The organism is Actinosynnema sp. NPDC023794 (assembly GCF_040639675.1).
GTDB classification, from domain to species: domain Bacteria; phylum Actinomycetota; class Actinomycetes; order Mycobacteriales; family Pseudonocardiaceae; genus Actinosynnema; species Actinosynnema luteola.
In genome coordinates this window covers 1-57671 of the sequence record NZ_JBFAFR010000008.1, presented here as the reverse complement: position 1 = coordinate 57671, position 57671 = coordinate 1, and the positions used below count along the sequence as shown (strand labels likewise).

Here is a 57671-nt window from a genome sequence, read left to right as displayed (position 1 = left end):
TGCTGTTCCGGCTGCACCTCGACCTCGCGTCGCTGTCGGTGGTCGAGTTCTACCCCGACGGCCACGCCTCCGTGCGGCTGGTCAACGACACGTCGCACCTCGCCTAGCGGTGCGTCGCCCGCCTCCTCCTGGACCAGTGGCACCAGCGCCCGTGTCACCGTAATCGTGCGGTGTGCTGCCTGGTGATGGGGCGGATGGTGTGGGTGAGGGCTGATGGCGTCGGTGAGGCGGGGGCGAGGTCGAGTGGTGGTCGGCGGTGGCACCGGGGACGGGGTTCTCCAGCGCGCCGTGGTCTCGGACACGGGCACGGCGGTGCAGGCCGGTCGCGACGCGACGGTCGTCATCCACCGGTCGGACCTGGTGCGGCGGGCGTCGTGGCCGGTCCGGGTCGGTGTCCCGCCGGTGGTCGTGGAGCACTACCAGGAACGGCGGGCCCACGTCCGGCTGGTGGAGGCGTTGACCGCCGGGCAGGCCGCCGCGGGGGTCGGCACCGGTCAGGGGGTGGTGGTGTCGGGGCTGGGCGGAGTGGGGAAGTCCCAACTCGCCGCCCGGCACGCGTGGTCGGTGTGGAGGGACGTCGACCTCGACGTGGCGGTGTGGATCTCGGCTTGGTCGCGTGACGCGGTGATCACCGCCTTCGCCGAGGCCGGACAACGGGTGTTGGTCGAGGACGACCCGCGCATCGCCGACCGGACACCCGAGCAGAGGGCCGAGTTGTTCCGCGAGTGGCTGGCCGCGACCGGACGGCGGTGGCTGGTGGTCCTCGACGACGTGCGGGACGCCGCGGACCTGCGTGGCGTGCACCCGGTGCCGGGGCCGGCGGGGCAGGTGATCCTCACCAGCCGGCTGCGCGACACCGCCCTGACCCGGGGCGGTCACCGGCTGATCGAGCTGGACGTGTTCACCGAAGCCGAGGCGGTGGCCTACCTGACCGGCGCGTTGGCCGCCGGCGCGGCCGACGGTGGCGACCTGCCCCAGTTGCGAGGGCTGGCCGGGGACCTGGCGTGGCTGCCGCTGGCCCTGGGCCAGGCCGCGGCGTTCATCGCCGACCAGCCCTTGCTCACCGTCGCCGCCTACCGCCGGATGCTGGCCGACCGGCGCCGCACCCTGACCGAACTCACCCCGCCGGAGGACGCCCTCCCCGAACACCAGGCCACGGTCGCCGCCACCTGGTCGCTGTCCATCGACCGCGCCGACCTGCCCGACCGCGCCGACCGGGGCGTCGGCCTGGCCCGCCCCCTGCTCGAGCTGGCCGGCCTGCTCGACCCCAACGGCACACCGCTCGCGGTGTTCACCAGCCCGGCCGTCCGCGCCGACCTCGCCGCGCACCTCGACCGCGACCTCGACCAGGACGACGTCCTGACCGCGCTGACCCGCCTGCACCGGTTCAACCTGATCACCCTGGACCCCGCCCGCCCCGCCCGCGCCGTGGCCGTGCACGCCTTGGTCCAGCGCGCCGTCCGCGACACCCTCACACCCGAACGCCTCGACCGGCTGGCCCACACCGCCGCCGACGCCCTCCACGCCAGTTGGCCGGGCGTGGACACGCTCCACCCCGATCTCGCCCAGGCGTTGCGCTCGGGAACCGAGACCCTCCACACCCGTACCGCACCCGCACTCCTGGCTCCCGGCCTCCACGCCGTGCTCGTCCGTGCCGGGCGCTCATTGCGCGACACCGGACAGGTCGACGCCGCGACCACGTACTGGCGCGCACTCCACGGCCAAGCCCGCACCCACCTCGGCCCCGACCACCCGGACACCCTGACGACCCGCGCGAACCTCGCCCACTGGCGTGGTGAGGCGGGTGATCCGGCGGGCGCGGTGGTGGAGTACGGGGCGTTGCTCGCCGACCGGCTGCGCGTGCTCGGTCCGGACCACCCGGACACGTTGACCACGCGCAGCAACCTCGCTTACTGGCGTGGTGAGGCGGGTGATCCGGCGGGCGCGGTGGTCGAGTACGGGGCGTTGCTCGCCGACCGGCTGCGCGTGCTCGGTCCGGACCACCCGGACACGTTGACGACGCGCAACAACCTCGCTTACTGCCGTGGTGACGCCGGTGACGCGGCGGGGGCCGTGGACGAGTGCCGGGCGCTGTTCGCCGATCGGCTGCGAGTTCTGGGTCCGGACCACCCCGACACGTTGACCACCCGCCACAACCTGGCCCGCTGGCAGAGCGCGGCGGGTGACCCGGCCGGAGCTGTGGCCGAGTACAAGGGTCTGCTCGCCGATCGGGTGCGGGTCCTGGGCTCCGACCACCCGGAGACCTTGACCACCCGCGGCAACCTCGCGCACTGCCGGGGCCAGGCCGGTGACGCGGCGGGGGCCGTGGCCGAGTGCGAGGTGCTGCTGGGCGACCAACTCCGGGTCCTCGGTCCGGACCACCCCGACACGTTGGCCACCCGCCACAACCTCGCCCGCTGGCGGAGCGAGGCCGGCGATCCCGCAGGTGCGGCGGCCGATTGCGGCACGTTGCTCGATGACCAGGTTCGGGTCTTGGGCCCGGACCACCCGGCTACGTTGGTCACGCGCAGCAACCTGGCTTACCGGCGTGGTGAGGCGGGTGATCCGGCGGGTGCGGTGGTCGAGTGCGGGGCGTTGCTCGCCGATCAGGTTCGGGTCTTGGGCCCCGACCACCCCGACACGTTGGCCACGCGCAGCAACCTGGCCTACTGGCGTGGTGAGGCGGGTGATCCGGCGGGTGCGGTGGTCGAGTGCGGGGCGTTGCTCGCCGATCAGGTTCGGGTCCTGGGCCCGGACCACCCGAACACCTTGATCACGCGCAGCAACCTGGCCTACTGGCGTGGTGAGGCGGGTGATCCGGCGGGGGCCGTTGCGGAGTACCGGGTACTGCTCGCCGATCGACTGCGAGTCTTGGGTCCGGACCACCCGAACACCTTGACCACGCGCAACAACCTGGCCTACTGGCGTGGCGAGGCGGGCGACCCGGCAGGTGCCGTTGCGGAGTACGGAACGCTGCTCGCCGATCGAGTCCGGGTCTTGGGTCCGGACCACCCGAACACCTTGACCACGCGCAACAACCTGGCCTACTGGCGCGGTGAAGCCGGTGACCGGGCGGAAGCCCTGGCCGAGTACCGAACGCTGCTCGTCGACCAACTGCGGGTCTTGGGGCCCGATCACCTCCACGTCCTGAACACCCGCGTCCACCTCGCCCGCCGGCTGCGCGAGGCCGGTGACACGGCCGGCGCTGCGGCGGAGTCGGAGGCCCTGCTCGTCGACCAGGTTCGGGTCCTGGGCGCCGACCACCCCGACACCCTGACCACTCAGGACAACCTCGCCGAGTGGCGGCTCCCGGTTGAAAGGCGCGAAGCGGGCTCGGAGCAGTGAGGGGGTCGTCGGCGGTGCCCGCGCCCTGACGGACCGGGATGCCGGTACGCCCTGCGCACCGTCCACGCCCTGCTGACCCACGGGCTACCGGCACGCCGCAACCGGCCGTGCCCCCGCGTCGCCGTGGCCGCGCGGCTAGCCGGCGGGGCGCAGCCGGGCGCGCTCGTCGCGCCGGAACCGGGCGTCCTCGACGGCCACCGCGAACCGGTCCACCGCGCCACGAATCGCTTCGGCGGCTTTCGGCGCGATGGTCCCGTCGCCGATGTCCGGGTCGAGCACGAATTCACCGCGCAGCACCGAATCCGCGCCCTTGCCGGCGAGCAGCGGGTTCAACGCGTAGTCCATCGCGACCAGGAATCCCTGGCTGCCGCCGGTTGCCAGGGGCAGGATCACCCGGCCGCGCAACGCCTTCTTCGGCAACAGGTCGACCAGCGCTTTCACGAGCCCGCTGTAGGCCGCGCGGTAGACCGGGCTCGCCACCACGATGCCGTCCGCGCGCAGCACCGCGGCGACGGCGTCACCGATCTCCGGATCTCTCAGGTCCTCGGTGAGCAGCGGCAACGTCGGCAGCTGACGCACGTGCAGGGTGTGCACCGCGTACCCGGCCGCGCGCAGCAGCCCTTCGACGTGTGCGACGACGACGCCGGTCCGGGACGTCGGCGAGGGGCTGCCGGAAATCATCAGAATGGAGGACATGGGTCACTGACACCTTTCAGGAAAAGGCTCGGGGTGCGAGGTAAAAAGTGTCAGCGACAACAGATCGCGGCGGCGGTGCGGCCGAAGTCGACGTGCCGGCGGCGGGTGAGTGCCCCGATTCCTGCCATGGTTTCGAGTAGAGCAGCAAGCCCACATCGCGACAAGGTTTCCGGGCCCGGGTTCCACAGCCTGGGAAGCCGCCGGTACCCTGGTGGCGCGGATGAGTCGGCAGGGCGGTCGCGTCGACGGGTTCTCGGATCCGTCGCCGAGGAAAGTCCGGACTCCACAGGGCAGGGTGGTTGTCAACGGCAACCAGGGGCGACCCTCGGGACAGTGCCACAGAGAACAGACCGCCCCGGCGCGAGTCGGGGTAAGGGTGAAACGGTGGTGTAAGAGACCACCAGCGCCCCCGGTGACGGGAGCGGCTAGGTAAACCCCACCCGGAGCAAGGCCAAGAGGGTGCCCCAGGGCACCTGCGCAGGCGTTCGAGGGCTGCCCGCCCGATGCCTGCGGGTAGGCCGCAAGAGCCTGTCGGCAACGGCAGGCCGAGATGGATGGCCGCCGAACGGGACCGCCGCGAGGCGCCCGGGAACAGAATCCGGCTTACATGCCGGCTCATCCGCCCCTTCCGTCCATCGGGTGCGCCCGTTCGGCCATTCCGCCCCCTCCGGCGCACACGCGCCCGCCTATACATCCCTTGCGTGCCAACGGCGTTACACAAATGAGGCCGTTCGAGTGGTTGTCGGTATCAGCCCGGTCCGACGCGAGTCCTCCTCGCAGACCGCGGGTCCTGCCCCGCGGTACCACGAGGAGGGAACACTCATGTCCACCAACAGGAGGCGTGCCACCACCTGGCTCGCCCTCACCGGCCTGATGGGCGCGGCGGCGATCACGGGCTCCACCACCGCATCCGCCGCGGCGTCCGCGGAGCTGCCGGTGTACGAGGTCCGGTCCGTCGGGCGCACCGCGGATGAGGCCGTCGCCCTGCAACGCGCCTTCGGCCTCAAGGACCTCCAGCTCGCCGACGACGGCACGGTGTCGTTCGCCGACGAGTCGACCTATCTGCGCGTGCCCGGTCTGGACCTGGGCGCGGGCAAGCCGGACGAGGAAGGCGGCGAGACCACGCAGACGGCGCTCGACGTCGACGCCCTCAGACGCCTGCGCGCCATCCCCGTCGAGGACGCCACCAAGCGGACCCTCGAAACCCTGCGCGGGATCGGCCTGCTGCCCGCGAACGCCACGCCGACCGCGGGCCAGACGACGTTCGAGGTCGTCGACGCGAACCAGAAGGCGGTCCTGACCGCGCCGCTGGACACTGCGGTGTCGTTCGCCTTCGCCCTCGATGGCGTGCCGCTGGAGGGTCCGGGCGCCAAGCTGCGGATCGCGTTCGACGGCCAGGGCGCCGTCGCCGGCCTCACCTACGCCACCCGCGACGTGGTGAAGACCGGCAGCGTGCCGGTGCTGAGCCTGGACGAGGGTCGCGAGCGGTGCGCGAAGGTGCTCGGGACCAGCGTGCGGCCGACCACCGTGTCGTACGTGTACGAGGCGCCGCCGCTGGCCGAGAAGGTCGAGAAGCTGGAGCCCGGGTTGCGCTGCGACGGCGTGAACTCCGACGGCGCGGCCGTCCAGTCCGTGATCGTCGGCGCGGCCGTGGACGCGCGGCTGCCAGAGCCCGGCCCGGTGGACCCGCCGCGCGAGCAGGGCGCCGTCAGCCCGCAGTGGACGTGGCGGGTCGACGTCGGTAGCGAGGGCACCGGCCCGTGCTCCGGCCTGCCGTGGACGGCGAACAACCTCAACTCGTTCAACAACCGGTTCACCGCCGCGGGCGTGCCGGTGCAGTTCAGCTGGGTCAACCACAACGCGTGGGAGCGGGACTTCAAGGACCCGGTGTTCCCCGGCGGCCAGGACCACCTCTACGCCGACGACGTCGACATGACGTACTGGCAGGGCCACGGCTCGCCGACCGGCTTCTCGTTCGCCGGGTGCAGCAGCAACACCGACACGTTCCTGTCCAACACCGAGGCGCGTTGGGGCAACCGGGACGTCGAGTGGATGAGCCTGTTCACCTGCTCGATCCTGCAGCGCACGGCGGGCGGGCAGAGCTGGGCGACGCGCTGGGGCCAGGCGTTCCGGGGCCTGCACCAGATCAACAGCTTCGACACCGTCTCGTACCACTCCGCCGTGCACGGCGGGAAGTTCGCGAACTACCTGGTGCGGACGCCGTTCCTGTGGTGGAACAGGCCGATGAAGGTCCGTGACGCGTGGGCGCAGGCGTCGATCGACACCCAGCCGGCGTCGGTGCGGTGGGCGACCATGGGCCCGATCGGCGGCAGTGGCCTGGCCAACTTCAACGACTACTTCTGGAACAAGGGTCCGGTCGGCCCGGACACGCTGCCCACATCCGGCTACTGGCGCATCTCCGGCACCAGCTGACCGGCGAGCAGGCGGGGTCCCTTCCGCGCCTGGGGGTGGGAAGGGGCCCCGCCACGCGTTCAGCCACTTGAAGCACGCAATTTTGCGGAACGTTCGTCGGGTGGCGTGACGCCGTCGTGGACGGCCACGTCCCGAGTGAGAACCGGGCATTGGCGCAGTTGCTGCGCGCGTACGCGCGGCGGGAGCGCGAAGAAAGGACGTAACCGCAGATGCTCACCGCATTCGACCTTTTTCAGGCGATCCTGTTCGTCAACGGCAGTCAGTGCGCGCGCAGGATTCACCTGGAACATGAGCTCAAAGCGGCGCTGAGCGCGTATCCCTGTTCGGTCGACGGTCTCCGCATGGCGAGCGATGAGCTGTCCGCACGCGATCGCGACCGGGCGGCCAAGCCCATGGAGGACGAAGACGTCCGCGGGCGCCTCGCGTTCGCCGAGGTGCGGGTTGCCGCGGAAGCCATGTCGACGCGGCGGGCCGAGTTCGGCGGACTCGATGGTTTCGTCCCGGACCAGGAACGCCTGTCGGCGATCCGCGAGGACATCGTGGCCTTCTACGCGGGAGTCGGGGTGCACGTCGGCGACGTACCGGTCCGGGTGGTGCGGACACTGCCCGAGCCCTACGCGAGCAAGGGATTCTCCGCGCTCACCGCCGACCTCGGGGACTGGAAGCGGCACGGCGTCGAACCCGGGATCTACTTCCTGGAGTCGGCGCTGCAACCGCTGTTCACCGAGTACTTCGTGGCGCACGAGATCGTGCACGTGTGGCTCGGTTTGATCAGCCCGGACGACTCCTGCACGATCCTCGAAGAAGGTCTCGCGGAGTACCTAAGCATCTTCGGGTACATCGGCCACCGCTACGGTGCGTCTGCCGCCCGGAAGCTCCACCGCCTCTACCGGCTCAACTCCAGCGCGAACTCCCGGTTCGAGTCGTATGTGGATGGGCTCAAGCAGCTCCTGTTCGTTATAGACGCCGTCGGCGGGGACGCCGAGGTCCTGGCTATCGCGCGCGGCGGTCGGGCGGCGCTCAACGAGGCGTTCCAGGAGGTGCTGGCTGGTGCGGCCGAGCAACCGTCCGGCGGGGGTGTTCAGCCGGACGTGCTCGGCGAAGGTCGCGCTTCAGCCAAGTCGCTGGTCTTGGCGGTCCCGCGATCACTGGTGGTGAGCGCTTCGGCGTACCAGGTCGCCGTGGTGGCGCGGGACGGCATGACAGTCCGGGAGCTCGCCCACGACACGGGCATGTCGCTCACCGCGGTCGACGCAGGTCTCCGCGAGCTGGACGGCAGGGCTCTCATCACGCTGCGCAAGGCCGGTCAGGTCGTGTCCCGGAACCTCGCTCTGGAACACGTCGAGCGTGGGCACCTCAGATACGACTTCAGAGATGCGGGCTCCGTGTGATGAGCGGGTCCTTGGCGCTCAAGCGCTGGAAGGTCTACCTGGTCCTGTCCTTGGTCCTGTTGATCGGGCTGATCGTGCTGATGGTCCACTCGGCGGTCGAGCGTAGCTGGGTGGTCTTCGACGAACCCTGGCGATCGGTGCCTTGGGACTCGATCGGCGAGCCGTTCCTGGGCGCGTTCCTCGTCGGGTCCATCTACGAAGGGCTGATCCGCAGGCAGAGTGAAGCACTGTTGAACGACACCATCCGCCGGTCACTCGAAGAAGAGCGCGAGGGAGTGCTCAGAGGTCTCACCGTTGACGCCGTGACGAACCCGGCCGCGCTGAGCCGACTGTCTGTGACGGAGCTGACCAACGCCACGAAGGCGGTGCTCGCGGCCAGGCTCGGCGAGGAAAGCCTGGCGCGCGACGTCTCGGACTCTCTGATTCCACAAGCCGCCCCCAACATCGAGTTGACCCGCGACTTCCAGACCCGAGTGCAGTTCCTGGAGGACGGTGATCTGCCAGAGGAACCCGGCCGCTACTTCACCGCCCGCATCGCGGTCTCCTACGTGCGCAGACTGCGCCGTGCCCACCTCAAGTTCGGCGCAACCGACTCGGCCGGCGCCATCATGGGTCGCATCGGGACGCCGGGTGACTACGACGTCTTCTGGCACACCAACCGGATGAGTCGATATACCTATCAGGATGCGAGGTCGTTCGCGCTCGAGTACGTCCGCGTCAATGACGAGGACTTGCGGATTGCGGTGACCCATGAGGTCACGCCATTGCCCTCGGGCGAGGAGGTCGGGGTGCTCGCCCACACCGCTTCGTCGGCGGTGATGGAGCACCTGGTCGGCAGCGAGGTCAGGGTGGCGTACTGCTACGTCGTCGAAGTGCCGAAGCTCGGTCACCTGCTGCACTTCCCCATCGCGCAGACCTCGGACGGAGTCCGCTACGAGTTCGACCTCGGAGACGTCGGCATCGCGAGGGCCACGGTGGTCCCGTTCTTCCTGAGCGCGTCGAAGCCGCTGGTCCGGGAGCAGGACTTCCGCGGCCGGACCGTGATCACAGCGGCGACCACCAGCTGGGTGCTGCCCGGTGGTGGAATCGCGCTCACGTGGAAGCTCGTCGAGGAGACAGGGGCGGCATTCGTCCAGGCTGTCCACCGACTGACCGACGGCGGCGGCTCCGGCTAGGACGCGGCGATCTCAGGCGCGGCGGGCCGGGCGGCCGGGCGGCATGCGGAACACCGGGCGGAACGCCGCGCCGCCGTTGTAGCGGCGCTCCAGCTCGGCCACGTAGGCCTCGACGGCCGGGTTCACGATGTCGGCCAGGCTGCGCACGCCGGCCTCCGCCTCGTACGCCGCCAGGTAGGTCGCCGCCGCCCGCGCCCGCTCCAGCACGTCCTGGTCGAAGTTGACCGTCCGCTGCACCCGCCGCCCGGTTTGCCGGTCGCCACCGGTAACCTGATCATCGTCCGAGACGGCCACGGAGACGGTGATTTCGTTCACTCCGCCGGCTGGTTCGGGCGCGGCCTCGGGCGGCTTGGTCATCGGCGAGCCTCCTCGGCGTCGTCACTCCGGCTTGCGGACCGTTCGGGTGCCCGCCGCTGAGCCGGACGGGGGATTCGTCGTGGCCGGCGGGAAGTGGGCTGATGGTCTTGCACACTGTGCGTGACCAGGGGCTTCGCAGGCGGGTGAACTATCTCAGCAATCGGGAGAATCCCGGGACGTCGGTTCTCCACCGGCTCCCCCCGATCCATGATGTCCGTGGTCAGATTAGACGTAATCGACTACCAGGGGAACGGTTATTGATCTACGCACCGCTGATCGCCAGATACACCTGGTGACGAAGACGTGTTCTACTCGATAGCGCACCAACCGGACGGGCACCCCTCGGCCCGCCCGGCGAAGTCCTGCGTACTCAGGAGTACGAGATGACCGCCATGACCCTGGTAACACTCGCCCAGCAGCCGCCCGCTTTGGGCACAGGCGGGGTGCGCCAGTGGATCCTCGACAACCTGGTCCCCCTCCTCTTGCTGACCGTCGCGGTCCTGCTGCTCTGGCTCGGCGGCGGCAAGGGTGACAACGCCGGGGTCATGCGCCGCCTCGGCGGCGTCATCATCGCGTTGGCGATCATCGGCCTGGCCGTCACCACGAACGCGGGCGCCAACATCGGCCAGTGGATCGCCGGCCTGTTCACCGGCGGGTGACCCTTGCGGGTACGCACTGACGACGAGGTCTACCGGGTCGACGCCGTCTGGCTCGGCCCGCCCAAAGCAACCTTCCCGTGGCGTGCGCGGTACGTCGCGTGGGGGGTCGGCATCGTGGTCTTCCTGCTGGTGACGGCTGTCCAGCGGCAGGTCGGCTTCGGTTTCGACGTCATCAACACCGGTTGGGGCTTCGTGATCACGGTCGCCCTGACCAGGTTCATCTGCGCACGGATCAGCCACGAGCGCCCGCTGTCGTCGGTGGTGGCGATGTGGGTGCGCGAGCTGACCGCGCCGCGGGAGACCACGGCGGGCCGGGGCGGCGCGGCCAGCGCCGCGCGGATCCGGGTCAACGCGCACCGCCCGCGCAAACGTCCTAAGAGGGGTGCGAAACGCGCGAGCGCCGCCACCCGATCCCAGCACCGCACGCAGCAAGACCGCCGTCAGAAGGAGGTGCGCGGTGTTCGGACGCCGGCGTGACCGTGACCGACGATCCGCTGCGCACGTGGCCCAGCACGCGGCTGCGGGGCGCGACGACCGCAAGGTCTACAGCAAGCGCGGTCGCCGCCTGCCGGGCGAGCAGGCCGTGCCGAGCTACACACCGTCCATCGCGGCCCGTAGCATCGACGGCCACCTGCTGCGCACCGGCCAGGAGGTCTACGCCTGGTACCGGCTCGCGCCGCAGCGCTGGTCGTTCCGGTCGGACTCGCAGCGCCAGGACCTGATCGCCGCCATCGCGGGCCAGTACGCCGAGCTGCAGGGCCGCTGGATGCACCTGCGCGTGACGAACCGGCCGTACCCGATCCGGATGTGGGCCGAGGCGCACGTGCACAACGCCGTGCGCCGGCTGCCGGACACGCCCGGCACGCTGAGCTTCGACGACTACATGGTCGGCGAGCAGCAGCAGCTGATGGGCCGGTCGATGGCCGAGAAGGAGGTCTACCTCGGCGTCCAGGTGCAGACCCGCAACATGATGGACCGCGCGGTCGAACGCGCCGCGCCCGTGCTGCGCAAGGTCTTCCCGGACGCGGTGGACGCCGAGCTGGTCGCGATCGAGTCCGAGATCGACCACCTCGACCAGGTGATCGGCTCCGCCGGCCTGGAGGGCCGCCCGGCCACGGCCGAGGAGATGGCCTGGCTGATGCACCGGTCGTGCTCGCTGGGCCTGCCCGCGCCCCGCAACCTGCCCGCCGTGCCCGGCGCGCCGTGGGAGCCGGAAGACCTGGCGTCGTTCACCGACGCGGCCGACTTCCACCAGGAGCCGTACTCGCCGACGGTCACCGTGCGCGGTCGCACGGGGTCGAACGCGGGCATCAAGCGGCACGTCGCCGTGCTCACCGTCGGTCTGATGCACGGCTTGCAGATCCCCGAGCAGGACGACCCGTGGGTGCAGCGGTCGGATCGGCTGCCCGCCGCCGTCGAGTGGTCGGCGCGGATCTACGTGCGGCGACCCGAAGAGGTCTCCGGCGAGCTGCAGCGGCAGATGAGCAAGGTGCGCTCGCAGGTGCGCCACTACACCGACGAGCACGAGCTGGACCCGCCGCAGTCGCTGGCCCGCCAGGCGTCCCGGGTGCTGGAGATCGACGACGAGATGACGTCGGGCTTCACCGCGCTGGGCACGCGGGTGCGCAGCTGGTGGCGCCTGGCGGTGTCCGGGCCGACCGAGCGCGAGGCGCTGCGGCTGGCCCAGGGCCTGCTCGACCTCTACAAGCCGAAGGTGGCCATCGAGCACCCCGAGGCGCAGTACGCGATCGCGCGGGAGTTCATCCCGGGCGAGCCGCTGTCGTCGTCGGCCTACCTGCGCCGCGGCTCGGTGCTGTGGGCGGCCTCGGCCGTGCCCACCGCCACCGCCGAGGTGGGCGACCGCCGCGGCATCCTCCTGGGCGAGACGGTGACCGCGACCCGCCGCCCGGTGGCGTGGGACCCGTGGATGGCGCAGGAGCTGCGGGACTCGTCCGGCCTGACCGCGATGGTCGCCGGGCTGGGCGCGGGCAAGTCGTTCCTCGGCGGCGGCATCGTCTACAAGACGTTGCGCGCCGGGGCGCACTGGACGCTGCTCGACCCGTCCGGCCCGCTGGCGGCGCTGTGCGAGCTGCCCGAGCTCAAGCCCTACGCCCGGCCGATCAACCTGCTCAACGCGCAGGCGGGCATCCTCAACCCGTACCGGGTGGTGGCCGAGCCGCAACTCGACCACTTCATGGACGAGGAGGACCCGGAACGGGCGTGGCGGCGGGAACGCGCGCTGGCCGCGGCCACCCGGCGTCGCCTGGTGCTGGACGTGCTGTCCGGCCTGCTGCCGTTCGAGGTGGCGCGGTTGCCGCAGACCCGGATCGTGCTGCTGCGCGCGGTCCGCACGGTCGGCGGCCGGCCCGACGCGCACCCCGGCATGGTGTTCGAGGCGCTGCGGCGGGACGCGAGCGAGCACCACGAGCACGCGGTCGTCGTCGCCGACTTCCTCGACGAGATGCGGGAGCGCATGTCGCTGCTCATCCCCGAGCAGGACCTGGACCCGTACAACGAAGCGCGTGACGACCGGTTGACCGTCCTGACCATGGCGGGGTTGAACCTGCCGAAGGACGGCGTCGGCCGCGAGCACTGGACGGACGCGGAAGCGCTCGGCGTGGAGATGCTGAACCTCGCCGCGTGGCTGACCCAGCGCTCGATCTACGAGCGGCCGAAGGACCTGCGCAAGGGCGTCTGGATCGACGAGGCGTTCTTCCTGTCCGAGGTGCCGACGGGTCGAGTGCTGATGAACCGGTTCGCCCGCGACTCGCGCAAGTGGAACGTCCGCGTGCTGCTGTCGTCGCAGATCCCGGCGGACTTCCTGAAGATCCAGGGCTTCGTCACGCTGCTCGACTCGGTGTTCGTCGGCCGGTTGGACGACGACCAGGCCCAGGCCGACGCGCTGCGCCTGCTCAAGGTGCCGATCGGGGCGGGCTACGAGCAGGTGGTGGCGTCACTGGGCCGTCGCCCGGGCGGTGTCCGCACCAACCTCGAACGCGACCGCGCGCCGCGGCAGTTCATCTTCGGCGACGGCGCGGGCGGTGTGGAGCGGATCCGCATCGACTTCTCCGGGCCGCACCTGGAGCACCTGCGCAACGCCCTCGACACCACCCCGGACGCCATGCGCGAGGGCTCGGAGTCGACCGAGGTGGAGGTCTCCTCCCCGCCGCAGGACCCGTTCGCGTACGCCGAGCAGTACACCGACGAGTACGACGACGAGCTGGCCGCCGACCTGGAGGTCGGCCTGACCGACGAGCTGGTCGACTCGGCGCACGGCGAGGGAGGAAACCGCCGACCGGGCCGGGAAGGCGTCGCATGAGCACTCTTCTGCTGGTGGCGCTGGTCGCCGTCGCGCTCTACGCGCGACGGCGATTCAGACACGCTCAAGAGCACGCCGAGGCGCACGGCCGACCGGCGCGCGCCCGGTGGCGTGCGATGGCCGTGGTGGTCGCGATCATCGGCCTCCAGGTGGTCATCGGCGCCACGCCCGCCAGCGCCGCCCCGTGCGGCGAGGCGCCCAACCCCGAGCGGCCCGGCTCGGGCATGGTCGGCGCGATCGACCCGCCGATCGGCAACGGCCTGCCGAACACGCCGTACCTGAACCACGGGTACGCGGGCATGGTCTGGCACACCTACCAGGAGAAGTGCCTGGTGCCCAACGCCAGCCCGGTGCTGGACACCTGGATGGGCAACGAGCTGTTCAACGTCGGCAAGAACATCGTCGGCGCGACGAACGCCCTGCACTACACCGTCGTCGGCCAGGGCCTGCTGCAACCGCTGGACGAGGCGGTGAAGACGGGCGTCCAGAAGGTCTACGACAACGTCTACCTGCGCTGGTTCGGCCTGGTCGCGCTGATCCTGGCGGTGTTGATGTTCCGCCAGATCTGGCAGGGCGACCTGGCCTCGATCAGCAAGCGCGGGCTGTGGGCGCTGGCCGCGATGTGGCTGGCGACCTCGACTCTGGCGCTGCCGCAGTTCTACAACCTGCTCGACAGCACCCTGGTCACCAAGACCTCGGAGATCCAGGCCGGTTTCATCGACGTGGACGCGAACCAGGACACCCTGGACAAGCTCCCGTCGGACCTGCACCAGACCGTGGTCTACCAGAGCTGGCTGCGCGGCGAGTTCGGCACGCCCGACGCGCCGCAGGCCAGGGACTTCGGCCCGAGGCTGCTGGCCGCGCAGTCGTGGACGGTGCAGGAGCTCGCCGAGCACAAGGACGGCGACCAGGCCGCGCTCGACGCCAAGAAGGCCGAGTACAAGAACATCTACGCGCAGCTCGGCCCGACGAAGGGCTACTTCAGCGGCGAGGACGGTGGCCGCACGGGCGCCGGGTTCCTGTCGTTGCTGCAGGCCGTCGCGTTCTCCTTGTTCCAGCTGTTCGCGAAGGCCGCGGTGCTGCTGGCGCAGCTGCTGCTGCGGGTGCTCACGCTGGCGGGCCCGCTCATCGGCCTCGTCGCGCTGATCCACCACGACCTGCTGCGCAAGGTCGCCCGCGCGGCGGCCGTGACCGTGTTCAACGTGCTGGTGCTGGCGGTGCTCGCGGGCACGCACGCGTTGCTGCTCCAGGCGATCTTCAACGCCAGTGGGCTGACGCTGCTGACCAAGGCGCTGCTGGGGCTGATGCTGACCTTGGTCTGCTTCATGGTCGGCAAACCGCTGCGCCGGATGTGGCAGATGGTGGAGATGTCGGTCGGCTCGGCCAGCAACGCGCTGCCGATGCGCGGCGGCGTGCTGTCCAGGCTGCGCAAGAAGAAGGAAGGCCCCTCGCCGCAGGAGGAGTTCTGGGACACCGTGCGCGACGCGGACCCGGACGGGCCCGAGGTGCCGCAGCGCGACCGGCGGCGGGTGCGGCCCGAGGCGGCCAACCCCGTTGCCGCCACGGCGCAGCGGTTGGACCGGGCCGGGAACAGCGTGGGCGAGCTCGGCAGCGGTGGCGGGAACGGCGCCGCGGCGCTGCCCGGTGGCGGGTACGCCGGTCCGGCGGCGCTGCCGTCCGGGCGGTCCAGGGTGGTCGACGCGGTGCCCATCGCCGACCGGAACTACGACCGGGTGGACGACGCGGTGCTCGTGCCGTCCCGCATGCGCTGGCCCCACCCCGACCGGTCCCAACAGGTGATGGAGTCCCAACCCGCCCGGGAACCGGTTGTCGCGCAGGCGGAGGTGGTGGCGGGGCGGCCGGTCCACGTGATCTACCGGCCGTCACGCGGGCTCGAGGTCAGGGACAGCACGCGCGGGCTTGAGGTCAGGGACAGCTGATGCCGATCCGAACCAATCGCGGCCGGGCGGCCGTGTACCGACGCCTGTGGGGCTGGCCGTTGCGCTCGCCGCGCCACCTCGTCGCCTCGATCGTCGGGGTGACCGTCCTGGTCACGACGATCAGCGTGGTCATCCCCAACGCGATCAAGCCGCGGCAGGGCGGCGGCACGGCGGGGACCACGTCCACCGTGGTGACCGGCGGCAGCGGCGGCAACCAGGTCGGCGTGCTGCCCAACGCCACCTCCAGCGCGCTGCCGACCAAGGCGCAGAGCCCCACCGCCGCGCCCACCTCGGCCCCGGTGAACCCCAACGCGCAACTGGTCGCCGACATGTGGGTCGACGCGTTCAGCGCGTTCGAGCCGGGCAAGACGACCAAGGAGCAGTGGCTGGCCGGGCTCAAGCCGCACACCTCGAACGAGAAGTTCCCCGCGCTGGAGTCGGTCGACCCGGTGAACGTGCCCGCGGTGATCGACCAACCGGTCAAGGCCATCAAGTCGTTCACCGAATCGGCGGAGTTCGAGGCCCGGTTGGAGGACGGCAAGCTGATCGTCACGGTGGCGAAGCTCCCCGAGGGCTGGGTCGTGACCGAGTGGACCAAGGTGGGGTGACATGCTCAAGATCGGGCTCGTGGTCGTCGCGGTGGTGGCCGTGGTCGCCGTGACCGTGACCAACGGCGTGTCCACCGTGCTCAGCGAGAACACCCCGTCGGAGGAAGCCGCCGGCATCCGCATGGCGAGCTGCAACGCCTCGATCGGCCCGTGGGGCGGCGGCGGCGAGGAGAAGGGACGCCGGGAGGCGGAACGGCTCACCGACGAGCAGCGCACCACCGTCGCCAACATCATCTCCATCGGCCGCGAGCGCAAGTTGCCGCCGCTGGCCTGGCAGATCGCGATCCAGGCCGGCATGACCGAGTCGGGGCTGCGCAGCCTGGACTACGGCGACCGCGACTCGCTCGGCATCTTCCAGATGCGCCCGTCGATGGGCTGGGGCACGCCCCAGCAGGTCACCGACCCCCACTACGCGATCAACAAGTTCTACGACGTGCTGCTCAAGCTGCCCGACTGGGAGGAGCAGCGGCCCGGCGACTCGGCCCAGGACGTGGAGCGGTCGGCGTTCCCCGACCGGTACCACAACTGGGAGGCCATGGCCGCGTTCCTGATCAGCAAGGAAGGCGACGTCAGCGACCCGGCCGGGTGCGGTGAGAGCGTCGGCGACTTCCTGCTCGCGTCGAACGCGGCCGGCACCGCGATCGAGTTCACGAAGCAGCAGCTCGGCGAGCCCTACCTGTGGGGCGGCAACGGCCCGGACGCCTGGGACTGCTCCGGCATCCTGGTCAAGGCGTTCGCGGCGGCGGGCGTGAAGATCCCGCGGGTGGCGAACGACCAGTACATGGCCGGCGGCGCGTACCTGCCCGTGCGGGAGGCCAAGGCGGGCGACCTGATCTTCTGGGCGACCAACCCCGCCGACCCGGTCACCGTCCACCACGTGGCGATGTACCTGGGCAACGACGAGTACATCCACGCGCCGCAGACCGGCGACGTGGTCAAGATCAGCAAGGTGAACTGGACCTACCACGAGTTGATGCCACTGGCCGTCCGGCCGGGCGTGTAGGGAGGCACGACGGTGTTCAACCACGAACCCATCCAGCGCCACGCCGGGCCGCCCGCGTCGAGCACGCCGACGCGGGACTACCTCAACACCCGGCCGCCGGGCACCGACCAGGCGTACGCGGTGCTGCCGCGGTCGCTGGTCGAGGCCATGCCGCTGCCGTGGCAGCAGCAGATGGCGCACCTGCTCGCCGACTTCCACCGCACGTACGCGCACCTGAACTGGCCGGTGTACCGGGTGGTGCCGTCCCGGATGGAACGGCTGGTCGACCTGGACGAGGAGCAGCTGGCCGAGGTCGGCGCGATCGTGGAGATCGACTCGGACGGCGAGCTGGTCTACCGGGACCGCGGCGGCGCGCTGATCACCGACCCGGAGCACAAGACGGTGCTGGTGTCGGTGCTCGACCCCATCCCGGGCGAGTTCGCCAACGCCAACCAGAACACGCCGCCGCGCGGCTTCCCCCAGCCGCCGCCGGTCGTGCCGCAGCCGACGTTCCCCCAGTCGGGCCCGGTGCCCGTGCAGGCGCCACGACCGCCCCAGTGGTGAACATGACATGCGCTCCGGCGCATGCAAACCTGGAGGCATGGCTTCTGACCCGAACGCTTGGTACTACTGCCTGACCCACCGGACGGTCGAGCACGGCGTCGGCTGCCGCGGCGGTGACCGCATGGGCCCCTACCCGGACGAGGCCACGGCGCAGCGCGCCCTGGAGCTGGCGCGGGAGCGGACCAAAGCCGAGGACAAGGCCGATAAGGACTGGGGCAAGCGCTGAGGCCGGCCTAGGGTGCACCCCATGGTGATCCGCACCGGCCGAGCGGACCTGGACTTCGGCGGCATCCGGACCGAGTTCGGCCTGCCCGAGGAGTTCCCGGCCGATGCCCTGGCCGAGGCGCAGGCAGCGGTGTCGCGCGACGTCGGTCCGGCCGACCGCGAGGACGCGACCGACCTGCCGTTCGTGACCATCGACCCGCCCGGCGCGAAGGACCTGGACCAGGCGCTGCTGGTGCAGCGGGTCGGGTCCGGCTTCCGGGTGCACTACGCGATCGCCGACCTGGGCGCGTTCGTGGTGCCCGGCGGCGCGCTGGACACCGAGGTGCGCAAGCGCGGCCAGACCCTGTACCTGCCCGACGGCAACGTGCCGCTGCACCCGCCGGTGCTGTCGGAGGGCGCGGCGAGCCTGCTGCCGGAGCAGACGCGGCCGTCGGTGCTGTGGACGTTCGAGTGCGGCCCGGACGGCGAGCCGGTCGACGTGCGGGTGCGCCGCGCGCTCGTGCGCTCGACCGCGCAGTTCGACTACGAGGGCGTGCAGGCGCAGTTCGACGCGGGCACGCCGCACCCCTCGGTCGAGGCGCTGCCGGACTTCGGCCGGCTGCGGCGGGAACGGGCGGCCGAGCGCGGCGCGGTGGAGCTGCAGCTGCCCGAGCAGGAGATCGTGCCGAACGGTGACGGCGACTGGAAGCTCGCGGTCCGGCCGCGCGCCGACGTCGACTCCTGGAACGCGGAGATCTCCCTGCTCACCGGCATGTCCGCGGCGAGGATCATGATCGGGGCGAAGGTCGGGGTGCTGCGCACGCTGCCCGACGCGGACGACGGCGCGGTGGACGCCTTGCGGCGGTCCGCGCACGCGCTGGGCGTGCCGTGGCCGGCGGGCGTGACCCCGTCCCGCCTGCTCGCGGGCCTGGACCCGAGCCGGCCGGAGGCGTTGGCGCTGTTCGTGGACGCGACCCGGCTGCTGCGCGGCGCGGGCTACACGGCGTTCAACGGCGAGGTGCCCGCCGTCTCCACGCACGCGGGCCTGGCTGCGCCGTACGCGCACGTCACCGCGCCGCTGCGCCGGCTGGTGGACCGCTTCGCCACCGAGGTGTGCCTGGCCGTCACGGCGGGGGAGGACGTGCCCGAGTGGCTCGCCAAGGCGCTGCCCCTGCTGCCCGGCCTGATGGGCGGCTCGGACGCGCTGGCGAGCAAGGTCGACCGGGCGTGCCTGGACCAGGTCGAGGCGTGGGTGCTGGCCGACCGGGTGGGCCAGCACTTCGAGGCGGTGGTGCTGCGGGCGGACGGAGGAGGCGCGGACGTCTTCGTCGCCCAACCGCCGGTGATGGGCCGCTGCACGGGCGAGGGCCTGCCGGAAGGCGAACGGATCGCGGTGCGCCTGGTGGAGGCCGACCCCGAGCGCCGGAAGGTCGTCTTCGAACGCCGCTGAGCCCGCCCGTCGAACCGACGGGCCCGCGCGGGCGACGCCCCTCCGGCTCGCCGCCGACCGGCCTCGCGCCGCGGCCGGATCGGCTGTGATCACGCACGCCATCGCAGGGCCCGGCCCGATCACCTGTGATGTGATGGCCCGATGACCGCGTTCACCGTCGGCACGCCCGGCAGTGCCGGTGCGCGCGACGAGGCGCCGGGCGGCGCCCGGTCGCGGGGAGCCGACCGGAGCCGATTCCTCTGCCGCTCCGCCGTGGTCGCATACGGCAGTCGGGAGAACCGGGGTCGGGTGACCTGGCGGTGGGCCGCCGTCGCCGGTGTGACCGGTGCCGGGTTCGCCGTGGTCGATGACGTCGGAGCCCGACCGGTCCGGCGTGCCGTGGCTCGACCGGTACCACCAGGGGAACCACCTGGGGCTTCAGCAGACCAAGAAGACTACGACCCGCTCGACGTCTTCCGGCACGGCCGGTCGGTCCGGCCGCCGACGGCGTAGGACGAGCGGCAAGGAGCGTCATGGCATTGCAGATCGGCTACAAGGCGTCCGCCGAGCAGTTCGCACCGCGTGAGCTCATCGAGCACGCGGTGCGCGCGGAGGAGCTGGGCCTGGACAGCGTGATGGTGTCCGACCACTTCCTGCCGTGGCGGCACAAGGGCGGACACGCGCCGTTCGCCCTCGCGTGGCTGGCGGCGGTGGGTGAGCGCACGTCCCGGGTGCGGATGGGCACGAGCGTGCTCACCCCGACCTTCCGCTACAACCCGGCGGTGATCGCGCAGGCGTTCGCCACCCTCGGGATGCTCTACCCGGACCGGGTGATCCTCGGCGTCGGCACGGGCGAGGCCCTCAACGAGATCGCCGTGTCCGGGCGGGAGTGGCCGGAGTTCAAGGAGAGGCTGGGACGGCTGCGCGAGGCCATCACGCTGATCCGCGCGCTGTGGACCGAGGACCAGGTGAACCACGAGGGCGAGTACTACACCCTGGTCGACGCGAGCATCTACGACCGGCCCGAGCGCCCCGTCCCGATCTACGTCGCGGCGGGCGGTCCGCAGATGGCGAAGTTCACCGGCCGGGTGGCGGACGGCTTCATCTGCACCTCGGGCAAGGGGATGGAGCTGTACTCGGACAAGCTCCTGCCCTCGTTGGCCGACGGGGCGGCGGCGGCCGGCCGTGATCCGGGGCAGATCGACCGGATGATCGAGATCAAGCTGTCCTACGACCGCGACCCGGCCGCGGCGCTGGAGAACGTCCGCTTCTGGGCGCCGTTGTCGCTCACCGCCGAGCAGAAGCACACCGTGCACAGCGCGGAGGAGATGGAACGGCTCGCCGACGAGCTGCCCGTCGAGCAGGTGGCGCGGCGGTGGATCGTCGCCTCCGACCCGGAGCAGGCGCTGGCCGGCATCAAGCCCTACGTGGACGCTGGGCTGAACCACCTGGTGTTCCACGGCCCCGGCCACGACCAGGAGCGCTTCCTCACGCAGTTCTCCGAGGACGTCCTCCCGCGGTTGCGCGAGCTCGGCTGACGGCGTCCCCGCCGGGCACTTCGGCGCCCGGCGGGGACGGCGACCCGACGGTCGTGGCCAAAGCCGGTGTGGGGAGCGGGAAGGCGGATCAGGCAGGCGCCGTGGCGGGCAGCCCGAACTTCTCCACCAGGTCGGGGTCGGTGAACAGCACGATCCGCGCGATCCCGTCGGCGGCCAGGGTGAGCACGGTGATGCCGAACGCCCGGCGCACGCCGTCCTCGCCGCGCCGGTACACGGCCGTTCCGGGCTGGCCGTTCGCCTCCACCGGCACCAGGCGCCACTCGCCCGGCGTCCCGATGGCGTGCCGCGCGATGAACGGCGCGCACGTCCGCTTGCCGGCGAACCACGTCGCGCTCGGCACGGTCTCCAGCCTGGCGTCGGCGCGCAGCAGCCGTTCCAGCGCGGCGGCGTCGGAGTCCTCGAACGCCTTGGCGTACCGGTCCACCAGCGCCCGGATCTCCGGCTCGTCGGGCTCGGTGACCTGGTCCACGTCGGCCGAGACCTCCGCCAGCCGCGCCCGCGCGCGTTGCAACGTGCTCTTGACCGCCGCCGTGGTCGTGTCGAGCATCTCGGCGACCTCGCCGGCCGGGAACGCCAGGACGTCCCGCAGCAGCAGCACGGCCCGCTGCCGGCCCGCCAGGTACTGCAGGCTCGCCACCAGCGCCAGCCGCAGGCTCTCCCGTTCGCCCACGATCACCGCCGGGTCACCGGACTCCCGGGCCCCGTCGTGGCCCCGGGCGGCGGACGTGGGGAACGGCTGGAGCCACAGGACCCCCGGACCGGCCGGGACCTGCGGCGCGTCCGGGTCGCCCGCCGGCCCGCCCAGCCCGGACGGCAACACCCGTCTGCTGCGCCGGCGCAACGCCGTCAGGCTCGCGTTCGTCGCGATCCGGTACAGCCACGCGCGCACCGACGAGCGCCCCTCGAACCCGCCGTACGACCGCCATGCCCGCAGGTACGTCTCCTGGACCACGTCCTCGGCGTCGTCGACCGAGCCCAGCATCCGGTAGCAGTGCGCCAGCAGTTCGCCCCGGTAGCGCTCGGTGTCATCGGCGAACTGCGCGTTATCGGGCATTCGGCCTCCCGTGCGTGGCCGCCGACACCCTCGGCCCCGGCGGCACTGCGGTCACTTGACGAACTCCGCCGCGTAACCGCGCAGGAGGTCGTGGTCGAACGGGTTCAGGAACGACACGGCGAGCTCCTGCACCCCGGCCTCCTCGTACGCGGCGATCCGCTCGTGGACGGTCTCGACGGTGCCGATCAAGCCGTACTCGGCGACGTTGCCGGGGTAGATGGTCCCCGCGAACGGAGGGGTCGCGGCAACGGCCTCCTCATCGGTGTCGGCTATGACGCAGAGCGTGGTGGTCGTCTTCCTGATCGCGTCGTAGTCGCGCCCCACGGTCTCGCAGTGGTCCTTGAGGATGCCGAACTTGCGCTTGAGGCCCTCGGGGCTCTCGATGACGTTGCAGGCGTCGCCGAACTCCGCGACGATCTTGAGCGTCACCTTCTCCCCGCCGCCGGCCACCATCACCGGGATGTGCGGCGACTGGAGGCCCTTCGGCTGGTTGATCGCGCCCTTGACCTGGTAGTACTCGCCTTCGAAGGTGGCTTCGTCCTCGGTCCACATGGCGCGGACGACCTGCACGGCCTCACGCAGCCGGCGCAGGCGCTCACCGGCGTCGTGGAAGTCGTAGCCGTACGCGACGTAGTCCGGCTCGTACCAGCCCGAGCCGATGCCCATGGTGAACCGGCCGCCGGAGACGACGTCCGCGGTCGAGGCCATCTTGGCCTGCAACGCCGGGTTGCGGTAGCCGTTGCCGGTCACCAGGTGGCCGAGCCGCACCCGCCGCGTCTCCCGGGCCAACGCCGTCAGCACCGACCACGACTCGAACAGGAACGCCTGCGAGGGCGGGACGGGGACGAAGTGGTCCGGCACCCAGACCGCCTCGTAGCCGGCCTCGTCGACGGTCTTGGCGACGCCCACCAGCGATTCGAACGCCTCCACCGGGTCGGTGAAGCCCGCCAGGTCGTTGGTGAAGCCGGTGGGCAGGAACGTGCTGTGCTTGATGGCCATCCTGGCTCTTCCCTCGTGGTGCGATCGGGCCGCGTCGGTCTGGCGGCGCGCGACGGCGGACGGTGTTCCGGAGTGGAGACCTCGCGGCGGACCGAAAGGAATCGCGCGTCCCGCACACCCACCGGTGCCCGTCCTCGACGGCGTCGGCCCGGACCGGAGCGGCGCGCCCGACGGCAACACCGCAAGTCGGAAGATGCCGGTGCGACCGCCACCGAACACGATCGGCGGAGGCCGAAAGCGGAACGGTTCCGGGCGGACCCGTCGTCGGGGGCGCCGAGGGGAACGCGGGGGAGAACCATGACCAGTACGACCACACCGGACACCGGTCGGGCGCGCAACGAGGAAGTCAGGGTGCGGGAGGTGCTCGACGGCATCGTGCGCGCGTGGGCGGGCAAGGACGCCGACGCGTTCGCCGACGCCTACACCAAGAACGCCAGGATGATCCTGTCGGACAACCGGTTCCTGCGGGGCCGCGAGGTGATCCGGGACGCGGTGACCGAGCAGTTCGCCACGGCGGAGCGGGGGACGACGCTGGTCCAGGACGTGGTGGACCTGCGGTTCCTGCAACCGGGTGTCGCGCTGGTGATCACCGAGGGCGGCGACCTCTCGCCCGACGACGCCGAGTCGGCGGCGGGGTCCGTCCGCGCCACCTGGGTGTTGGCCAACGGCCTGGACGGCTGGCGGATCGCCGCCTACCAGAACACCCCGATGTCGGACGAGACACGGCCCGGTGGCTGACCGGGGCAGGCGCGGCGCGGTGGACCTCGTGGTCCCGGTGAAGGGCTTGGCGCGGGCGAAGACCAGGTTGGCCGACGTGGCTGCGGACCCCGTCGCGCGCGCGGCCCTGGCGCTCGCGTTCGCCCTGGACACGCTGACCGCGGTCACGGCCGCGGCGGGGGTGCGGCGGGTGCTGGTGGTCACGTCCGATCCCGCCGTGGTGGAGGAAGTGGCCGCGCTGGGCGTCGAGTCCTCACCCGACCCGGGCGAGGGGTTGAACGCGGCGGTCCGGGCGGGCGCCGGGGTGCTGCGGCGTCGGGGCCCGACCGCGGCGGTCGGCGTGCTGCACGCCGACCTCCCGGCGCTGCGGCCCGCCGAGCTGTCCTCGGCCATCGCGAGCGCGGACGGACGCCGTGCCTTCTGCGCCGACCGCCAGGGCACCGGGACGACACTGCTGCTCGCCGCGCCCGGCACGGACCTGAACCCCAGGCTGGGCGTCGGATCGGCCCGGGCGCACGAGGTCGGCGGAGCGGTGGCGTTGACCGGTCACTGGCCCTCGCTGCGGTGCGACGTCGACACGGGGGAGGACCTGAGCATCGCGACCGCACTCGGTTTGGGCCCGCACAGCGCGACCCTGGTCGCGGCCGACCGCTGAGGTGACCGCCCCGCTGCCCTGGGACGCTGACTCGCGACCGGTGGGGTGGCGAGGTACGGTCGTCGTCCCGACCGCGGACGCAGGGGGCTGGGTGATGATCGCGCAGGTTCGAACCGAGGCGTTCACCGCGATCGACCACCGCGACGGGGCGCACGCCGGCCCGGAGGGCGCCGACGTCTGATGCTGCCGGTCGACGATCTCGGCGAGCCGGTCCCGCTGCCCGGCCCGCCCACCCGCGTGGTCAGCCTGGTGCCGTCGCTCACGGAGGCCGTCGTCACCGGCGCCGTCGACCCCGCCGTCCTCATCGGGGCGACGGACTACTGCACGCACCCGCCCGACCTCGACGTCACCCGGGTGGGCGGCTCGAAGTACCCGGACGTGGACCGGGTCCTCGCGCTGCGGCCGGACCTCGTGCTGGCCAACAGCGAGGAGAACCGCCCCGAGGACGTGGAACGGCTGCGTGCCGACGGCATCCCGGTGTGGGTCACCGCCGCGCCCGCCACCGTCCCCGCCGCGCTGGGCTCGCTGCGCCGCCTGCTCGGCACCGCGTGGGACGTGGAGCCGGACTGGCTGGTCGAGGCGGAGCGGCTGTGGCGCGAGGTGACGCCGCCGTGGACGCGGGCGGTGGTCCCGGTGTGGCGCAAGCCGTGGGTGGTGCTCGGCCGCGACACGTTCGCCGGCGACGTCCTGCTGCGCCTGGGCGTGGTCAACGCCTTCGCCGACCACCCCGAGCGCTACCCGCGCCCCGAGCTGCGCGACCTGCAGGACGCCGACCTCGTCGTGCTGCCCGACGAGCCGTACCTGTTCACCCCGGACGACGGCCCGCAGTTCTTCCCCGGCCTGCGCCCCGTGCACGTGTCGGGCCGCTACCTGACCTGGTACGGCCCGTCGCTGGTGCGGGCGCGCGAAGCGCTGGAGACCGCGCTCAGGCCCTGAACCGGTCGGTCGCCGCGAGCAGCGCGCGCAGGATTCCCGGCTCGTCGAACGCGTGCCCGGCGTCCGGCACCACCACCAGCTCCGACCCCGGCCACGCCCGGTGCAGGTCCCAGGCCGTCACGGCGGGCGTGGCCAGGTCGTAGCGGCCCTGCACGATCACGCCCGGGATGCCCGCGAGCTTCCCCGCGTCACGCAGCAGCTGCCCCTCCTCCAACCACCCGCCGTGCCGGAAGTAGTGGTTCTCGATCCGCGCGAACGCCAGCGCGTACCGGGGCTGCGCGAACGTCTCGACCAGCTCCGGCCGGGGCAGCAGCGTGACCGTCGACCCCTCCCACACGCTCCACGCCACCGCCGCCGGTTCGCGCACGGCCGGGTCCGGGTCGTTCAGCAGCCGCCCGTAGGTCTCGATCACGTCGGCGCCCTCGGGCACGCGCGACACGACCTGCTCCCACGGCTCCGGGAACAGGAACCCCGCGCCGCCGCCGTAGTACCAGTCGAGCTCCTTGCGCCGCAACGTGAAGATGCCCCGCAGCACCAGCTCGGTCACCCGGTCCGGGTGCGTCTGCGCGTACGCCAGCGCCAGCGTCGACCCCCACGACCCGCCGAACACCTGCCACCGGTCGACGCCGAGGTGCTCGCGGACCTTCTCCAGGTCGGACACGAGGTGCCAGGTGGTGTTGTCCGCCAGGTCCGCGCCGTGCTCGGACGCGTGCGGCAGGGACCGACCGCAGCCGCGCTGGTCGATCAGCACGATCCGGTACGCGGCCGGGTCGAACAGCCGTCGGTGCACGGGCGCGCAGCCGCCGCCGGGCCCGCCGTGCAGGAACACCACGGGCTTGCCGTAGGGGTTGCCGCACACCTCCCAGTAGACGCGGTTGCCGTCGCCGACGTCGAGCAGGCCCTGGTCGTAGGGTTCGATCTCGGGGTACATGGGTCCCACTCTGCCCGAGGGCGCCGCGGAGTGGATCACCCGGTGATGTCCACGTCGCCGGTCAGCGATCCGCTCTGCAGCACGTGCCCGGTCAGCGTGCCGCCCTCGGTGATGGTGACCGTGTTGACGGTGTTGTTGACGATCTCCCGAGCCTGCTGGTCGAACGACGCGGTGTGGTAGTCGGCCTCGCGCAGCAGCTCCGACACGGCCAGCGTGACGCGGGTGCGCAGCAGGTGCAGGTAGCGGTCCACGTCGGCCTGCTGGAAGTAGCTGTGCAGCTCGACGTCGGCCGCCATCTCGCGCACCGTCACCAGCGAGCCGTACTTGTCGGCGCCCGCGTGGGAGCCGGGCCGCGGGTGGGTCGCCAGCCGCACGACGCGCGACAGCGTGCTCGCGGGCAGCAGCACGAGGTCCTTGAGGGCACGGCGGACCGGCACCCACGCCGACGGCGGTTCGGCGTCCACGACCTTGAGCCCGGCGTGGATCGGCCGCAGCACGCACGGCGTCCACTCCAGGTACAGGGTGGAGTCGTCCATCGCCACGTGCACGAACACGGACAGCACGACGTCGCGGTCCCAGGTCTCCAGCGAGAACCGGCGGTAGAAGCGCGACCACTCCAACGGGTTGTCGCGCACCTCGTCGGCGTGCGCCCTGGTCACGTGCGTGTACGGCGGCTCGTCCGGTCGGTGCAGGTAGTGCGCCGAGACCGGGTCGGGCAGGTGGTCGACCAGGCCCTGGGCGGTGACGATCACGTAGTCGTCCACCGTGAGGGCGCCCAGCCTGGCGCTCGGCGCGAGCGGCGCCGCGGCGCGCAGGTCGGTGACCTTGCTCGTGATGCCGTCCAGGAGCGTCGCCGTGCTGAGGGCGACGTCGGTGGCCGGCGCGTCGTGCCTGCGTTCCAACGGCACCGCGACCGTCCACGGTCCGTGGATCTCGCCCGCGCCCACGAAGGGCTTGTACCCCCGGTGCACCAGCAGCGGAACCCGTCCGTCCTCTTCGGACGCGCCCGGCGCGAGGCGCACGGCGTCGCGGTGGCGTTCGTCGATTCGCTCGACGAGCCTCGGCGCCAGGCGCAGCAGGGCCCGGTCGACGGGGGCGGGCGGTCCACCGGGACGCCGGCGGCCGAAGCGCAGCGTCGCGTGGTGGGCGATGACGGCCCGGTTGGCCAGCAGCACGAGCAGCGCCACCGCGAGCAGCACGTGGCCGGCCACGCCGTCGAGGGCGGCTTCGAGCGTGGCCTCGAACGCGTCCTGGAGGACGTCGATCAAGTCCAACGGGCTGAACAGGTCGGCCGCCACCAGCAGCCCCCGCCCCCCGAGCACGTCGATCACCGCCAGCAGGGAGAGCACGACGGTGAGCGTGGACACCGCGAGCCGGATCGGGCGGATGGGCAGCGCGGTGTGCCGCCGGGCGCGGGCCGCGCCCCACAGCCGGACGAGCTTCGGCCCGCTCAGCACCAACGCCGTCGTGATCCACAGCACGGACAGCGCCAAGGCGAAGTACAGCGCCGCGCCCAGCAGGGCGAGCACGAGCACGTCGACCACGTTCGTGCGCAACCGGGCGGCGAGCGCCTCGGTGAGCACGGCCGGGGTGTCCACGCCGCGCGCGGGCACGGCCGCGCGGGTCGGCTCCACCAGCAGCTCCCGCAGGGCCGCGTCGGCGAAGTCCCGGCTGAGGTGGGCCGCGGCGCACAGGTGGCGCGTGCTCTCGTCGCGGGGCTCGGTGGGCCCCGCTGACCCCGGATCGGCCACGGCCATCGTCGGTGCGCTCCTCACTGGGGCCGGCTGTGCTCGATCATCGTGTCCAGCAGTCGCGTGGCCTCGGCCCGGCGGTGCGGCGGGGCCTGCACCAGCACGACGTACTCGATGCCGCCCGCGCGCCAGTAGTGCGCGCGGGACCAGCGGCTGTCGCCCTGCGCCGTCCGGTGCTCGAACTCCCACTCCACGGCCGCGAAGGACCCGTGCCGAGCCCGGTTCAGGGCCAGTTGCCGGTAGCCCTCTTGGGTGGACGACGTGGTGGCGGCGGCGCGGGTGATCGACTCGAACAGGTCGCCGGCGCCCTCCGGCGGCGCGCCGCCGTACCGCACCTCGACCTCGGGGTCCTGCGGGTCGCGCGAGCTGTACGAACCGACGCGGGTGGTCAGCTGGGTGAACGAGTAGGGCACGACCGTCAGCAGGCCGCCGGGCCCGCTGGTGCCGACGAACTCGACCGGGGTCTCGTCGGTCGAGGTGCGCGTCGTCGTCGGCCAGGAGGTCGAGCCGCCCGGCACCGGGAGGTCCGACGCGGTGCCGGGCGGCTCGGCGACCGCGGCGGGAGGGCTCTCCCGGAACACCGGCGGAACGTAGATCAATCCCAGCCCCAGGCCGAGGCTCGCCGCGAGGCACGACCCCGCGATCGCGGCGGCGTAACCGAGCGATCCCGATTTCCCGGACATTCGCGTCCGTTCCGGTGCCGTCTTTTGCGGCGGCCCCTCGTCATCGCGGTTCTCGGCTATCTTCGCGTCGAGCGGATCGCTCATCGGAATCGTCTCCCCTGAACACCGGAGGCCGACGTGGAGCACCCGATCGCCGCCGCGGTCGCCGAGAGGTGGGTCGAGGTCGCCGAGACCGACCAGGAGCCCGACGCCGTCGACCGGCTCGCCGCGCGACTGCTCGCGGTCGCGGACGCGTGCCGGTCGGTCATGCGCGACGGGCAACCGGAGATCACCAGCGCCGCCCAGTTCGAGGAGTGCGCGAAGGTCGCCGACCGCCTTCGCGGCCTGGAGCCGGTCGACCCCGTCCTCGCCCGGCGGGCGCGCGAGCTGGTCGAGCAGGTCGACGCGGGCGGTTCGGTCCACTGGCAGGACCCGGTGCGCACGGTGGTGGTCAGCGGCGCCGCCATGCTGTTCGCGTTCGGCGGCGCGGCACTCGGCGGTGAGGCGGGGAACGTGACGACGGTGGTCGCGACGGCCGTCCTGGGCAGCGCGACGTTGTTCGCCGCCATCCTCGCCGCGCGGCGGCCGGCGTGGCGGGCGAACGCCGAGGTGATCATGCCGATGGTGCGCCGGCACGGGTTGTGAGCGCCGGCCGGCGGCTCCGCGTCGCTGGACACCATGGCGGACCGCCCCGTGCCGAACCCGAGTCGTGCATTCCGCCGTGATCGTGGCACAGGCGTTCCGGTCGCGGCCCGCACAAATCGTAGCCCGCACCACTCCGGGCGATTGTTCGGGAATAGCCGGCTGACCGATTCCGGCGGCCGTTATTCCGCCTCACCGCGCATTTGCCGGCGCCGGGTGGGAAAACGCGTGGTCGCCGCGCCGGCCGGAGCCCGCGCGGCGACCGCGGTCACGAGATCAGTGGAAGGTGTGCTCGGGGCCGGGGAACTGGTGGCCCTTCACCTCGGCCGCGAACTGCTCCGCCGCCGACTTCATCACGCCCGCCACGTCGGCGTACCGCTTCACGAACCGCGGCGCGCGCCCGCGGCGCAGGCCCATCATGTCCTGCCAGACGAGCACCTGCGCGTCGGTGTCCGGTCCCGCGCCGATGCCGACGGTCGGGATCACCAGGTCGTGCGTGATCTGCTTGGCGACCTCGCTGGTCACCATCTCCAGCACCACGGCGAACGCGCCCGCGGCCTCGACGGCGTGCGCGTCCTCGACCACCGAGTCGAAGGCGTCGTTGCGGCCCTGCACCCGGTAGCCGCCGAGCTGGTGCTCGCTCTGCGGGGTGAACCCGATGTGCGCCATGACCGGGATGCCCGCCCGCACGATGGCCTCGATGTGCGGTGCGAAGTGCTTCCCGCCTTCGAGCTTCACCGCGTGCGCGCGGCCTTCCTTCATGAACCGCACGGCCGTCGCCACGGCCTGCTCGACCGACACCTGGTAGGAGCCGAACGGCAGGTCGGCCACGACCAGCGACCGCTTCACCGACCGCGTCACGCCCCGGACCAGCGGGATCAGCTCGTCCACGGTCACCGGCAGCGACGTGTCGTAGCCGTAGACGTTGTTGGACGCGGAGTCGCCGACCAGCAGCACCGGGATGCCCGCCTCGTCGAAGAGCTCCGCGGTGTACATGTCGTAGGCGGTGAGCATGGGCCACGGCTCGCCGCGCTCCTTCAGCTCCCGCAGGTGGTGGATGCGCACCTTCTTCGTGGTGGGGGCGCTGCCCGCCCCGTTGCCGTAAGGCGCGGTTACCTCTGTCGAGGTCATCGTCGACCGTCCTCCCTCGGGGCCGGCTTCGTCGCTGGTCCCCGGGACCTTGTTGCACGGTTACGCGACCAGCGTGACACCGACTCCGGGGTAATTGCGCGGAGTGCGAGACGCTTCACATGGTCCGTCCGCCACATCGCGCACGACGACGAACGGGAGTACCGTGCCCCCTCCGCCACGCCCTCCCGCTCACCCGCCGCGCAACGCCGTGAGCACCGCCAACGCCACCGCGTCCGGCCGGTCGACCGGCACCATGTGCCGACTGCCCGGCACCCGCACGGCGCGCCCGGTCGGGGTCGACGCGGCCAGCGCCACGTGCGCCGCGCACTCCCGCCGACCCGCCGTGAGCACGGTGAACGGCACCGGCGGCAACGGCCGGAACGCCCGCAACCGCTCCACCGCGGCCACCTGCGCCGGGTAGGACGCCAACTCGTCCAGCACGGCCCGGGTCACCGACGGCCGCCCGTACACCGACCGCAGTGCCGCGGGCGCGGCCGGATCACGCCGCCCGAGCGTGGACCAGCGCATCACCCACCGCCGCAGCCGCACCCCCTGAGCGGCCACGACCGGGTCCAACCCCGCCCGCAGCACCCACCGCGCCACCACCGCCGACAGGTCGAACGGCCGACCGGCGCCCGGCGCCTCCGGATCGGGGTCCACCAGGACCAGCCCGCGCACCCGACCCGGCCGCAGCCGCGCCCACGCCTCCACGTGTAGCGCGGCCATCGAGTGCCCCACCAGCACCGCCGACGGCTCGCCGGCCAGCACCGCGTCCAGCACGGCCACCTCGCGGGCCAGCGTCGCGGGCGCCAACGCGGGCCCGGACCACCCCGTGCCCGGCCGGTCGAACACCAGCACGCGCGCGTCGGGCAGCAATGCCACCACCGCGTCCCAGTCGAACCAGGCGCCGCCCAGGGCAGCGCTCAACACCACCGCCGGTCCGTCGACACGCCCGGATGACCGCAGGTGCACGCGACCGGCTAGTGAGGCGACCATGGTGGGCAACCGGATCCCCCCTTGGAGCGTGTCGTGGCGGTGGCCAGGTGGAAGTGGCGGACGGCGGGAGTGGTCGCGACCGTCGTCCAAGCGGCGGCTGCGGCGTCGCTCCTGCTGTTCCTGATCGACGAGGAGTCCGACCTCGCCAGGGGCATTCTCCGGGTCTCGTACCTGTTGGGCCTACCCGTCGAGGCGAACCTGTTCATCGCCCTGGTGCTGGTGGTGCTCGGCGCGGCGCTGCGCAGGCGCAAGAGGGCCGCGCTGTGGACGTTGCTGCTGTTCCAGGTGCTCAACGCGGGTGTCGTGCTGCTCCTCATCATCCGCTACTGGATCGACCCGGGACCGTTCCTCGGCGACGACGAGCCGCCGAACCGGTGGGGGGTGACCGTCGACCTCGGCAGCTTCGTCGTCGTCACGGTCGCGCTCATCGCGCTGCTGCCGGCGGTCAGGGACGCGTTCCCGGCCAAGCTGGCCGCCGGCGCCTGGCGGTCGACGCTCGTCGTCCTCTTCGGCGGGATCCTGGTGCTGTCCCTGGTCGGCTGGGGTCTGACCGAGCTCTTCCCGGGCCACCTGCACGGCACGTGGCACAAGCTGGGCTGGGCGGCCAACCAGATCACCGGCGAGGTCCTGCCGCAACGCCGCGGCGGCGAGGGCCCGGCGTGGCTGAGCGTCCTGCTGGGGTTCGGCGGGATGCTCGTCGCGATCGCCGCGCTCCGGGTGTTCTTCCGCGGCGTGCGGTCGAGCCGGTCCCTGGACGACGCCGAGGAGCTGGCCGTGCGACGGCTGCTGGCCGCGCACGGCGAGCCGGACTCGCTCGGCTACTTCGCCACCCGCCGCGACAAGAGCGCGGTGTTCGCGCCGAACGGCCGCGCCGCGCTCACCTACCGCGTCCTCGCCGGCACCACGCTGGCCAGTGGCGACCCCGTCGGTGACGAGGAGGCGTGGCCGCAGGCGGTGCAGGCGTGGCTGGCCGAGGCACGGCGGTACGGCTGGCTGCCCGGCGTGCTCGGCGCGAGCGAACGCGGCGCGCACGTCTACGCGGCGGCGGGACTGAAGGCGCTGGAGATCGGCGACGAGGCCGTGCTGGACGTGCGCGAGTTCTCCCTGACCGGACCGGAGCGCCGGGCCGTGCGGCAGGCCGTGAGCCGGGTGGAGCGCGCCGGGCACACCGCCCGCGTGCGGCGGCACGCCGACATACCGGCCGACGAGCTGGCCGCCATCCTCGACCTGGCCGAGCGGTGGCGCGGCGCGGCGACCGAACGCGGGTTCTCCATGGCGCTGGGCAGGCTGGGCGACCCGACCGACGGCCGGTGCGTGATGGTCGAGGCCTACGACGCGCACGGCGAGCTGCGCGGCCTGCTGTCGTTCGTGCCGTGGGGCAGGCGGGGTCTGTCGCTGGACCTGATGCGCCGCGACCGCGCCGCCGAGAACGGCCTGAACGAGTTCATGGTGGCCGAGTTGGTGGCCGCCGCCGCCCGGCTCGGCGTCGAGCGGGTGTCGTTGAACTTCGCCATGTTCCGCGCGGTGTTCGAGGAGGGCGGGCGGATCGGCGCGGGACCGGTGCTGCGGACGTGGCGGGCGGTGCTGAGCCTCGCGTCCCGGTTCTTCCAGCTGGAGTCGCTGTACCGGTCCAACGCCAAGTACGACCCGGAGTGGCTGCCCCGCTACCTGTGCTTCGCCCGCGCCCGCCACCTGCCCCGCGTGAGCATCGCGGCCGGCGTCGCCGAGGGGTTCGTGCCGAGCCTCAGGTCGTTGGTCAAACGAGGGTCCTCGCGCGCGCTGCACCACGAGACCGTCGACACCGGTTTCGCCGAGGCCGTCGCCGAGATCGACGCGATCAAGGTCGAGCCGCGTGAGCCGCGCCGCCCCGAGCAGGTCCGCGTCCGGCTCGCCAAGCTGGACCGGCTGCGTGCCGCCGGCATCGACCCGTACCCGGTGAACTACCCGCGCGAGCACTCCCTGGCCCAGGCGCGGGAACTCCTCGGCGAGACCGTCTCGGTGACCGGCCGGGTCGTGGCGCTGCGCGAGTTCGGCGGCCTGTGCTTCGCCCGCGTCCGCGACTTCACCGGCGAGCTCCAGCTGATGCTCGACGCCGGGCGCGTGGACCTGACGGCGTGGAAGGCGGGCGTCGACCTCGGCGACCACGTCGGCGTGCGCGGCGAGGTGACCTACTCCCGGCGCGGCGAGCTGTCCGTGCTGGCCGACGAGTGGACCGTGACCGCGAAGTGCCTGCACCCGTTGCCGGACAAGCGGAAGGGCCTGTCCGACCCGGAGGCGCGGGTCCGCCGGCGGCACGTGGACCTGGCGGTGAACCCCGACTCGGCGCGGATGCTGCGGCTGCGCAGCGACGTCGTGCGCGGCATCCGCGACTTCCTGCACGGCCGCGACTACCTCGAAGTCGAGACGCCGATGCTCCAGACCGTGCACGGCGGCGCGAACGCCCGGCCGTTCGTCACCCACATCAACGCCTACGACCTGCGCATGTACCTGCGCATCGCGCCCGAGCTGTACCTGAAGCGGCTGTGCGTGGCGGGCGTGGACCGGGTGTTCGAGCTGAACCGCAACTTCCGCAACGAGGGCGCGGACGCCTCGCACAACCCCGAGTTCACCATGCTGGAGGCCTATCAGTCCTACGCCGACTACACGACGATGCTGCACCTCGTGCGCGAACTCGTGCAGCACGCCGCCGTGGTCGCGCACGGCCGCCCGATCGCCCTCCGCGACGGCGCGGAGGTGGACATCTCGGGGGAGTGGCCGGTCATCGGGGTCTACGCGGCCGTCTCGACCGCCCTGTCGACGACCGTCACCCCGGACACCCCGTCGCCCGAGCTGCGCTCACTGCTGGCGGCCCACGGCGTCGAACCGGCCGCCGACGCCGACCACGGCGCGCTGGTGCAGGAGGCGTACGACCGGCTGGTGGAGCCGAACACCGTGGAACCCACCTTCTACACCGACTTCCCGGCCTCGGTGTCGCCCCTGACCCGGCCGCACCGCGCCGATCCCCGCCTGGCCGAACGCTGGGACCTGGTGGCGTTCGGCGCGGAGATCGGCACGGCCTACTCGGAGCTGACCGACCCGATCGAGCAGCGCCGCAGGTTGCGGGCGCAGTCGTTGCGGGCGGCCAGCGGCGACGTCGAGGCGATGGAGCTGGACGAGGACTTCCTCGACGCCCTGGAGCACGGGATGCCGCCCACCGGCGGGCTCGGGATGGGCGTGGACCGGGTGCTGATGATGCTCACCGGCACGTCGATCCGGCAGACCGTGCTGTTCCCGTTCGTCAGGCCCGTCTCGTGAGCAGGCCCGCCCGCGCCTGGATCTCCGCCGTGGCGGCGTCGAGCTCGGCCGGGTCGGCGATCGTGGTGTTGCCCTCGTAGGTGACGCCGTCCGGCACGGCGTCGCTGCCGACCGGGTCGGCGTCCCAGAAGTTGCCCCGGTAGACGACGTGCTCCAACGGCGGGTGGACGTGCAGGACCGCCGTGTTGTCCGCGCGGGCGACGACGTTCCCCTCGACCGTCACCCACGTGGCCCCGTAGTCGGTGTAGAGGCCGAAGTTGTACGGCGTGCGCGTGTCCTTGATGACGTTCCCGCTGATCACGGCCCCGTTGTCGGACGAGCCCTGCGCGCCGGACAGGTAGATCCCACCGCCGTCGGCCAGCACGCCCATGGCGCCCGTCACCAGGTTGCGCGTGATGCGGGTGCCGCCGCGCGACGGGTTGGCCACGATGCCGTTGTGCGGCACGTCGTGCACGTGGTTGTGCGCGACCGCGCAGTCCTCGGTGTCGTGGAACGTGATGCCGGCCGAGCCGGAGTGGTCCAGCCCGACGTGCGCGACGAGGTTGTCCTCCAGCAACGCCTTCCGGGTGCCGGTGACCGAGATCGCGGACGCGGCGAGGGTGTCGAAGTCGCAGCCGCGCACCACGAGGTCCTCCCCGCCGACCGCGCCCAGCCCGGTCGCGCCGAGCCGGGTGAACCGACAGCCCTCGAACCGCACACCGGACGTGCCGTCGAGCCGCACGGAGGCGGGGATCTCCTCGTGCTCCTCGGGCACGGTCAGCCACGCGCCCTCGGCCGGTTCCACCTTCCCGATCCGGCCGCCGTCGTAGTACCCGTTCGAGTGGTAGTGCAGGAAACCCCGGTCGCTGCCCGGCCGCAGCCAGGTGGTGTCGGCGAACACCACGCCCCGGAACGCCACGTCCCGCACGCCGGTGGCCCGCACCAGCACCTCCAACGCGGGCGCGACCACGTGCGGCTCCTCGTCCGGGAGGGGGAGGTAGTGCAGGACGTGCCCGCCGGGCCGCGAGCGGTCCAGCGCGAACGTGCCCTCGGTCAGGAACGCCGGGTCGTTCTCCACCCGGGTCGGCGCCGGGGGACCGGACATCACCTGGCCGAACCACTCCGAGTTGTAGAGGTCCACGGCCCAGCCGAACCCGGGCTGCGCCATGGTGATCTCGCCGTCCTCGGTGGCGGACGCGACCGCCGTGCGCGCCTCCGTCCACGGGTAGACGCCCCGGTGCACGAACTCGACGCCCGACGGGTTGCGCCAGGCCGGCGGGTGGTCGGTGACGTAGCCGGTCGCGGTGCGGCGGACCGTGCCGGGCATCCCGTCGACACCCGCGCGCTCGACCCGCCGTCCGTTCACCACGAGGTGGCGGGTGACCAGGTCGCCGACCTCGGCCACCCACACCCCGTCCGGCCCCCGCCGCCCGGAGACCTCCCGCCCGCCGCTGACGACGGCCTCCTCCCGCGCGTCGGTGCCGAAGCCGAACGCCTGGTAGACAACCCCGGAATCCTCCTCGGTCAGCTCGAACGGCCCGGTCAGCACGTGCGTGCCCGCCCTGAGGTGCACGGTGACGTCACCTCCCGCCTCGCGGGCGGCTCGGCGCGCGCGCTCCAGCGTGCCGAACGGGTCGTCGGCGGTGCCCGCGGCGGAGTCGTCGCCGGCGGGTGAGACGTGGAAATCGGTCATGAACAGGCCCCCATGGTTGTTTATGGCGTAAACACCAAGAGGTATATCATGGAGGCGTGATGGGGAAAGCGGGCGATCCCGACCGCTCGGTCGAGCTGCTGTGGGACGGGCGGGGAGGGCTGAGCCTCGACGCGATCGTGGGCGCGGCGGTCGAGGTGGCCGACGCCGAGGGCCTGGCCGGGCTGTCCATGCGCAAGGTCGCCGAACGGCTCGGCTTCACCACCATGTCCCTGTACCGCCACGTGCCCGGCCGCGACCACCTGGTCGACCTGATGCGCGACGCCGTGCTCGGCGACCCGCCGTCGGCGGAGGGGAGCGGCTGGCGGTCGGACCTGGAGGCGTTCGCGCGGCACACCTGGGAGCTGCGCAAGCTCCACCCCTGGCTGGCCGAGGTCCCCGGCCGGTCCGTGCCGGGGCCCAACGCCCTGGCCCACTACGAGCACGCGTTGAGCATCCTCGCGGACACCGGCCTCGCGCCGGAGGAGGTGGTCGCGGCGGTCGGCTTGGTCGGCCGCCTCGTGGACGCCGAGGCGTCCGCCCTGGTCGAGGCCGCGCGGGCGCAGCGCGGCACCGGGGTGAGCGATGAGGAGTGGTGGGGCGCCCGGGACACGCTGTTCGCCCACTTCGACCGCTACCCGACGTTGACCCGGCTGTGGGAGGCCGGCGGCTTCGACCAGCCGGACCCGTTCGGGTTCGGCTTGGCCCGGGTGCTCGACGGCATCGAACTGCTGATCCGCCAACGTTATGAAACGCGTGATGAAAGCTGTCGTGTCTGCGGTGGGCCGGTGGCGCAACCGGCGTCCGGGCGGCCCCGCGCGTACTGCTCGCCGGCGTGCCGGCAACGCGCCTACCGCAGCCGCCGGTCGTCGTGAGCCGCCCACCGGCCGGTGGGCGGCTCGGCCTCGTCAGGCCTGCACCCGTCAGGCCTGCACGGTCGGCAGCACCACGATCTGCCGGAGGTTCACGTTCTTGGACCGGCTGGTGGTGAACCCGACCAGGTCGCCGATGTCCGTCGGGCTCAGCGGCGGCACGTCCTCCCGCCACTGCGCCAGGTGCGCCGCCACGTCGGGGTTGTCGATGTGCTCGGCCAGCTCGCTGTGCACCAGGCCGGGCTCGATGTTCGTCACCCGGACGCCCTTCGGGCCCAGCTCCGTGCGCAGGTTCGCCGACAGGTGCGTGACGGCGGCCTTGGTGGCGCCGTAGACGGCGTAGTTGGGGAACGTGAGGTGCGCCGCCACGGACGAGACGTTCACCAGGTCGGCGGCGCCGGTCGCGCCCGCCTCGACCAGGTCCTCGGTGAACGCCTTGGTGATGTTCAGCAGGCCCATGACGTTGGTGTCGAGCATCCGGTGCCACTCGTCGTCCCGGCCCTCGGCGAGGGGGTTCGCGAGCATCACACCCGCGTTGTTCACCACCAGGTCGACCCGGCCGAAGGCGGTGTGGATCGCCTCCACGGCCTCGGTGAGGTCACCGGTGACGTCGGCGGCCACGGCGAGCGCCTGCCCGCCCTCGGCGGCGATCTTGTCGGCCAGGTCGGTGAGCCGGTCCGCGCGGCGGGCCAGCAGCGCGACCTTCGCCCCGGACCGGGCGAGGACGAGTGCGATCTCGGCGCCGATGCCACTCGCGGCGCCGGTGACGACTGCGGTGCGGTTGTTCAGGTCGTAGGTCATGGCAACAACAGTGGACCTGGTCACCACGGGTACCAGAGGCCCTGGTCAGCCTGTGGGACCGCGTTCCCTAGGTCTGCCAGTACCCAGGCTCGGCACGCGGGAGGCGGCCATACTGGGTGGGTGAACCACGACCTGGGCGAGTTCCTCCGCAGCCGCCGGGCTCGCGTCCGCCCGGACGACGTCGGCCTGCCCGGTGGCGGTCGACGGCGCGTGCCGGGCCTGCGCCGCGAGGAGCTGGCGATGCTGGCCGGCGTGAGCGTGGACTACTACATGCGCCTCGAACAGGGCCGCACGCCGGCCGTCTCCGACTCGGTGCTGGACGCCGTCGCCCGCGTGCTGCGCCTGGACGAGACCGAGCGCGCCCACCTGCGCAACCTCGTCCGCCCGGCGCCGGCCAAGCGGCCCGCGCCCCAGCGCGTCCGACCCGGCCTGCTGCGGCTGCTGGAGATGGCCGACGACGTGCCCGCGTTCGTGATGGGCCGCCGTTCGGACATCCTGGCCTGGAACCCCCTGGCCGACGCCCTCTACGGCTTCGGCGACCTGCCACCGGAGGACCGCAACTCGGCCAGGCACACGTTCCTGCGTCCGGAATCCCGCGCGTTCTACCGCGACTGGCCCACCGTCGCCGCCGACATGGTGGCGTTCCTCAGGCTGGACGCGGGCCGCTACCCGGACGACGCGAGGCTGGCGGCGTTGGTGGGCGAGCTGTCGGTGAAGGACGAGACGTTCCGCAAGCTGTGGGCGCAGCACAAGGTGCAGGAGAAGACCCACGGCACGAAGCTCATGCACCACCCCGTGGTCGGCGACCTGGACCTCGACTACGAGACCCTCCAACCGACCGGCGACCCGGACGTGGTGCTCGCGGTCTACACCGCTCGCGTGGGCTCGCCGACCGAGGACCGCCTCAAGCTCCTGGCGAGCTGGTCCGCAGCGCCTTCAGGAACGCCCTCAGAGCAGCAGGCCTGACCTCCAGCACGGGCCCGTCCGCGTTCTTGGAGTCCCGCACCGCGTCCAAGCCCGCCCGCACCTCGACGCAGTCACCACCGCTGTTCCCGCTGTAGCTGCTCTTCCGCCAAGTCATGCCTCGACGCTATCAAGCACATCCGTGCGCGAAACCGCCAGCAGATCCTGGAAAACGGCTTCGTAGTGCGAGATCCGGCTCTCCTCGTCCACCAACAGCCCGTCGGTCAAGGTCTCGACGTACACGGTCTTGGCGCGGTCGGCGGGTGGCGTGAGGATCATGAAAGGGAAGTAGAGCGCGCTCGTGAGGCCGATGTCGTCAGGGATGACCCGGATCGTCACGTGCGGCAGGCCGGACAGCTCCTTGAGGTGTTTCAGCTGCTCGAACCGGGTTTCCGGCGTCCCGACCGGCGCCCGCAGCACCGACTGTCGGATCACCAGGGTGTAGTCCGGCGGGTTCGGTCCGGTCAGCCGGGCCTGCCTGGCCATCCGCGCCTGCACCAACTGCTCGACCTCGGTGGGGCGCAAGGTCGAGTTGGTCTCGATCACCGCTCGCGCGTAGGCCTCGGTCTGGACGAGCCCGTGCAGCAGGTCGGGCCGGTACAGCTCGATCTTCCGCGCCGTCTCCTCGGTGTTGAAGAACTTCCGCAGCCGATCCGGGATGGCCGCGCCCCACGGCGTCTTCGGCCTGCGCCGCCGAGCTTCCTCGCCCAGGTGCAACAGGTCCGCCCGCTCCTCGCCCTCGACCGCGAACAGGTCGAGCAGGGCGACCAACTCCAGCGGCGGGACCGAGGTGTCGCCGCGCAGGATCGTGCCCACTTTCGACACCGAACAGCCCAGGGTGCGCATGATGTCCGCGCGGTCCTTCCCGCTGCGCCGCATCAGTTCCTTGAGCCGTTCGGCCAGCCGCGCGCGGTAGTCGGTAGGGCTCTGACCGCTCGTGGTCATGGGTCTCCTCGACGTTGATCGCCCGACAGTGTGCCCGAGTCAACCCGCCGAACTCGTCACCTGATCAGGCGACTACTCAATCTGAGTGCTCACCTTTAGCGTCTGAGTATGACCAGTGAAGAGCGTGAGCGGGTGGCGGAGGAGGCTCCGCGCCTGTTCGCCGTGGTGGAGCGCGAGCCGGAGTTCCAGGTGGCCGCCTGGGGACTGGCGTTCGAGGAGAGCGCCCAGGTGGTGTCCGAGGACGGCAACCTGCGCATGAGCCTGCGAGGTCCGGAGAGTTGCCTGCACCTGTTCAAGGGCTCCGAGCTGCTCTGGCTCTGAACGACCGACAAAAAAACTTGTCAGGACAGATCGAGTTGTCTTAGACTGGCCGCACACCGACCCGAACAGGAGCAGGCCATGTCCTTCCAGGCGTACCTCGACACCATCGAGCGCAAGACCGGCAAGACCCCCGCCGAGCTGCTGGCCGAGGCAGGCGACCGCGGGTACGGCGCGACGACCAAGGCGGGTGTCGTGCTGGAGTGGCTGAAGGACGACTACGACCTGGGTCGTGGTCACGGCATGGCGCTCTACCACGTGCTCAAGAACGGCACCGCGATCAGCGACAAGCACGTCGGCAGCACCGGGACCCACCGGGACGCCTCCGCCACCCTGCGGATCGACGGCATCGCCAACCGTTGATCGGCAGGGTGGCTCCGGTCAGAGGGCTCCGGTCAGGGAGGCGTCAGTCGGTGCGGCGCACCACGTGCATCTGGTGCTCGGTCTCGATGTCGTAGAGGTTGCGGATCTCCATCCCGTGCTCCCGGTGCGTCGCCGAGTTGATCAGCAATGGGGTGAGGCCGGAGTAGATGCCGTGCCCGCCGGGCGCCAGCAGGTTCGCGTACATCCGGGCGAAGCACCGCGGGCTCTCGGTGTCGTCGCCGATCTGGTTGTTGAGCAGGCCGCCCGAGTTGATGACGAAGTCGGCCGCCTTGAGGCCCACGTCGCTCAGCATGGCGTCGGCGTCGTAGCCGTACTCGAACATGTCCCGCACCAGGGCCGTCGTCTTGGCGAACGGGTGGGTGCGGGCGAGCGCGGCGAAGCGCTCCTCCGCGACGGCGATGTCGTCCTCGCTGTAGTCGACCACCACGTACCGCACCCGCAGGTCGCCCCCGGGGCGTGCCCAGCCCAGCTCCCTGATGATCCGCTCGGCCAGGTCGCCGTTGCCGCCCGCGATGTCCAGGACGGTGATCGCGTCGCGGTCCGCGGGCACCAGGCTGAGCAGGTACTGGGCGATCTTCGGGTGCACCTCGGCGTAGTAGGTCCGGCGGTTGCCGCCCTTGTCGATGCGCCAGTCGGCCGCCTTGCCCTGCCAGTGCGCGTCACCGGCGAGGGTCGGCGCCATGTGGCTGGTGTCGTACTCGACCTGGTCGCCCGCGTACAGGCGGCGCTGGCTGACGAGGTTGCCGATGAAGTTCCCGCCGACCTGCGCGCGCGAGGACCCGTCGCCGAGCACGACCCGCCCGGCGGTCACCGTCTTCTGCGTGAGCTTCGGGTCGAGCACGCCCTCCACCAGCACGACCGGGACCCCGCCGAGGTCGAACCCGGAGCCCCTGGTGTCCACGCGCAGGATCTTGTGGTTCGGGCCGAGCGCGGCCGACCAGTCGGCCTCCCGCAGCGGCGCGAACGCGCTGCCCGCCAGGTCCCGCCGGAGCGAGTCCAGTGCCGCGGGCAGTTGGCCTCCGGGCAGCTGCGGAGGCGTGCCGCGGCCGTCGACCACCCGGAACTTGAACAGCTCGGACACCTTCTTGTCGGTGCCGGCGAAGAGGGAGCCGGCGATGGACGGCACGTGGACCAGCAGCTTGGTGTGCTGCGCGGTCACGGTCTCCATGGCCTGCTTGCGCAGCTCCATCAGGTGCGGCTCGCCCGGTGACCCCGCGCCGGTCGGGGCGGGGTTCTTGACCAGGAGCTCGGTGTACTCGCACGTGTAGGAGTAGGCGATCCAGGCCAGCGCGACGTCCGGGTCGTCGTTGGTGCTCCGCGCCTGTGCCTCGACGCCGTCGAACAGCCTGCCGAGGCGGGCGCGCTGCCCGACGTGCGAGACGTTCAGCAGTTCCATGGTCGCGCGGTGCTCGGTCAGCAGCTGGACGTGCACGCCTCGGCGGAGCACGGTGGAAATGCGGTCGAAAACCCCGGCCAGGTTGCCGAGCTGCATGTCGTCGAGTTCGTGCCCTGGTCCGGTCATGATTCGGTCCTCCCGGTCGTCGGTGCGGTCAGACCAGCTCGTGGAACCACTTGGCGATCTCGTCGGCCAGGTGCGCCCTGATCCAGTCCAGCATTTCCGCGTCGCTCGACTCGTTCAGGTGCGGGATGCTCGCCGCAGTGATTTTCGCGGACCAGCCGGCCACGCCCTGCCAGGCGTTCACCGACTGCATCGGGTAGCACTGGAGCGGAACGCACAACGCGGCGTCCGGCGCCGGGCCGAGGCCGTTGGCCAGCACTTGCGGGGTCACGCTGCCGACCGGCGGGAAGAACGTCCGCCCGTCATCGCTGCCGTGCCCGATGGTGATGACGATCAAGTGCCGGGGAACCGGATGGGGAACGGGGACGGCAATGGTCTTCTGCGCGGTCGAGAACTGGTAGGGCCGCGCACCGTCCGGTAGCGGCACCTCGTCCGGCAAGTGGACGAGCGCGTCGTCCGGCGGAACGCAGAAGGTGATCCGGTCGTCGACGAAGTCCTCCAGCACCCGCCGCACCTCGACCATGGCCTCGGGGTGGATCACCTCCTGGTCGAGGACCTGGTGCGCCACGTTGGCGGGGACGTCGCCGGCGACCAGCACGGCGAGTTCCGCGTTCTTGACGCGGTCGGTCCGCAGCTCCTTGTCGACCACGACGTACTTCTGGCGAAATCGGGTGACGTAGGCCTGCGACACCTTGCCGCCGGCCCAGACGACGATCGCGCCCGTCGCGCCGACGATCTCCGTGTGCCTTGCGTCGTATTCCAGTTCGGCGTCGTTGAGGCCGGCGAACCTCCTGATGAAGGCCGGATCCGAGGTGCGGTGCGCCGCGCGTTCCTCGACGAGTTCGACCAGCAGTCGATTCATCGGGGACCACGGGAGGTTCGTGATGTACACATCGCGGTCCCGCAGTTTGTCGCGTAACCCGGCTAATCCCGCTTCGGTCGCGTTGGCCACGCCGTCGACAGTCATTGCATTCCCCTCACAAGTGTGACGGCGAGCTTAGTCCTGGACGACGGCACTCGACGCGGGATCACACGGTCGGCCTATGAGGAGACCGCAGAAAGTGGAAGGCGCGGAAAAGCGTGGAACGCTCAGGAACAACGCGTCCCCTCGGCCGGCAGCTTCACCTCGATCAGGTACGCGTGCCCGGCCTCGTCCACGCACTCGTTGCCGTGGAAGTAGACGGTGTGCTGGTTGCCCTCGAACGTCAGCAGGCCTCCGCCCAACTCCTTCGCCAGGTTGACCCCCGCCTCGTACGGCGTCGCCGGGTCGCCCGTCGTCGAGATCACCAGCACCGGGGGCAGCCCGGACACCGGCTTGTGCTCCTGCACGGTCGGCGGCACGGGCCAGAACGCGCACGCGTCCAGCGCCGCGCCCGGCGGCTGGCCGTCGTCCAGGAACGGCGCGGCCTCCTTGTACCGCCGGGCCACGTCGTTCAGCACGTTCTTGTCCGTCACCCGCGGCTCGTCCACGCACTTCACCGCCACGAACGCGTCCGTGATCGTGGAGTACCGGCCTTCCTTGTCGCGGTCGAAGTAGTTGTCCGCCAACAACATCAGCACGTCACCGCGGTTGTTCTTCAACTCCGTCAACCCGGAGTTCAGCGGCGCCCACAGCTCCTCCGAGTACATCGCCTGGATCGCGCCGGTGATCGCGTCGTTGTACGACAACTTCCGCTCTCCCACCGCCACCGGCCGCTGCACCAGCGGCAGCGTCAGGTCGCGGAACGCCTGGTTCGCCTTGGCCGGGTCCGTGCCCAGCGCGCAGTCCTGCCGCGCCGCGCACCACGCGGCGAACGCGTCGAACGCCTTCTGGAACCCGGCGCCCTGCGCGATCAGCGACTCGACCTGGTTCTGCGTCGGGTCGACCGCGCCGTCCAGCACGAGCGCCCGCACGTTGCCCGGGAACGCCTGCGCGTACGCCGCGCCGATGTGCGTGCCGTACGAGTAGCCCAAATAGGTCAGCTTCTCGTCGCCGAGCGCGGACCGCATGACGTCCAGGTCGCGCACGACGTCCCGCGTGCCGACGTTGGCCAGCACGTCGGCCCCCGTCACCGCGGCGCACTTCTCCGCGAACGCCTTGTTCTCCGCCTCGGTCTGCGCCAGGCCCGCCGGTGACGTGTCGATGTCGGTGTCCAGCCGGTCGGCGTCCCGTTCGGCGTCGGTCAGGCACTTGACCTGCGGCTCGCTCGCCCCGATGCCACGCGGGTCGAACCCGATCAGGTCGAACCGGTCACCCACCGGCGTGGACTTGACCTGCGAGCCCATGCCCGCCGCCGCGGCCATGCCGGACGCGCCCGGACCGCCCGGGTTGATCACGAGCGAGCCGATCCGGTCGCCGGTCGCGGGCTGCCGCAGCAGGCCGACCTTGATCGAGCGGCCCTCGGGCTTGGTGTAGTCGAGCGGCACCTCCAGGCGGGCGCACTCGAGCGACTTCTTGTTCTTGAACAGCGACGTCGTCGTCCCGGTCGTCGCGTACGGCGCGCAGTCCTCCCAGCCCAGCTGCTGGCCGTAGAACCGCTCGAGCCCGGCGGGCACGACCCCGGCCGGCCCTCTTTTCTCCAACGCGGTCCCGGCGGTGGGCGACCCGGGCAGCACGCTCGTGCACGAGGCGAGCAGCGGGAGGGCGAGGAACAGCATCATCGGACGGCGCACGACTTCGATCGTAGGTGTGACGCGTCCGCCACAACGCGCGCCTTGGCTGCTCCGAGTGAGCGAGAATGCCCTCATGCCACAGCTCCGACTCGCCCTCGCCCAGGTCAACGCCTGTGTCGGCGACCTGGCGGGCAACACCGAACTCGTCGTCGAGTGGTCCCGCAAGGCCGTGGAGGCGGGCGCCCACCTCGCGGTCTTCCCCGAGATGGCGCTGACCGGGTACCCGGTCGAGGACCTGGCGCTGCGCGTGTCGTTCGCGGAGGCGTCCAAGGAGGCGTTGACCGCGCTCGCGACCAGGCTGGACGACGCGGGGTGCGGTGAGCTGGCGGTGTTCGTCGGCTACCTCGACCGCGACGAGCGCGGCATGCGCAACGCCGCCGCCGTGCTCCACCGGGGCGAGGTGGTGGCCCGGCAGCACAAGCACCACCTGCCGAACTACGGCGTGTTCGACGAACGCCGGTACTTCACGCCCGGCGACGCGCTGGACGTCGTGCGCGTGCACGGCGTCGAGGTCGGCATGGTGATCTGCGAGGACCTGTGGCAGGACGGCGGGCCGATCGCCGCTCTGGGCGAGGCGGGCGTGGACCTGGTGGTCTCGCCGAACGCGTCGCCGTACGAGCGGAAGAAGGACGACGCGCGGCTGCCGTTGGTGGCGCGGCGCGCGGTCGAGGCGCGCGCCCCCCTCGCGTACGTGAACCTGATCGGCGGGCAGGACGAGCTGGTGTTCGACGGCGACACGATGGTGGTGTCGGCGGACGGCTCGCTGATCACCCGTGCGCCCCAGTTCGTGGAGCACCTGGTCGTGCTGGACCTCGACCTCCCCGGCGGCGCGCCCCGCACGGAAGGTGGTTACGGCGGGTTTGTGGTCCACCGCCGATCCTTGACCGACGACCCCCTCCCGGCGTACGACCCGCTGCCCGTGCCGGAGCCCGCCGAACCGCTGTCCGACGAGGCAGAGGTGTGGCACGCGCTCGTCACCGGCCTGCGTGACTACGTGCACAAGAACGGCTTCCGCTCGGTCGTCCTCGGGCTGTCGGGCGGCATCGACTCGGCGGTGGTGGCCGCGCTGTCGGTGGACGCCCTCGGCGCCGACCACGTGTACGGCGTGTCCATGCCGTCGGTGTACTCGTCGGACCACTCGAAGTCCGACGCCTACGACCTGGCCCAGCGCACCGGCTGCCACTACTCGGAGCAGCCGATCGCGGACATGGTCGGTGTCTTCGTCGACCAGCTCGGGCTGACCGGGCTGGCGGAGGAGAACGTCCAGGCTCGGTGCCGCGGCGTCACGTTGATGGGGTTGTCGAACCAGCACGGTCACCTGGTGCTGGCCACCGGCAACAAGACCGAGCTGGCCGTCGGCTACTCGACCATCTACGGCGACGCGGTCGGCGGGTTCGCGCCGATCAAGGACGTGCTCAAGACGTTGGTGTGGGACCTGGCGCGGTGGCGCAACGCGCAGGCCGAGAAGCTGGGCGAGCTGCCGCCGATCCCGGAGAACTCGATCAGCAAGCCGCCGTCGGCCGAGCTGCGTCCCGGCCAGGTCGACGCCGACTCGCTGCCGGACTACGAGCTGCTCGACTCGGTGCTGGACGACTACGTGGAGGGCGACAAGGGCTACCGCGACCTCATCGCCATGGGGTTCTCGCACGAACTGGTCGACAAGGTGCTGCGCATGGTCGACAAGGCCGAGTACAAGCGCCGCCAGTACCCGCCGGGCACCAAGATCACGTTCAAGGCCTTCGGGCGCGACCGCAGGCTGCCCATCACCAGCGGCTGGCGCGAGGGCTGACCGGACGGGTCACGCGGTGGCGGCCGTGCCGGTGGGCGCGGTCGCCTTCGCCGCCTTCGGCGTGCGATCGGCGCCGACCGCGCCCGCGATGGACATCGCGCCGAAGACGATCAGCACGACGGCGAGCAGCCAGGCCAGCGCGATCAGGCTCGCCACCGGCCAGACGAGCACCACGATCCCGCCGATCGCGGTGACGGCCCCGGAGAGCACCGCCCACCCGCTCTTGCCGAACCCGTGGAAGATCTCGGCCACCCCGCCGACGACCCAGGTCGCGCCGAGCAACAGCGCCAGCACCGCGAGGGTCTGGAACGGTGAGCGCAGGCACAGGATGCCCGCGACCAGCGCCAACAACCCGGCCACCGCCAACAGCCACCGCTGTCGTCCCGTCTCGTCCGCGGAGAACGAGGCGGCGAGCCAGAAGACGCCGGTGACGAGCATCTGCACGCCGAACAGCACCGCCGCCGTCAGCAGCGTCAGGCCGGGCCAGAGCAGGATCGCCAGCCCGATCGCCAGCGTGATCACCCCGAAGGCGATCCACAACCCGCGCCCGTGGCCACCTTTCGCCTCAGCACGCCGAGCCTGACCAGCGGCGCTCGCCTCGGGCCCGGCGGCGTTCGCATCGGGATGCGTCATGCGGCCATGGTCCGTCCCCCGACCCCCACCCGCAGCCGCCACGGCCCCACACCGACCTTTCGAGTGACGCCGCCCACCCTCCGGTGACGCGGCCCACATTCCATCTCCACCGTTGGAGTTCACCGCCACTCCGGCCTACCTTAATTCCAACGCCTCAGTTGGACTTCTTCCGCCCCTCTCTTCCTCACCCCCTCCCGCCCACCCTCGCCGACCTTCGGAGCGCGCGTTGGCCACCTCTCCGCCAAACCCCCACCCTCACCCCATGAACCGCGGTCTTGAGCACTCCGACGGCCGGCCGAGCCGTCAACGCTGGTCCGTGGCCCGAACACCCGTTGTGGTGACGGTCCTGGTGGCGGCCGTGATCCTGGCGGTGGGCCAGCTCTACCTGACCGTGCCGCTGCTGCCGGGCGTGGCCGAGCGCTACGGCATCACCCTCTCCACCGCGGCGTGGGTGGGTGGCGGCTTCGGCTTCGCGTTCGCCGCCGGCAACCTGCTCTTCGGCACCATCTCCGACCGCTACGACCGTCGTCACGTGATGGCTCTCGGCCTCGCCCTGAGCGCCGTGGCCTGCGCGATCGCGGGCGCGTCCACCGACTTCGCCCCACTGCTCGCGGCCCGTGCCGTCCAGGGCTTCCTCGCCGCCGCGATCCCGTCCGTGTCACTCGCCTACGCCGCCGAAGCCCTCCCACCGGCCCGCCGCGCGGTCGGGATCACCGCCGTGTCCGGCTCGTTCCTCCTGGCCGGCGTGATCGGCCAGGCCTACGCCCTGGGCGTCGACAAAGCGCTCGGCTGGCGCTGGGTCTTCTGGCTCCTGGCCCCGATGCTGCTGGCGGTAGCCGTCACCCTCACCCGCCTCCCGGAAATCCCCCGCCCGACCCCGACCGCCCTGGCGACGACGTTCACCCGCCTGGCCACCCTCCTCCGCCGCCCGTCACTCCTGGTCGCCTACACGGGCGGGATCACCCTCCTGCTGACCTTCGTGGGCATGTACACCGCCCTGACCGCCACCGTCGGCGAGCGCTACGGCATCCACGACGCCGTCGACCTGCTCCTGCTCCGCCTCCCGGGCCTGCCGGGCATCGCCCTGGGCCTCTTCGCCGGCCCGCTCATCGCGCGCTTCGGCGCCCACCGCGTCGCCCCGACCGCATTCCTGACCGCCGCCGGCGGCCTGGCGCTGGAAGCCGGCTCCACCACGCTCCCCGTGCTGCTCGTCGGCAGCGCGATCTTCGTCGCGGGCCTGGCCGTCACCATCCCGGCGCTGGTCACCCTGGTCGGCCGGGCCTCCGGCGAAGCACGCGGCGCGGGCCTGGCGGGCTACGGCTTCCTGGTCGGCCTGGGCGGCGGCATCAGTCCCGTCCTCGTCACCGCCCTGGCCCCGGCCGGCTTCGCCGCCGTCTGCCTGACCCTGGCCGGCCTGCTCATCCTCGCGGCGGTCACCCTCGCCCTGGGCCCCCGCCCAAGTCCCACACCCGCCACCGTCTAACCCCCACCCGGCCCGACTCACGACCCCACCCGATCCACGTGACCGGCCCGCCCGCTGCCCGCTGCCCCTGACCGGCCCTGCCGACTTCCGGCTCGGCCTGACCCGTTCCACTCGCTGTGCGGGTGCACGTGGTGCGGTCATCCGTCGGGTGGGCGGCGGTCCCGGCACCGGGGTGGTCGGGATGGTGGGCGGTCGGGGTGGTTTCGGCGGTTCCGCTGGTTTTCAACCGAGGTTCGGTAACAGTGTTTCCGTACATTCTCGGGTCATGCTCACCCGATCGTGTTTCCCGGCCCCTCGGCGAAACCAAGCCTACCGCGTAGTCGTGACCTGCGCAGATGCCATTCGCCGCGCCGCCTCCACCACCGCGGCACGGCGGTGGGTCAGATCGACCTGACCCGTCACCATCCGGGCCACCTGGGGCACGGCCAACCACCACGACGACAGCGACATGATCAAGAAAACCAGGTCGGCGGCCCCCGGCGACGCCACCATCACCCCGTCCGCCTGAGCCGACCGGAAAGCCTCGACCTTCCGCCGGTAGTGCGCCGCCCGCCCCTCCTCATCGGGCACCGCCCCGTCCCCGTACGCCAACGCCTCCCACTGCAACAACCGCACCAGATGCGGATTCGCCACGTGGTAGTCGAAACACCGCCCGGCGTACTCCCCGACATCCCGCAACGACTCCGCGTCGAACGGCACGGCCGCAGCGATCTTCGCCAACTCGTCCGACAACACCGAGTGGAACAGCTGTTCCTTGTCGCCGAAGTAGTTGTACAGCCGCTCCTTGTTCACCCCGGCCCGCGCCGCGATCCGCTCCACCCGAGTGCCCGCCAACCCGTGCGCGGCGAACTCGACGACCGCCGCCTCCTTCAGGCGCCGACGCGTCTCCTCGGTGTTCCAAGCCACCCCGCGATGGTAACCAACCGAACCGTTGAGCCCGGCGACCCAAACCAGACCTCAACCACCCGAACGGGGCAGCAGCAGCGACACCACCGCGCCGACAGCGCAGATCACCGCCGTGATCCAGAAGATCTCGTGGTACTCCGTCAGCAACGCCGCCGTGAGCGCTTCCCGGTAAGCCGCCGCCTTCTCGGCGAACTCCTCCGGCGACATCCCGAACGGCAGCGGCGTGTCCAGGTCCGCCGTCAGCTCGCGGAACCGGTGCAGGCCCCACGCCGACAACCCGGCCACGCCCACCAGCATCCCGGTCATCCGCGCCACCACCACCGCGGCCGACGCCACACCGTGCTGCGCCGACGGCACGACCCGCAGCACCGCCGCCGACACCGGCGCGATCACCAACCCCAACCCGAACCCGGCCACCGCCAGGTCCCGCCCCACCACGAACGACGACACCGAAGCCGGCCACTGCGCGATCAGCACGTACGCGCCCGAAGCCACCACCAACCCGCCGAACGACACCCACCGGTCACCCAACGGGGTGCGCGCCGCCAACCACCCGCCGACCAGCGCGCCCACCGGCAACGCGATCAGGAACCGCGCCAACATCCCCGCCGCCGCGGCCGAGTCACGCCCCAGCACGGTCTGCGCGAACAGCTCCACGTCCACCAACGTCACCATCAACGCCGCACCGGCCGCCAACGACACACCGAGCGTCGCCAGGAACGGCCGCATGGCCACCCCCGCCGGATCCAGCAGCCGCACCGACGACCGCCGCTCCCACAGCACGAACCCGGCGAACACCACCGCGGCCCCACCGAGCGCCGGCCAGCCCCACGACGGCAGCACCGACCGCGACGGATCGGGGTTGTAGAGGCCCACGACCAGCAACGACAACGCCAACGCCAACAATCCGCCGCCGACGACGTCGATCCGCACCGACGACCGCACCGACCGCGGCACGGTCACCTGCACGACCGCCATCGCGATCGCCGCCAACGGCAGGTTCACCCAGAACACCCACCGCCAGCTCTGCGGCTCCACCGACTCGAAGAACGACCACGCGTTGAACAACGACGCCAACCCGACGCCGTACAGCGTGCCGAGCACACTGCCCAACTCCTGCGCCGCGCCCACCACGCCCAACGCCGACGCACGCCGTTCCGCCGCCCACAGGTCCGCGACCAACGCCATCGTCACCGGCAGCAACGCCCCACCGGCCAGCCCTTGCACCACCCGTCCGACCACCAGCAGCGGCAGGTCGCCCGCCAGCGCCGTCACCGCCGAGCCGACCGCGAACCCGACCAGGCACAGGTGCAGCACCAACCGCCGCCCGAACCGGTCCGACAGCTGCCCGAGCAACGGCATCCCGGCGACGTACCCGAGCAGGTACCCGGTCACCACGGGCGTCGCGCGTTCCAGGTGGTTCACCGGGATGCCCAGGTCGCGCACCATGTCCACGAGCACGCCGACGACCACGTACGCGTCGAGCGCGCCCAGCAGCACCGCCGTCGCGCCCGCGCCGATCGCCAGCCGACGAGCCCTGACCGCACCCACCGCGCCCACCCCGGAACCCAACCCGGAACCCAACCCGGAACCCACCGCCGGACTCACGCGGGCGGCGAGACGGTGACGGGCTTGTTGAAGTCGGACAGCTCGATCGTCACCTTCGCGCCGCTCGGCAGCGTGAACAGCGCCTTCCGCAACTTCTCGTCCTGCACCGAGAACGTCGACGCGACGTCCGCGTCGATGCCCGGCACCAGCCCGGCGACCACGTCACGCGGCACGGTCGCCTCGACCACCGCCAAGCCGTCGTCGTTCGACACCGTCCTCGCATCACGCGCGTCGGCCAGCACGCGGGCCACGCCCCTGTCCGGGTCCAGGATCGCGGTCGGGTCGTACACCTGGCCCGCCAGCGCCGCGGGCAGCTTGGTGAACCCGCCGGTCGGACCCTTGAAGTGCAGGTCCTGCCCGACCAGCACGTACTCGACCTCGATCAGCTGGCCGAACTGCTCGACCTTCGCCCGGCCCTGCGACTCGCCCTCGGCGTTCAGGTCGCCCTCGGCGTCCTTCACGGTCACGCCCGGCAGCTCGCCGTCGACCTTGATCGTGAAGTGGGTGCTGGTCACGGACTTCATCCCGGCGGACGCCTTGGCCAGCAGGTCCGGCCCGTCGGGCAGGGCCCCGGCGCCGCCGGAGGACGTGCAGCCCGCCACGAGCGCGAGCACGAGCGACCCGATCAGGGCGCGACGAGGGAGCATGGGGTGAATCGTAGATCCAGCCGTCCCGGGGCACCGCGAAACACCACCGCAAGTCCCTGACCTGCGCGATCACCTCCAAGCGGCAAACGGCCCAGCGCGTTCGGCCGAGTCGGCAACGCACGGTTAACCGTCCTTACCTAGGCTTCGGGTCATGAACCGCCAGCAGGAGTTCGTGCTCCGCACCCTCGAGGAACGCGACATCCGGTTCGTCCGGCTCTGGTTCACCGACGTCCTGGGCTTCCTCAAGTCGGTGGCGATCGCTCCCGCGGAGCTCGAAGGCGCCTTCAGCGAGGGCATCGGCTTCGACGGCTCCGCCATCGAGGGCTTCGCCCGCGTGTACGAGTCGGACATGGTGGCCAAGCCGGACCCGTCGACGTTCCAGGTGCTGCCGTGGCAGACCCCGGACAAGAGCCACTACTCGGCGCGGATGTTCTGCGACATCGCCATGCCGGACGGCTCGCCGTCGTGGGCGGACCCGCGGCACGTGCTGCGCCGCACCCTGGCCAAGGCCAGCGAGGCGGGCTTCACCTGCTACGTGCACCCGGAGATGGAGTTCTTCCTGCTCAAGGGCCTGCCGGACGACGGGAGCGAGCCCGCCCCGGCGGACAACGGCGGTTTCTTCGACCAGACGAGCCACGAGACCGCGACCCACTTCCGCCGCCACGCCATCGAGGCGCTGGAGGCGATGGGCATCTCGGTCGAGTTCAGCCACCACGAGGGCGCGCCCGGCCAGCAGGAGATCGACCTCCGCTACGCCGACGCGCTGACCATGGCCGACAACGTGATGACGTTCCGGTACGTGATCAAGGAAGTCGCGATCACGCAGGGCGTGCGGGCCTCGTTCATGCCGAAGCCGTTCACCGACCAGCCCGGCAGCGGGATGCACACGCACGTCAGCCTGTTCGAGGGCGACCGCAACGCGTTCTACGACGCCGAGGACCCGTACCAGCTGTCCGACACGGGCAAGATGTTCGTCGCCGGCCTGCTGAAGCACGCCCGTGAGATCTCCGGCGTGACCAACCAGTGGGTGAACTCCTACAAGCGGCTGATCGTGGGCGGCGAGGCGCCGACGGCGGTGTGCTGGGGTCACGCGAACCGGTCCGCGCTGGTCCGCGTGCCGATGTACTCGCCGGGCAAGTCGTCGTCGCGCCGGGTCGAGATCCGCTCGCTCGACTCCGCCTGCAACCCGTACCTGGCGTACGCGGTGATACTGGCGGCCGGGCTCAAGGGCATCGAGAAGGGCTACGAGCTGCCGCCGCCCGCCGAGGACGACGTGTGGTCGCTGACCGATCGCGAACGGCGCGCCGCCGGGTACGACAACCTGCCCCAGAACCTCGGCGAGGCGTTGACCGAGATGGAGAACTCCGAACTGCTCCCCGAAGCGCTGGGTGAGCACGTGTACGACTTCTTCCTGCGCAACAAGCGGACCGAGTGGGACGCGTATCGGCGCAGCGTCACGCCGTACGAGTTGCGCACCCTGTTGCCGGTCCTGTGAGGGAGACACCCGTGCGGGTGGTCCACACCGGGCACTCGGAGAAGCTAGGTTTGCAGACCGTGACCGAGGTGCCCGCGCGTCCGGAATCCCGTCCCACGTTCATCGCCTGCACGGTGGCGACCGCCGCCGAACTGCCCGCGGTGAAGGTGCTGTCCAGCTCGTTCCTGGCCAACCACCCGCAGGCCAGGTTCATGGCGCTGGTGGTCGACGCCCTGCCGGAGAACTCCGGTCCGGGCCTCGTCACCCCCGCCGACCTGGGGATGAGCCAGGACGAGCTGGCCGAGCTGGCCACCGGCTGCACCGCGTCGCAGCTGTGCGGCGTGCTGCGGCCCAAGCTCCTGGAACAGCTGCTCGGCCAGGGCGTGCCGGTGCTCTACCTGGACCCGTGGGTGCAGGTGCTCCACCCGCTCACCGACCTGGTCGAGGCCGCCGTGCGCCGCGGCCCGCTGGTCCTGGTGCCGCGGGCGCTGCGGCCGTTGCCGGACGACGGCCTGCGCCCGACACCCACCGAACTCATCGAAACCGGCGTCTTCGACCCCGGGTTCCTGCTGGTCGCACCGGGCGCGGAGCCGTTCCTGCGCTCCCTCGGCGACCAGCTGCGCCGCACGCCGGACGCCACCAAGGCCGTGCTCGACATGGCTCCCGCGCTGGTCAACCTGCACGTCCTGCGTGACTCGACGGTCGGCCTGTCGGTGTGGAACGCCTCGCAACGGGACCTCCACCGCCGCCCGGACGGCACGTTGACGACGATCGGCGAGCCGGTCCGCAGCGTCCACTTCGCGGGCTTCGACCCCCACCGGCCGTGGCTGCTGTCCGCCGCCTTCGCCGACCGCCCGCGGGTCCTGCTCTCGGAACACCCGCACCTGGCGGAGCTCTGCACGGCGTACCGGGCGGAACTGGTGCGCAAGGGCCACTCGCCCCAGAGGGTCCGCTACGGCTTCGGCCAACTGCCGGACGGCACCCAGATCCCGGACGAGCTGCGCGCGGACTACCGCGAAGCCGCCCGGACCCGACCGGGCTCGGCCTTCAGCCCGGGCACCGCCCCGACCACCGAACAGGCCACGGCCCAGGCGCCGAACCAGGGTGCCGACCAGGTCGCTGCGCAGGTCGTCGAGCAGACCACCGCCACGCCGTCCCCCGCCGCCACGCCGGCCGTGAACGGCACCCGGCCGGCCACCACGCCCGAGAACCTGATCCGCCGGCCGGGCCCGGACGCCGCCGAACCGGCCACCGACCACCAAGCGCCCACCCCCGCCGAGGCCGAGCCGGAAACCGCCGAGCCCGCCGACGCCGCGCCGACTGCCGAGGGTCCCGAGCCCACCGCCGAAGGCCCCGAGCGCACCGTCGAGGTCGCGGAGCCTTCCTCCGCCTCCGCCTCCGCCTCCGCCTCCGACCGCGCCGACCCGACCAGCGCTGCCGACGTCGCCACCGACTCCCCAAGCGCAGCGTCCCCAGTCGCCGCAACCCCAGTCGCCGCAACCCCGGCCGCCGCGTCACCGTCCACCCGCCGCACCCCACCCCCCGCCTTCGGCCCGGACGGCGGAGCGGGGTTCGTGGCCTGGGCGAGCGAGTCCGTGCCCGACCTACCCGGCAGCACGCGCTGGGCCGTCGCGCTCTGGCGTTCCGACCAGGCCCTCCGCACCCAGTTCCCCGACCCGTTCGGCGAGGACGGCCCGGCGTTCCGCGACTGGTGCGCGACCGTCGGCGTGGCCGCGGGCCGGTTGCCGGTGGCCGCCGTGCCCCGGCCCCGCGCCGAAGGACCCGTCCTGCACGACCAGCTCGGCGTCTCCGTCCTCGGCTCCGGCCCGATCGCCGCACTCGTCCACGCCGCCGCCCGCGCGTCCGGCCTCCCCACCTCGACCGCCGCCGGCTACCCGGTCGTGATCCGCGTCGGCACCACCGAACGCGTGCCGGACAGCCGCTTCGTCGTCGACTACCTCCTCGACGACGACCAGCCGACCGACGCCGCCGAACTCTGGGTCCCCTCCGAGACGACCCGCGCCACCCTCGAACGCCAAGGCGGCCCGACCGTCCGCGTCCTCCCGCTCCCCGTGCCGGAAGCCGAGGACCAAGCCCTCGAAGCACACGATGGGGTGGTCTTCGGCGCTCTCGCCGATCACGCCCTCGACCGCGCGGGCAACGTGCTGGGCGCCGTCTCCGCGTTCCTCTCCGCCTTCCCCGACCGCAACGACGTGACGCTGCGCATCGAGGTCGGCAACGCGCACGCGCACCCCGAAGCCGCCGAACGGCTCCGCCTGGCCACCGCCGCCGACCCGCGCATCGAACTGGTCGACACCCTCGGGGCCGTCGACTGCCTCGTCCACCTGCACCGGGGCGGCGCGTGCGACCGGATCGCGCACACCCTCGCCGAGCACGCCGCCCGCGCCACGCCGATCCTGACCTCCGACCACGGCGCGGTCGCCGAGCTGTTCGACAAGAACGCGGTGATCTTCGTGCCGTGCCGCCAAGGCGTCGAACCCGACGTCCAGGCCGCCGCCAAGCTCATGCGCGCCCTCGCCGAAGACCTGCCGACGGCCGTCGCGATCGGCACCAGGGGACGCGACCACGTCCGCGCCACCCGTGACGTCGCCAAGGTCGGCGAGATCCTCCGCGAACGCGTCGAGCACGCCTACCGAGGCTGGCGCGCCCGCCGGGCCAAGCCCGCGCCGACCGTCGACCCGCTCAAGGCGCTGCACTCGGCGAAGCACGCCCTGCTGCGCCAACCCGACGTCGGCACGGCCAGTCGCACGCCCATGGCGCCGCAGCTGCGCAAGGTCGTCCTGCGCGTCCTCGACCACTACGACAACCACATGCGCGACGTGCTGACGTCCCTGGTCGACGGGGTCGAGCGCACGGTCTCCGAGCTGGTCCGCCGCCAGGACGACATCTCCAGCGGCGTGGGCCTGAGCGAGCTGGAGGTGCTGCGCGCGGAGCTGGAACAGCACGCCGAGCACCAAGGTCACCTCGCCGACCAGCTCGTGGGCGTCGACGACGGCGTCGTCCGGGTCCGCGCGGACATGGCCGGTCAGGGACGGCGGGTCCGCGAGATCGAGGACGCGGTGGTCGCCGAGGCCGCCAAGCGCGCCAAGCAGGGCGATGCCCTGGCCCAGCGCATCGACAAGCTCGCCGTCGCCCTCGAACGCACCCTCGACCGGATCGACTCGCTGGAGTCCAAGGTCGTGGACGTGCTGCGGGACCGCGACACCAAGCTCGACATCGGCCTGCGCGCCGCGAACCAGGCCCAGCAGACCGCCGACGCCCTGCGCCGCGTCGTCGTGCGCGAGCACGAACGGCACGGCGACACCGTGCCGCGCAGCTCGCTCGTGCTGACCGACGTCGGCCTGCTGCGCCTGCCGTCGGACGACGCCTTCATGCTGCCGATGCTGTCCAGCAACGGGGTGTGGGAGACCGACCTGTCCGAGCTGATCGACTCGGTCGTCGAGCCGGACGGGATCTTCCTCGACGTCGGCGCGTACATCGGGTACCAGACCGTGCGCATGCTCAGCCGGTTCGGCACGGGCGGCGCGGTGGTCGCGGTCGAGCCGTGCCCGTCGTCTCGGGCGCTGCTGCGGCACAACGTCGACGTCAACTTGCCCGAGCGCGTGGCGAAGCAGCTCGTCCTGGTGGACGCCGCCGCGTGGGAGAGCAGCGGTGAGCTGGCCACCCAACCGGCGTTGACGGGCGGGGTGTCGGTGGCGCCGCTGCCGGAGGGCGCCGGTGACGACGTGCCTCGCGTGCGCGCGGCCAGGCTCGACAAAGAGCTCGAGGCCGTGCCGTTGTTGCAGGGCCGCAAGCTGTCCGTCGTCCGGGTGGACGCGCCCGGTCGCGGTCACCGCGCGCTGGCCGGACTGGTGCGCTTGCTGCGCCGGGACCGCCCGCACGTGTTCCTGGACTTCTCCGCCACGGCGACGTCGGGTTTCGGCGACGATCCGGTCACGGTCCTGAAGGAGTTCCGGATCTGGGGCTACGACCTGGTGCCGGTGCCCACCCGTGAACCGGCCACGCCGGAGCAGATCGTCACCGCGATGGAGGGGATGCGGTCCATCTCGCTCTGGCTGCGGCCCCGTCCCGTGGCCCCCAAGGGACCGGGTCCGCAGGTCGCCGTGCCGGTCCGCACCGCTCCGGCAGGCCGTTGACCAGGCGATTTGACACCGGCGAAGGTCATGAGTAACTTTTACCGAGTCGCCAGCAAGAACCTCGGAACGAGCGGTTGACACCGCGAATCGGGCCGAGTAGACTACTGCGGCGTCAAGCTCCCAGAAACGAATAAGCAGCACAGCGTGCTGCCTCCGCTCTGGAAACTGATACAAATTGAATGCTAAGCGAGTTTGTCGCGGAGCCGAGAAGCCGAAACCGGCCGATTTGACACCGCGAAAACGAACGAGCTAAGGTTCAACCACAGCAAGCGAAACACCGGAAACACAAAGCCCCGGAATGAACTGCGGTAAGACGCGGGACGTGATGGTGAGCGCGTGTTCTTTGAGAACTCAACAGCGTGCCGAATAGCCAGTAAATTTATGAACCTCGTCAAGAGGTTTCCTTTGAGATTGTTACTGGA

At 71.7% G+C, this 57671-nt stretch carries 48 protein-coding genes and 1 other RNA gene (1 of these 49 running past the window's edge); 29 read left to right on the top strand and 20 right to left on the bottom strand.

Going from position 1 to position 57671, the window contains the following annotated elements:
* Positions 1 to 107 carry the end of a bifunctional RNase H/acid phosphatase gene (locus AB0H12_RS19125; protein WP_499624175.1) on the top strand. 1027 nt of this gene lie to the left of the window's left edge, so only the last 107 of its 1134 coding nucleotides appear in the window; its start codon lies beyond the left edge, outside the window; it ends in the stop codon at positions 105 to 107.
* A 139-nt stretch (positions 108 to 246) separates the two neighbouring features.
* The gene (gene fxsT / locus AB0H12_RS19120) at positions 247 to 3345 is read left to right on the top strand and encodes an FxSxx-COOH system tetratricopeptide repeat protein (protein ID WP_499624174.1); all 3099 of its coding nucleotides are present in this window, start codon (positions 247 to 249) and stop codon (positions 3343 to 3345) included.
* Between the two features lie 135 nt (positions 3346 to 3480).
* On the opposite strand, the gene ssuE is transcribed toward fxsT, so the two are convergent.
* A complete protein-coding gene (gene ssuE / locus AB0H12_RS19115; protein ID WP_499624173.1) occupies positions 3481 to 4041 on the bottom strand; it encodes an NADPH-dependent FMN reductase in 561 nt (186 codons plus the stop codon).
* 221 nt (positions 4042 to 4262) lie between these two features.
* Between ssuE and rnpB the strand changes: the two genes are divergently transcribed.
* The 4 genes from rnpB (at position 4263) to AB0H12_RS19095 (ending at position 9040) form a co-directional block, all read left to right on the top strand.
* Positions 4263 to 4663, top strand: an RNA gene (gene rnpB / locus AB0H12_RS19110) — RNase P RNA component class A.
* 200 nt (positions 4664 to 4863) lie between these two features.
* Entirely contained in the window at positions 4864 to 6474 is a 1611-nt protein-coding gene (locus AB0H12_RS19105) for a DUF6345 domain-containing protein (protein ID WP_499624172.1), read from the top strand.
* Between the two features lie 341 nt (positions 6475 to 6815).
* Positions 6816 to 7865 (top strand): hypothetical protein, encoded by a 1050-nt coding sequence (locus AB0H12_RS19100; RefSeq protein ID WP_499624170.1) that lies wholly within the window; start codon positions 6816 to 6818, stop codon positions 7863 to 7865.
* Between the two features lie 11 nt (positions 7866 to 7876).
* The gene (locus AB0H12_RS19095) at positions 7877 to 9040 is read left to right on the top strand and encodes a hypothetical protein (RefSeq protein ID WP_499624169.1); all 1164 of its coding nucleotides are present in this window, start codon (positions 7877 to 7879) and stop codon (positions 9038 to 9040) included.
* Positions 9041 to 9052: 12 nt separating this feature from the next.
* Here AB0H12_RS19095 and AB0H12_RS19090 read toward each other — a convergent pair whose 3' ends face one another.
* Positions 9053 to 9397, bottom strand: coding sequence for a ParB family protein (locus tag AB0H12_RS19090; RefSeq protein WP_499624168.1), 345 nt, complete (start codon positions 9395 to 9397; stop codon positions 9053 to 9055).
* Between the two features lie 383 nt (positions 9398 to 9780).
* On the opposite strand from AB0H12_RS19090, the gene AB0H12_RS19085 reads away from it, so the two are divergent.
* From AB0H12_RS19085 to fgd, 10 genes are all read left to right on the top strand, one after another.
* Positions 9781 to 10056 (top strand): hypothetical protein, encoded by a 276-nt coding sequence (locus AB0H12_RS19085; RefSeq protein WP_053721548.1) that lies wholly within the window; start codon positions 9781 to 9783, stop codon positions 10054 to 10056.
* A 3-nt stretch (positions 10057 to 10059) separates the two neighbouring features.
* The gene (locus AB0H12_RS19080; protein WP_230567201.1) at positions 10060 to 10533 is read left to right on the top strand and encodes a hypothetical protein; all 474 of its coding nucleotides are present in this window, start codon (positions 10060 to 10062) and stop codon (positions 10531 to 10533) included.
* A 25-nt stretch (positions 10534 to 10558) separates the two neighbouring features.
* A complete protein-coding gene (locus AB0H12_RS19075; RefSeq protein WP_499624166.1) occupies positions 10559 to 13375 on the top strand; it encodes an ATP-binding protein in 2817 nt (938 codons plus the stop codon).
* Positions 13372 to 15315: a hypothetical protein gene (locus AB0H12_RS19070; protein WP_499624165.1), complete on the top strand. Its 1944-nt coding sequence runs from the start codon at positions 13372 to 13374 to the stop codon at positions 15313 to 15315. The genes AB0H12_RS19075 and AB0H12_RS19070 overlap by 4 nt, the downstream gene beginning before the upstream one ends.
* On the top strand, positions 15315 to 15923 hold the full coding sequence (locus AB0H12_RS19065) for a hypothetical protein (protein WP_499624163.1): 609 nt from the start codon (positions 15315 to 15317) through the stop codon (positions 15921 to 15923). Before AB0H12_RS19070 ends, AB0H12_RS19065 begins: the two co-directional genes overlap by 1 nt.
* 1 nt (position 15924) lies before the next feature.
* Positions 15925 to 16926: a C40 family peptidase gene (locus AB0H12_RS19060; protein ID WP_499624162.1), complete on the top strand. Its 1002-nt coding sequence runs from the start codon at positions 15925 to 15927 to the stop codon at positions 16924 to 16926.
* A 12-nt stretch (positions 16927 to 16938) separates the two neighbouring features.
* On the top strand, positions 16939 to 17469 hold the full coding sequence (locus tag AB0H12_RS19055) for a hypothetical protein (protein WP_499624161.1): 531 nt from the start codon (positions 16939 to 16941) through the stop codon (positions 17467 to 17469).
* A 37-nt stretch (positions 17470 to 17506) separates the two neighbouring features.
* Positions 17507 to 17695, top strand: a complete 189-nt coding sequence (locus tag AB0H12_RS19050) for a hypothetical protein (protein WP_230567195.1) — start codon at positions 17507 to 17509, stop codon at positions 17693 to 17695.
* A 21-nt stretch (positions 17696 to 17716) separates the two neighbouring features.
* A complete protein-coding gene (locus AB0H12_RS19045) occupies positions 17717 to 19123 on the top strand; it encodes an RNB domain-containing ribonuclease (protein ID WP_499624158.1) in 1407 nt (468 codons plus the stop codon).
* A 512-nt stretch (positions 19124 to 19635) separates the two neighbouring features.
* A complete protein-coding gene (gene fgd / locus AB0H12_RS19040) occupies positions 19636 to 20640 on the top strand; it encodes a glucose-6-phosphate dehydrogenase (coenzyme-F420) (protein ID WP_499624157.1) in 1005 nt (334 codons plus the stop codon).
* An 88-nt stretch (positions 20641 to 20728) separates the two neighbouring features.
* Here fgd and AB0H12_RS19035 read toward each other — a convergent pair whose 3' ends face one another.
* Entirely contained in the window at positions 20729 to 21715 is a 987-nt protein-coding gene (locus AB0H12_RS19035) for a sigma-70 family RNA polymerase sigma factor (RefSeq protein WP_499624156.1), read from the bottom strand.
* Positions 21716 to 21766: 51 nt separating this feature from the next.
* Positions 21767 to 22714, bottom strand: coding sequence for an LLM class F420-dependent oxidoreductase (locus AB0H12_RS19030; RefSeq protein ID WP_499624155.1), 948 nt, complete (start codon positions 22712 to 22714; stop codon positions 21767 to 21769).
* A gap of 297 nt (positions 22715 to 23011) precedes the next feature.
* Between AB0H12_RS19030 and AB0H12_RS19025 the strand changes: the two genes are divergently transcribed.
* From AB0H12_RS19025 to AB0H12_RS19015, 3 genes are all read left to right on the top strand, one after another.
* On the top strand, positions 23012 to 23452 hold the full coding sequence (locus AB0H12_RS19025) for an SgcJ/EcaC family oxidoreductase (protein ID WP_499624154.1): 441 nt from the start codon (positions 23012 to 23014) through the stop codon (positions 23450 to 23452).
* Positions 23445 to 24086 carry a 2-phospho-L-lactate guanylyltransferase gene (cofC, locus tag AB0H12_RS19020; RefSeq protein WP_499624153.1) on the top strand — a complete coding sequence of 214 codons (642 nt, stop codon included), beginning with the start codon at positions 23445 to 23447 and terminating at the stop codon, positions 24084 to 24086. The genes AB0H12_RS19025 and cofC overlap by 8 nt, the downstream gene beginning before the upstream one ends.
* Before the next feature lie 180 nt (positions 24087 to 24266).
* The gene (locus AB0H12_RS19015) at positions 24267 to 25022 is read left to right on the top strand and encodes a helical backbone metal receptor (protein WP_499624152.1); all 756 of its coding nucleotides are present in this window, start codon (positions 24267 to 24269) and stop codon (positions 25020 to 25022) included.
* Here AB0H12_RS19015 and pip read toward each other — a convergent pair.
* Genes pip through AB0H12_RS19000 form a run of 3 tightly spaced genes read right to left on the bottom strand, consistent with a single transcriptional unit; the run spans position 25012 to position 28387 of the window.
* A complete protein-coding gene (pip, locus tag AB0H12_RS19010; protein WP_499624151.1) occupies positions 25012 to 25953 on the bottom strand; it encodes a prolyl aminopeptidase in 942 nt (313 codons plus the stop codon). The genes AB0H12_RS19015 and pip overlap by 11 nt on opposite strands.
* 35 nt (positions 25954 to 25988) lie before the next feature.
* The gene (locus AB0H12_RS19005; protein WP_499624150.1) at positions 25989 to 27710 is read right to left on the bottom strand and encodes an AbeC-like domain-containing protein; all 1722 of its coding nucleotides are present in this window, start codon (positions 27708 to 27710) and stop codon (positions 25989 to 25991) included.
* A gap of 14 nt (positions 27711 to 27724) precedes the next feature.
* Positions 27725 to 28387: a serine/threonine kinase C-terminal domain-containing protein gene (locus AB0H12_RS19000; protein WP_499624149.1), complete on the bottom strand. Its 663-nt coding sequence runs from the start codon at positions 28385 to 28387 to the stop codon at positions 27725 to 27727.
* A gap of 117 nt (positions 28388 to 28504) precedes the next feature.
* Between AB0H12_RS19000 and AB0H12_RS18995 the strand changes: the two genes are divergently transcribed.
* Positions 28505 to 29011 carry a hypothetical protein gene (locus AB0H12_RS18995; protein ID WP_499624148.1) on the top strand — a complete coding sequence of 169 codons (507 nt, stop codon included), beginning with the start codon at positions 28505 to 28507 and terminating at the stop codon, positions 29009 to 29011.
* A 273-nt stretch (positions 29012 to 29284) separates the two neighbouring features.
* Here the strand turns inward: AB0H12_RS18995 and panB are convergent, their stop codons facing one another.
* Positions 29285 to 30139, bottom strand: coding sequence for a 3-methyl-2-oxobutanoate hydroxymethyltransferase (panB, locus tag AB0H12_RS18990; protein WP_499624147.1), 855 nt, complete (start codon positions 30137 to 30139; stop codon positions 29285 to 29287).
* A 189-nt stretch (positions 30140 to 30328) separates the two neighbouring features.
* Positions 30329 to 31072, bottom strand: coding sequence for an alpha/beta fold hydrolase (locus AB0H12_RS18985; RefSeq protein ID WP_499624146.1), 744 nt, complete (start codon positions 31070 to 31072; stop codon positions 30329 to 30331).
* A 96-nt stretch (positions 31073 to 31168) separates the two neighbouring features.
* Between AB0H12_RS18985 and lysX the strand changes: the two genes are divergently transcribed.
* Positions 31169 to 34429 (top strand): bifunctional lysylphosphatidylglycerol synthetase/lysine--tRNA ligase LysX, encoded by a 3261-nt coding sequence (lysX, locus tag AB0H12_RS18980; RefSeq protein ID WP_499624145.1) that lies wholly within the window; start codon positions 31169 to 31171, stop codon positions 34427 to 34429.
* Here the strand turns inward: lysX and AB0H12_RS18975 are convergent.
* Positions 34413 to 36101, bottom strand: a complete 1689-nt coding sequence (locus AB0H12_RS18975) for a right-handed parallel beta-helix repeat-containing protein (RefSeq protein ID WP_499624144.1) — start codon at positions 36099 to 36101, stop codon at positions 34413 to 34415. The two genes, lysX and AB0H12_RS18975, sit on opposite strands and share 17 nt — an antisense overlap.
* 59 nt (positions 36102 to 36160) lie before the next feature.
* On the opposite strand from AB0H12_RS18975, the gene AB0H12_RS18970 reads away from it, so the two are divergent.
* On the top strand, positions 36161 to 36973 hold the full coding sequence (locus AB0H12_RS18970) for a TetR/AcrR family transcriptional regulator (protein WP_499624418.1): 813 nt from the start codon (positions 36161 to 36163) through the stop codon (positions 36971 to 36973).
* A gap of 48 nt (positions 36974 to 37021) precedes the next feature.
* Here the strand turns inward: AB0H12_RS18970 and AB0H12_RS18965 are convergent, their stop codons facing one another.
* Positions 37022 to 37771, bottom strand: coding sequence for an SDR family oxidoreductase (locus tag AB0H12_RS18965; RefSeq protein WP_499624143.1), 750 nt, complete (start codon positions 37769 to 37771; stop codon positions 37022 to 37024).
* A 120-nt stretch (positions 37772 to 37891) separates the two neighbouring features.
* Here AB0H12_RS18965 and AB0H12_RS18960 point away from each other — a divergent pair, with 120 nt between their 5' ends.
* Positions 37892 to 38737 (top strand): helix-turn-helix transcriptional regulator, encoded by an 846-nt coding sequence (locus AB0H12_RS18960; protein WP_499624142.1) that lies wholly within the window; start codon positions 37892 to 37894, stop codon positions 38735 to 38737.
* Here the strand turns inward: AB0H12_RS18960 and AB0H12_RS18955 are convergent.
* Positions 38676 to 38852: a DUF397 domain-containing protein gene (locus tag AB0H12_RS18955; protein WP_499624141.1), complete on the bottom strand. Its 177-nt coding sequence runs from the start codon at positions 38850 to 38852 to the stop codon at positions 38676 to 38678. The genes AB0H12_RS18960 and AB0H12_RS18955 overlap by 62 nt on opposite strands.
* The gene (locus AB0H12_RS18950; protein ID WP_499624140.1) at positions 38849 to 39679 is read right to left on the bottom strand and encodes a helix-turn-helix domain-containing protein; all 831 of its coding nucleotides are present in this window, start codon (positions 39677 to 39679) and stop codon (positions 38849 to 38851) included. Before AB0H12_RS18950 ends, AB0H12_RS18955 begins: the two co-directional genes overlap by 4 nt.
* A 108-nt stretch (positions 39680 to 39787) precedes the next feature.
* Between AB0H12_RS18950 and AB0H12_RS18945 the strand changes: the two genes are divergently transcribed.
* On the top strand, positions 39788 to 40000 hold the full coding sequence (locus tag AB0H12_RS18945; protein ID WP_499624138.1) for a hypothetical protein: 213 nt from the start codon (positions 39788 to 39790) through the stop codon (positions 39998 to 40000).
* Between the two features lie 78 nt (positions 40001 to 40078).
* Complete coding sequence (locus tag AB0H12_RS18940) at positions 40079 to 40360, top strand: DUF4287 domain-containing protein (protein WP_499624137.1); 282 nt, start codon at positions 40079 to 40081, stop codon at positions 40358 to 40360.
* 43 nt (positions 40361 to 40403) lie between these two features.
* Here the strand turns inward: AB0H12_RS18940 and AB0H12_RS18935 are convergent, their stop codons facing one another.
* The 3 genes from AB0H12_RS18935 to AB0H12_RS18925 form a co-directional block, all read right to left on the bottom strand.
* Entirely contained in the window at positions 40404 to 41903 is a 1500-nt protein-coding gene (locus AB0H12_RS18935) for a class I SAM-dependent methyltransferase (RefSeq protein WP_499624136.1), read from the bottom strand.
* Between the two features lie 28 nt (positions 41904 to 41931).
* Positions 41932 to 42762, bottom strand: coding sequence for a hypothetical protein (locus AB0H12_RS18930; RefSeq protein ID WP_499624135.1), 831 nt, complete (start codon positions 42760 to 42762; stop codon positions 41932 to 41934).
* Positions 42763 to 42989: 227 nt separating this feature from the next.
* Entirely contained in the window at positions 42990 to 44537 is a 1548-nt protein-coding gene (locus AB0H12_RS18925; protein ID WP_499624417.1) for an alpha/beta hydrolase, read from the bottom strand.
* Positions 44538 to 44625: 88 nt separating this feature from the next.
* On the opposite strand from AB0H12_RS18925, the gene AB0H12_RS18920 reads away from it, so the two are divergent.
* Positions 44626 to 46341: an NAD+ synthase gene (locus AB0H12_RS18920; RefSeq protein ID WP_499624134.1), complete on the top strand. Its 1716-nt coding sequence runs from the start codon at positions 44626 to 44628 to the stop codon at positions 46339 to 46341.
* 9 nt (positions 46342 to 46350) lie between these two features.
* On the opposite strand, the gene AB0H12_RS18915 is transcribed toward AB0H12_RS18920, so the two are convergent.
* Positions 46351 to 46974 carry an HdeD family acid-resistance protein gene (locus AB0H12_RS18915; protein ID WP_499624133.1) on the bottom strand — a complete coding sequence of 208 codons (624 nt, stop codon included), beginning with the start codon at positions 46972 to 46974 and terminating at the stop codon, positions 46351 to 46353.
* Positions 46975 to 47236: 262 nt separating this feature from the next.
* Between AB0H12_RS18915 and AB0H12_RS18910 the strand changes: the two genes are divergently transcribed.
* Positions 47237 to 48457 carry an MFS transporter gene (locus AB0H12_RS18910; protein WP_499624132.1) on the top strand — a complete coding sequence of 407 codons (1221 nt, stop codon included), beginning with the start codon at positions 47237 to 47239 and terminating at the stop codon, positions 48455 to 48457.
* A gap of 309 nt (positions 48458 to 48766) precedes the next feature.
* Here the strand turns inward: AB0H12_RS18910 and AB0H12_RS18905 are convergent, their stop codons facing one another.
* The 3 genes from AB0H12_RS18905 to AB0H12_RS18895 are packed head-to-tail and all read right to left on the bottom strand — an operon-like array spanning position 48767 to position 51618.
* Positions 48767 to 49363: a TetR/AcrR family transcriptional regulator gene (locus tag AB0H12_RS18905; protein WP_499624131.1), complete on the bottom strand. Its 597-nt coding sequence runs from the start codon at positions 49361 to 49363 to the stop codon at positions 48767 to 48769.
* Positions 49364 to 49414: 51 nt separating this feature from the next.
* Positions 49415 to 50914, bottom strand: a complete 1500-nt coding sequence (locus tag AB0H12_RS18900; protein ID WP_499624130.1) for an MFS transporter — start codon at positions 50912 to 50914, stop codon at positions 49415 to 49417.
* Between the two features lie 53 nt (positions 50915 to 50967).
* A complete protein-coding gene (locus AB0H12_RS18895) occupies positions 50968 to 51618 on the bottom strand; it encodes an LppX_LprAFG lipoprotein (RefSeq protein WP_499624129.1) in 651 nt (216 codons plus the stop codon).
* 151 nt (positions 51619 to 51769) lie between these two features.
* Between AB0H12_RS18895 and AB0H12_RS18890 the strand changes: the two genes are divergently transcribed.
* Positions 51770 to 53113, top strand: a complete 1344-nt coding sequence (locus tag AB0H12_RS18890; RefSeq protein WP_053715424.1) for a glutamine synthetase family protein — start codon at positions 51770 to 51772, stop codon at positions 53111 to 53113.
* Between the two features lie 11 nt (positions 53114 to 53124).
* Positions 53125 to 57249, top strand: a complete 4125-nt coding sequence (locus AB0H12_RS18885; protein WP_499624128.1) for an FkbM family methyltransferase — start codon at positions 53125 to 53127, stop codon at positions 57247 to 57249.
* The last annotated feature ends 422 nt before the right edge of the window (positions 57250 to 57671 follow it).

Coding starts and splice junctions, on each gene's coding strand:
- ssuE (WP_499624173.1), bottom strand. CDS start 4,041: ATGTCCTCCATTCTGATGATTTCCGGCAGCCCCTCGCCGACGTCCCGG.
- AB0H12_RS19105 (WP_499624172.1), top strand. CDS start 4,864: ATGTCCACCAACAGGAGGCGTGCCACCACCTGGCTCGCCCTCACCGGC.
- AB0H12_RS19100 (WP_499624170.1), top strand. CDS start 6,816: ATGGCGAGCGATGAGCTGTCCGCACGCGATCGCGACCGGGCGGCCAAG.
- AB0H12_RS19090 (WP_499624168.1), bottom strand. CDS start 9,397: ATGACCAAGCCGCCCGAGGCCGCGCCCGAACCAGCCGGCGGAGTGAAC.
- AB0H12_RS19085 (WP_053721548.1), top strand. CDS start 9,781: ATGACCGCCATGACCCTGGTAACACTCGCCCAGCAGCCGCCCGCTTTG.
- AB0H12_RS19070 (WP_499624165.1), top strand. CDS start 13,372: ATGAGCACTCTTCTGCTGGTGGCGCTGGTCGCCGTCGCGCTCTACGCG.
- AB0H12_RS19065 (WP_499624163.1), top strand. CDS start 15,315: ATGCCGATCCGAACCAATCGCGGCCGGGCGGCCGTGTACCGACGCCTG.
- AB0H12_RS19060 (WP_499624162.1), top strand. CDS start 15,925: ATGCTCAAGATCGGGCTCGTGGTCGTCGCGGTGGTGGCCGTGGTCGCC.
- AB0H12_RS19050 (WP_230567195.1), top strand. CDS start 17,507: ATGGCTTCTGACCCGAACGCTTGGTACTACTGCCTGACCCACCGGACG.
- AB0H12_RS19045 (WP_499624158.1), top strand. CDS start 17,717: ATGGTGATCCGCACCGGCCGAGCGGACCTGGACTTCGGCGGCATCCGG.
- fgd (WP_499624157.1), top strand. CDS start 19,636: ATGGCATTGCAGATCGGCTACAAGGCGTCCGCCGAGCAGTTCGCACCG.
- AB0H12_RS19035 (WP_499624156.1), bottom strand. CDS start 21,715: ATGCCCGATAACGCGCAGTTCGCCGATGACACCGAGCGCTACCGGGGC.
- AB0H12_RS19030 (WP_499624155.1), bottom strand. CDS start 22,714: ATGGCCATCAAGCACAGCACGTTCCTGCCCACCGGCTTCACCAACGAC.
- AB0H12_RS19025 (WP_499624154.1), top strand. CDS start 23,012: ATGACCAGTACGACCACACCGGACACCGGTCGGGCGCGCAACGAGGAA.
- AB0H12_RS19015 (WP_499624152.1), top strand. CDS start 24,267: ATGCTGCCGGTCGACGATCTCGGCGAGCCGGTCCCGCTGCCCGGCCCG.
- pip (WP_499624151.1), bottom strand. CDS start 25,953: ATGTACCCCGAGATCGAACCCTACGACCAGGGCCTGCTCGACGTCGGC.
- AB0H12_RS19005 (WP_499624150.1), bottom strand. CDS start 27,710: ATGGCCGTGGCCGATCCGGGGTCAGCGGGGCCCACCGAGCCCCGCGAC.
- AB0H12_RS19000 (WP_499624149.1), bottom strand. CDS start 28,387: ATGTCCGGGAAATCGGGATCGCTCGGTTACGCCGCCGCGATCGCGGGG.
- panB (WP_499624147.1), bottom strand. CDS start 30,139: ATGACCTCGACAGAGGTAACCGCGCCTTACGGCAACGGGGCGGGCAGC.
- AB0H12_RS18975 (WP_499624144.1), bottom strand. CDS start 36,101: ATGACCGATTTCCACGTCTCACCCGCCGGCGACGACTCCGCCGCGGGC.
- AB0H12_RS18970 (WP_499624418.1), top strand. CDS start 36,161: ATGGGGAAAGCGGGCGATCCCGACCGCTCGGTCGAGCTGCTGTGGGAC.
- AB0H12_RS18965 (WP_499624143.1), bottom strand. CDS start 37,771: ATGACCTACGACCTGAACAACCGCACCGCAGTCGTCACCGGCGCCGCG.
- AB0H12_RS18955 (WP_499624141.1), bottom strand. CDS start 38,852: ATGACTTGGCGGAAGAGCAGCTACAGCGGGAACAGCGGTGGTGACTGC.
- AB0H12_RS18950 (WP_499624140.1), bottom strand. CDS start 39,679: ATGACCACGAGCGGTCAGAGCCCTACCGACTACCGCGCGCGGCTGGCC.
- AB0H12_RS18945 (WP_499624138.1), top strand. CDS start 39,788: ATGACCAGTGAAGAGCGTGAGCGGGTGGCGGAGGAGGCTCCGCGCCTG.
- AB0H12_RS18940 (WP_499624137.1), top strand. CDS start 40,079: ATGTCCTTCCAGGCGTACCTCGACACCATCGAGCGCAAGACCGGCAAG.
- AB0H12_RS18935 (WP_499624136.1), bottom strand. CDS start 41,903: ATGACCGGACCAGGGCACGAACTCGACGACATGCAGCTCGGCAACCTG.
- AB0H12_RS18930 (WP_499624135.1), bottom strand. CDS start 42,762: ATGAATCGACTGCTGGTCGAACTCGTCGAGGAACGCGCGGCGCACCGC.
- AB0H12_RS18925 (WP_499624417.1), bottom strand. CDS start 44,537: ATGCTGTTCCTCGCCCTCCCGCTGCTCGCCTCGTGCACGAGCGTGCTG.
- AB0H12_RS18920 (WP_499624134.1), top strand. CDS start 44,626: ATGCCACAGCTCCGACTCGCCCTCGCCCAGGTCAACGCCTGTGTCGGC.
- AB0H12_RS18915 (WP_499624133.1), bottom strand. CDS start 46,974: ATGACGCATCCCGATGCGAACGCCGCCGGGCCCGAGGCGAGCGCCGCT.
- AB0H12_RS18910 (WP_499624132.1), top strand. CDS start 47,237: ATGAACCGCGGTCTTGAGCACTCCGACGGCCGGCCGAGCCGTCAACGC.
- AB0H12_RS18895 (WP_499624129.1), bottom strand. CDS start 51,618: ATGCTCCCTCGTCGCGCCCTGATCGGGTCGCTCGTGCTCGCGCTCGTG.
- AB0H12_RS18890 (WP_053715424.1), top strand. CDS start 51,770: ATGAACCGCCAGCAGGAGTTCGTGCTCCGCACCCTCGAGGAACGCGAC.